Origin of the sequence: Amorphoplanes digitatis (genome assembly GCF_014205335.1) — a bacterium.
GTDB classification, from domain to species: domain Bacteria; phylum Actinomycetota; class Actinomycetes; order Mycobacteriales; family Micromonosporaceae; genus Actinoplanes; species Actinoplanes digitatus.
Genome location: NZ_JACHNH010000001.1, coordinates 1,483,729 through 1,541,208, shown reverse-complemented (window position 1 = coordinate 1,541,208; position 57,480 = coordinate 1,483,729). Strand labels below are relative to the sequence as shown.

Annotated in this window: 47 protein-coding genes, 1 pseudogene and 1 riboswitch (2 of these 49 cut by a window edge); of the genes and pseudogenes, 20 read left to right on the top strand and 28 right to left on the bottom strand. The window is 71.0% G+C overall.

Going from position 1 to position 57,480, the window contains the following annotated elements; genetic code table 11:
- From BJ971_RS07085 to BJ971_RS07070, 4 genes are all read right to left on the bottom strand, one after another.
- On the bottom strand, window positions 1–143 hold the beginning of the coding sequence (locus BJ971_RS07085; RefSeq protein ID WP_184990912.1) for a UBP-type zinc finger domain-containing protein. 154 nt of this gene lie to the left of the window's left edge; the window shows 143 of its 297 coding nt (coding positions 1–143); it begins with the start codon at window positions 141–143; the stop codon falls past the left edge of the window.
- Entirely contained in the window at window positions 143–1,303 is a 1,161-nt protein-coding gene (locus BJ971_RS07080; RefSeq protein WP_184990910.1) for an NAD(+)/NADH kinase, read from the bottom strand. The genes BJ971_RS07085 and BJ971_RS07080 overlap by 1 nt, the downstream gene beginning before the upstream one ends.
- Window positions 1,304–1,379: 76 nt before the next feature.
- Window positions 1,380–2,114 carry a class I SAM-dependent methyltransferase gene (locus tag BJ971_RS07075; RefSeq protein ID WP_184990908.1) on the bottom strand — a complete coding sequence of 245 codons (735 nt, stop codon included), beginning with the start codon at window positions 2,112–2,114 and terminating at the stop codon, window positions 1,380–1,382.
- A gap of 79 nt (window positions 2,115–2,193) precedes the next feature.
- The gene (locus BJ971_RS07070; protein ID WP_184990906.1) at window positions 2,194–2,397 is read right to left on the bottom strand and encodes a cold-shock protein; all 204 of its coding nucleotides are present in this window, start codon (window positions 2,395–2,397) and stop codon (window positions 2,194–2,196) included.
- Window positions 2,398–2,714: 317 nt separating this feature from the next.
- On the opposite strand from BJ971_RS07070, the gene BJ971_RS07065 reads away from it, so the two are divergent.
- The 3 genes from BJ971_RS07065 (at window position 2,715) to BJ971_RS07055 (ending at window position 7,374) form a co-directional block, all read left to right on the top strand.
- A complete protein-coding gene (locus tag BJ971_RS07065; RefSeq protein WP_239087889.1) occupies window positions 2,715–4,262 on the top strand; it encodes a ricin-type beta-trefoil lectin domain protein in 1,548 nt (515 codons plus the stop codon).
- Between the two features lie 440 nt (window positions 4,263–4,702).
- The gene (locus BJ971_RS07060) at window positions 4,703–5,926 is read left to right on the top strand and encodes a multidrug effflux MFS transporter (protein ID WP_184998699.1); all 1,224 of its coding nucleotides are present in this window, start codon (window positions 4,703–4,705) and stop codon (window positions 5,924–5,926) included.
- A gap of 113 nt (window positions 5,927–6,039) precedes the next feature.
- Window positions 6,040–7,374 carry a TolB-like translocation protein gene (locus tag BJ971_RS07055; RefSeq protein WP_184990903.1) on the top strand — a complete coding sequence of 445 codons (1,335 nt, stop codon included), beginning with the start codon at window positions 6,040–6,042 and terminating at the stop codon, window positions 7,372–7,374.
- Window positions 7,375–7,461: 87 nt separating this feature from the next.
- Here BJ971_RS07055 and BJ971_RS07050 read toward each other — a convergent pair whose 3' ends face one another.
- The 3 genes from BJ971_RS07050 to BJ971_RS07040 form a co-directional block, all read right to left on the bottom strand.
- On the bottom strand, window positions 7,462–7,977 hold the full coding sequence (locus tag BJ971_RS07050; RefSeq protein ID WP_184990901.1) for a ricin-type beta-trefoil lectin domain protein: 516 nt from the start codon (window positions 7,975–7,977) through the stop codon (window positions 7,462–7,464).
- A gap of 127 nt (window positions 7,978–8,104) precedes the next feature.
- The gene (locus tag BJ971_RS07045; protein WP_184990899.1) at window positions 8,105–8,986 is read right to left on the bottom strand and encodes a siderophore-interacting protein; all 882 of its coding nucleotides are present in this window, start codon (window positions 8,984–8,986) and stop codon (window positions 8,105–8,107) included.
- 45 nt (window positions 8,987–9,031) lie between these two features.
- Complete coding sequence (locus BJ971_RS07040) at window positions 9,032–10,033, bottom strand: hypothetical protein (protein WP_184990897.1); 1,002 nt, start codon at window positions 10,031–10,033, stop codon at window positions 9,032–9,034.
- 105 nt (window positions 10,034–10,138) lie between these two features.
- Between BJ971_RS07040 and BJ971_RS07035 the strand changes: the two genes are divergently transcribed.
- On the top strand, window positions 10,139–11,077 hold the full coding sequence (locus BJ971_RS07035) for a phosphotransferase family protein (RefSeq protein ID WP_239087835.1): 939 nt from the start codon (window positions 10,139–10,141) through the stop codon (window positions 11,075–11,077).
- Here BJ971_RS07035 and BJ971_RS07030 read toward each other — a convergent pair.
- Window positions 11,064–14,684 (bottom strand): alpha-L-rhamnosidase, encoded by a 3,621-nt coding sequence (locus BJ971_RS07030; RefSeq protein ID WP_184990895.1) that lies wholly within the window; start codon window positions 14,682–14,684, stop codon window positions 11,064–11,066. The two genes, BJ971_RS07035 and BJ971_RS07030, sit on opposite strands and share 14 nt — an antisense overlap.
- A gap of 130 nt (window positions 14,685–14,814) precedes the next feature.
- Here BJ971_RS07030 and BJ971_RS07025 point away from each other — a divergent pair, with 130 nt between their 5' ends.
- The 6 genes from BJ971_RS07025 to BJ971_RS07000 all read left to right on the top strand — a co-directional run bounded on the left by BJ971_RS07025 (window position 14,815) and on the right by BJ971_RS07000 (window position 20,020).
- Complete coding sequence (locus BJ971_RS07025) at window positions 14,815–15,393, top strand: DUF1684 domain-containing protein (protein WP_184990893.1); 579 nt, start codon at window positions 14,815–14,817, stop codon at window positions 15,391–15,393.
- Between the two features lie 69 nt (window positions 15,394–15,462).
- Window positions 15,463–16,365: a hypothetical protein gene (locus tag BJ971_RS07020; RefSeq protein ID WP_184990891.1), complete on the top strand. Its 903-nt coding sequence runs from the start codon at window positions 15,463–15,465 to the stop codon at window positions 16,363–16,365.
- Window positions 16,334–17,359, top strand: coding sequence for a zinc-dependent alcohol dehydrogenase family protein (locus BJ971_RS07015; RefSeq protein ID WP_184990890.1), 1,026 nt, complete (start codon window positions 16,334–16,336; stop codon window positions 17,357–17,359). Before BJ971_RS07020 ends, BJ971_RS07015 begins: the two co-directional genes overlap by 32 nt.
- A 47-nt stretch (window positions 17,360–17,406) precedes the next feature.
- Window positions 17,407–18,543, top strand: coding sequence for a sensor histidine kinase (locus tag BJ971_RS07010; protein WP_239087836.1), 1,137 nt, complete (start codon window positions 17,407–17,409; stop codon window positions 18,541–18,543).
- Window positions 18,540–19,193: a response regulator gene (locus tag BJ971_RS07005; protein WP_184990886.1), complete on the top strand. Its 654-nt coding sequence runs from the start codon at window positions 18,540–18,542 to the stop codon at window positions 19,191–19,193. The genes BJ971_RS07010 and BJ971_RS07005 overlap by 4 nt, the downstream gene beginning before the upstream one ends.
- A 101-nt stretch (window positions 19,194–19,294) precedes the next feature.
- Window positions 19,295–20,020 (top strand): DUF2306 domain-containing protein, encoded by a 726-nt coding sequence (locus BJ971_RS07000; RefSeq protein WP_184990884.1) that lies wholly within the window; start codon window positions 19,295–19,297, stop codon window positions 20,018–20,020.
- On the opposite strand, the gene BJ971_RS06995 is transcribed toward BJ971_RS07000, so the two are convergent.
- Window positions 19,960–20,514: a GNAT family N-acetyltransferase gene (locus tag BJ971_RS06995; protein ID WP_184990882.1), complete on the bottom strand. Its 555-nt coding sequence runs from the start codon at window positions 20,512–20,514 to the stop codon at window positions 19,960–19,962. The two genes, BJ971_RS07000 and BJ971_RS06995, sit on opposite strands and share 61 nt — an antisense overlap.
- A 140-nt stretch (window positions 20,515–20,654) precedes the next feature.
- Between BJ971_RS06995 and BJ971_RS06990 the strand changes: the two genes are divergently transcribed.
- Window positions 20,655–20,933 (top strand): YggT family protein, encoded by a 279-nt coding sequence (locus BJ971_RS06990; RefSeq protein WP_184990880.1) that lies wholly within the window; start codon window positions 20,655–20,657, stop codon window positions 20,931–20,933.
- 18 nt (window positions 20,934–20,951) lie between these two features.
- Here the strand turns inward: BJ971_RS06990 and BJ971_RS06985 are convergent, their stop codons facing one another.
- The 6 genes from BJ971_RS06985 to BJ971_RS06960 are packed head-to-tail and all read right to left on the bottom strand — an operon-like array spanning window position 20,952 to window position 25,902.
- Window positions 20,952–21,122, bottom strand: coding sequence for a hypothetical protein (locus BJ971_RS06985; protein WP_184990878.1), 171 nt, complete (start codon window positions 21,120–21,122; stop codon window positions 20,952–20,954).
- Complete coding sequence (locus BJ971_RS06980; protein ID WP_184990876.1) at window positions 21,103–21,948, bottom strand: hypothetical protein; 846 nt, start codon at window positions 21,946–21,948, stop codon at window positions 21,103–21,105. The genes BJ971_RS06985 and BJ971_RS06980 overlap by 20 nt, the downstream gene beginning before the upstream one ends.
- A 25-nt stretch (window positions 21,949–21,973) precedes the next feature.
- On the bottom strand, window positions 21,974–22,480 hold the full coding sequence (locus BJ971_RS06975) for a DinB family protein (protein WP_184990875.1): 507 nt from the start codon (window positions 22,478–22,480) through the stop codon (window positions 21,974–21,976).
- A gap of 7 nt (window positions 22,481–22,487) precedes the next feature.
- The gene (locus BJ971_RS06970; protein WP_184990873.1) at window positions 22,488–24,698 is read right to left on the bottom strand and encodes an FtsX-like permease family protein; all 2,211 of its coding nucleotides are present in this window, start codon (window positions 24,696–24,698) and stop codon (window positions 22,488–22,490) included.
- Complete coding sequence (locus tag BJ971_RS06965; protein ID WP_184990870.1) at window positions 24,695–25,381, bottom strand: ABC transporter ATP-binding protein; 687 nt, start codon at window positions 25,379–25,381, stop codon at window positions 24,695–24,697. Before BJ971_RS06965 ends, BJ971_RS06970 begins: the two co-directional genes overlap by 4 nt.
- Complete coding sequence (locus BJ971_RS06960; protein WP_184990869.1) at window positions 25,378–25,902, bottom strand: PadR family transcriptional regulator; 525 nt, start codon at window positions 25,900–25,902, stop codon at window positions 25,378–25,380. The genes BJ971_RS06965 and BJ971_RS06960 overlap by 4 nt, the downstream gene beginning before the upstream one ends.
- 107 nt (window positions 25,903–26,009) lie before the next feature.
- Here BJ971_RS06960 and BJ971_RS06955 point away from each other — a divergent pair, with 107 nt between their 5' ends.
- From BJ971_RS06955 to BJ971_RS06935, 5 genes are all read left to right on the top strand, one after another.
- Entirely contained in the window at window positions 26,010–26,687 is a 678-nt protein-coding gene (locus BJ971_RS06955; protein ID WP_239087837.1) for a TetR/AcrR family transcriptional regulator, read from the top strand.
- A 3-nt stretch (window positions 26,688–26,690) separates the two neighbouring features.
- The gene (locus BJ971_RS06950; RefSeq protein WP_184990867.1) at window positions 26,691–28,427 is read left to right on the top strand and encodes an ABC transporter ATP-binding protein; all 1,737 of its coding nucleotides are present in this window, start codon (window positions 26,691–26,693) and stop codon (window positions 28,425–28,427) included.
- Entirely contained in the window at window positions 28,424–30,382 is a 1,959-nt protein-coding gene (locus tag BJ971_RS06945) for an ABC transporter ATP-binding protein (protein ID WP_184990865.1), read from the top strand. Before BJ971_RS06950 ends, BJ971_RS06945 begins: the two co-directional genes overlap by 4 nt.
- A gap of 258 nt (window positions 30,383–30,640) precedes the next feature.
- Entirely contained in the window at window positions 30,641–31,414 is a 774-nt protein-coding gene (locus BJ971_RS06940) for a hypothetical protein (RefSeq protein WP_184990863.1), read from the top strand.
- 98 nt (window positions 31,415–31,512) lie between these two features.
- Window positions 31,513–32,553 (top strand): SGNH/GDSL hydrolase family protein, encoded by a 1,041-nt coding sequence (locus BJ971_RS06935; RefSeq protein WP_184990861.1) that lies wholly within the window; start codon window positions 31,513–31,515, stop codon window positions 32,551–32,553.
- 73 nt (window positions 32,554–32,626) lie between these two features.
- On the opposite strand, the gene BJ971_RS06930 is transcribed toward BJ971_RS06935, so the two are convergent.
- Window positions 32,627–35,512: a beta strand repeat-containing protein gene (locus BJ971_RS06930; protein WP_184990859.1), complete on the bottom strand. Its 2,886-nt coding sequence runs from the start codon at window positions 35,510–35,512 to the stop codon at window positions 32,627–32,629.
- A gap of 16 nt (window positions 35,513–35,528) precedes the next feature.
- Window positions 35,529–35,609: riboswitch (cyclic di-GMP riboswitch) on the bottom strand.
- A 294-nt stretch (window positions 35,610–35,903) separates the two neighbouring features.
- On the opposite strand from BJ971_RS06930, the gene BJ971_RS06925 reads away from it, so the two are divergent.
- Window positions 35,904–36,446 (top strand): TetR/AcrR family transcriptional regulator, encoded by a 543-nt coding sequence (locus BJ971_RS06925; protein WP_184990858.1) that lies wholly within the window; start codon window positions 35,904–35,906, stop codon window positions 36,444–36,446.
- Between the two features lie 245 nt (window positions 36,447–36,691).
- On the opposite strand, the gene BJ971_RS40485 is transcribed toward BJ971_RS06925, so the two are convergent.
- Entirely contained in the window at window positions 36,692–38,044 is a 1,353-nt protein-coding gene (locus tag BJ971_RS40485) for a hypothetical protein (RefSeq protein ID WP_203709694.1), read from the bottom strand.
- 116 nt (window positions 38,045–38,160) lie between these two features.
- Between BJ971_RS40485 and BJ971_RS06915 the strand changes: the two genes are divergently transcribed.
- Window positions 38,161–39,678, top strand: a complete 1,518-nt coding sequence (locus BJ971_RS06915; protein ID WP_184990856.1) for a glycoside hydrolase family 16 protein — start codon at window positions 38,161–38,163, stop codon at window positions 39,676–39,678.
- An 85-nt stretch (window positions 39,679–39,763) separates the two neighbouring features.
- Complete coding sequence (locus BJ971_RS06910; protein WP_184998696.1) at window positions 39,764–40,960, top strand: hypothetical protein; 1,197 nt, start codon at window positions 39,764–39,766, stop codon at window positions 40,958–40,960.
- A gap of 311 nt (window positions 40,961–41,271) precedes the next feature.
- Here the strand turns inward: BJ971_RS06910 and BJ971_RS06905 are convergent, their stop codons facing one another.
- The 4 genes from BJ971_RS06905 to BJ971_RS06890 form a co-directional block, all read right to left on the bottom strand.
- Window positions 41,272–42,453, bottom strand: a complete 1,182-nt coding sequence (locus BJ971_RS06905; RefSeq protein ID WP_184990855.1) for a hypothetical protein — start codon at window positions 42,451–42,453, stop codon at window positions 41,272–41,274.
- Window positions 42,450–42,974, bottom strand: a complete 525-nt coding sequence (locus tag BJ971_RS06900; protein ID WP_184990854.1) for a SigE family RNA polymerase sigma factor — start codon at window positions 42,972–42,974, stop codon at window positions 42,450–42,452. The genes BJ971_RS06905 and BJ971_RS06900 overlap by 4 nt, the downstream gene beginning before the upstream one ends.
- 64 nt (window positions 42,975–43,038) lie before the next feature.
- On the bottom strand, window positions 43,039–43,641 hold the full coding sequence (locus BJ971_RS06895) for a histidine phosphatase family protein (protein ID WP_184990853.1): 603 nt from the start codon (window positions 43,639–43,641) through the stop codon (window positions 43,039–43,041).
- 6 nt (window positions 43,642–43,647) lie between these two features.
- On the bottom strand, window positions 43,648–44,274 hold the full coding sequence (locus BJ971_RS06890) for a transcriptional regulator (protein ID WP_203709696.1): 627 nt from the start codon (window positions 44,272–44,274) through the stop codon (window positions 43,648–43,650).
- An 87-nt stretch (window positions 44,275–44,361) separates the two neighbouring features.
- Between BJ971_RS06890 and BJ971_RS06885 the strand changes: the two genes are divergently transcribed.
- Window positions 44,362–45,471 (top strand): PEP/pyruvate-binding domain-containing protein, encoded by a 1,110-nt coding sequence (locus BJ971_RS06885; protein WP_239087839.1) that lies wholly within the window; start codon window positions 44,362–44,364, stop codon window positions 45,469–45,471.
- Window positions 45,472–45,668: 197 nt separating this feature from the next.
- Here the strand turns inward: BJ971_RS06885 and BJ971_RS06880 are convergent, their stop codons facing one another.
- The 7 genes and pseudogenes from BJ971_RS06880 to BJ971_RS06850 form a co-directional block, all read right to left on the bottom strand.
- A complete protein-coding gene (locus BJ971_RS06880; RefSeq protein WP_184998695.1) occupies window positions 45,669–46,550 on the bottom strand; it encodes a sulfotransferase domain-containing protein in 882 nt (293 codons plus the stop codon).
- A gap of 133 nt (window positions 46,551–46,683) precedes the next feature.
- Window positions 46,684–47,970: an O-antigen ligase family protein gene (locus BJ971_RS06875; RefSeq protein WP_239087914.1), complete on the bottom strand. Its 1,287-nt coding sequence runs from the start codon at window positions 47,968–47,970 to the stop codon at window positions 46,684–46,686.
- Between the two features lie 263 nt (window positions 47,971–48,233).
- On the bottom strand, window positions 48,234–48,725 hold the full coding sequence (locus tag BJ971_RS06870; protein WP_184990848.1) for a hypothetical protein: 492 nt from the start codon (window positions 48,723–48,725) through the stop codon (window positions 48,234–48,236).
- A gap of 33 nt (window positions 48,726–48,758) precedes the next feature.
- Window positions 48,759–54,899 carry an RHS repeat-associated core domain-containing protein gene (locus BJ971_RS06865; RefSeq protein ID WP_184998693.1) on the bottom strand — a complete coding sequence of 2,047 codons (6,141 nt, stop codon included), beginning with the start codon at window positions 54,897–54,899 and terminating at the stop codon, window positions 48,759–48,761.
- Window positions 54,900–55,264: 365 nt separating this feature from the next.
- A pseudogene (locus tag BJ971_RS06860) lies at window positions 55,265–55,420 on the bottom strand (sulfotransferase); the annotation flags it as partial.
- 73 nt (window positions 55,421–55,493) lie between these two features.
- Window positions 55,494–56,150, bottom strand: a complete 657-nt coding sequence (locus BJ971_RS06855; RefSeq protein WP_184990846.1) for a class I SAM-dependent methyltransferase — start codon at window positions 56,148–56,150, stop codon at window positions 55,494–55,496.
- Window positions 56,151–56,165: 15 nt separating this feature from the next.
- On the bottom strand, window positions 56,166–57,480 hold the 3' portion of the coding sequence (locus tag BJ971_RS06850; protein WP_184990844.1) for a lipopolysaccharide biosynthesis protein. Its footprint extends 203 nt past the window's final position; 1,315 of the gene's 1,518 nt are visible here — the last part of the coding sequence; its start codon lies beyond the right edge, outside the window; the stop codon is at window positions 56,166–56,168.

Sequence of the window (57,480 nt, the reverse complement as noted above, 5' to 3'; positions counted from 1 at the left end):
TCGCAGCAGCCGACGTGGCCGCACGTCATGCAGACGCGCAGGTGCACCCAGCGGCCGCCGGCGGCCAGGCATTCGACGCAGCCGGCGCCGGACGGGCTCACGTCGCCGGTCCGGTCGAGGTGTGTGCAGGTGGTATCGGTCATCAGCGGGACCCTCCCTCGGCGAGCAGGTCGTTGAACTCGGGGTGCCGCTCCACGTAGCGGGCGACGAAGGGGCAGGTCGCGATCACCGGGGTGTCCCGGCCGCGGGCGTCGGCGAGTGCCGCCGCGGCCAGGCGGGCGGCCAGGCCCTGGCCCTGGAAGGCCTGGTTGATCTCGGTGTGGGTGAGCTCGACCGCGCCGCCGTGGCGCCGGTAGCTCAGGATGCCGGCCAGCTCGCCGTCGAGCAGGACCTCGTAGCGCGACCGCTCGAAGCTGTCGACGACCGTGGCGTCCGCCGGCTCGCCGCCGCCGACCTGTGCGCTGCCCTCGACCCGCAGCTTGCGGCGGGCGCGCTCGTAGAACGAGGTCCCGCCGAAGCGGATGACCTGCGCGGCCGCGGGGACGGAGACGATGGCCAGCTTGTCGCCGGGCTCGGCGTACCCGTGGATGATGCCGTCGACCTCGACCGCGAGCCGGCCGCTGGTCGGGCGCACGTCGAGCTCGAGCTGCTCGTCGGCCGACAGCATCAGCGAGCGGTTGAACGACGAGTGCGCCGCGGCGGCGCTGACCAGCAGGCCCTCGACGTTGGGCGACACGATCGGGCCACCCGCCGAGAAGCTGTACGCGGTCGAGCCGGTCGGCGTCGCGACGATCACCGCGTCGGCCGCGTACCGGACGAAGTTGCTGCCCTCGACGTTGATGCCGACGTGCGCGAGCCCGTCGCCGGGCACCCGGACCAGGGCGATGTCGTTGAACGCCGACACCTCTTCGCCGCCGGGCAGCACGGCACGCACCGCGGTGCGTGCCTCGATGGTGAACCGGTGCTCGTCTATCGACGACAGGGCGCCGGGCAGGTCGGGCAGGTCGACCTCGGCGAGGAAGCCGAGCCGGCCGACGTTGACGCCGAGCACGGGCGTCTTGCGGCCCTCGACCAGACGCATGGTGCGCAGCATGGTGCCGTCGCCGCCGAGGCTGACCAGCAGCCCGGCGCGCTCGACCATCTCCTCGGCGGAGACCGCGACGGCGTCGCAGTCGATCCGGTTGATCTCGTCATGCACCCCGAGCACGGTCACGTCATGCGCCGCCGCCCACCGCACGATGGCGTCGATGGCGGATCCGCAGTCCCGTCTCGGATGCAGGACCAGCCCGACCACTTTGATCATGCCCACCAATGACACCCCCGGTCGCACGCGTCAGCGCTCAGCCTCGCACGTCCGACCGGGATCCGGCGAGCAAAGGTCAGCTCGTGAGGGCGACCGCGGCCGGGGTCAGCACGCTGGTCTGGTCGCGCTGGCCGTCCTCCTGCGCGCCGAGGGTCGCCGCCTGGTAGGTCGCCAGGGTGCGCAGGAACCCGTCCGGGGCGTACCCGCGGCCGGGGTCGCCGAGCAGCACTGTCGCGCCGCGGTTCATGGCGCGGCCGATGAAGGGCAGCATCTTGGCCGCGACGTCGGCGTTGTAGAGGCAGTCGCCGGCGAGGATCACCTCGGCGCCCTCGCCGTCGCCGCCGGTGAGGTCGTCCACGACGGTCGCGATCCGCTCGCCGTTGGCGTTCGCGTTCGCCTGGATCGCGGCGATGGCGTACGCGTCGGTGTCGTTGGCGGTCACCTCGGCGGCGCCGGCCTGCGCGGCGGCGATGGCGACCAGCCCGGAGCCGGAGGCGAGGTCAAGGACGCTGCGGCCCTCGACGAGCTCCGGGTGGTCCAGGACGTAGCGGGCGAGTGCCTGCCCGCCCGGCCAGGCCGTCGCCCAGTACGGCGCCGGCAGCGGCCCGCCCGCCTCGGTCTCGAGCCGGGCCCAGAGCAGCACCGAGTCCTCGGCGAGGAACAGATGTACCTCCGGAACCATGGGCACGGGGGTCATCTTCAGGGCGTCCTGCTGCGGCGCCCGCGCGGGGAACGAGGCGTTACGCAGCAGGCGTCGCTGGAGGGGGCTGTGGGTCACGACCGCGTAGGGCGCTCCGGAGTACGTCTTCACACCACTCTTTTCCGTAAGGGAGACGACCGAGGGCCGCGCTTCCCGCTCAACGCGGGAGGCACGGCCCTCGTGACGTACGTCAGATGGGACGGATGTTCGCTGCCTGCAGGCCCTTCTGGCCCTGCTCGACGTCGAACTCAACCCGCTGGTTCTCCTCGAGAGTGCGGTATCCGTCGGAGGCGATGGCGGAGAAGTGTGCGAACACGTCCGGAGCACCACCGTCCTGGGTGATGAAACCGAAGCCCTTGTCCGCGTTGAACCACTTCACTGTGCCGACAGCCATGTCAAGCCCTTTCGCAACCACAAGGAGTTCGCACCTCGCGAACTCCGTCGCCGCCCGTAAAGATCAGGAAACCGGACTCATACGACAAAAGCCTGGAGGGTTCGGATACCCACCAGGCTCTGGTAAATATGAGAAATCGGAACGACAACCCCTCCAAGCTAGCACGGAACGCGACGGCGTGACGCCGCGTCGCGACCTGACATCGGTGGACAATAATCATTGAAGTTTCTTGACAGAATTACTAAATATCGACAGACTCCGATCCAGAGAGCGCTCTCCTTCCCACTGAGTTTCCCCCGGTCAGCGGAAGGATCCCCATGTCACGTCCCATCAAGCTGCTCGGTGTCGCCGCCGTCGCGGTGACCACCCTCGGCCTCTTCCCGTTAACAGGTTTCGCCGCGGAGACGCCGGCACCCACCGAACCCGCCGCGGCCGCCCGGTTCGACATGGCGCCCGGCATGGTCGCCGCGATGCGCCGCGACCTGCGGCTCACCGACGACCAGATCGCGGCCCGCCTCGCCACCGAGGCGGCGGCACCGGTCGTCGAGCGGCGACTGCGCGCCAAGCTCGGCAAGGCCTTCGCCGGCGCCTGGATCCCGGCCGGCGCCGAGCGGCTCACCGTCGCGGTCACCGACCCGGCGACGGCCGCCGCCGTGCGCGCGGAGGGCGCCAACGTCAAGATCGTCGCGCGCGGCGCCGCCGACCTCGCCGCGGCCCGCACGCGGCTGGACCGCAACGCCGCCGGCGCGAAGGGCACCGCGGTACGCGGCTGGTACGTCGACGTCGCCGCCAACCGCCTCGTCGTCATGGCCCGGCCCGGCGGCGCCGCCGCCGCGCGACGGTTCGCCCAGGACAGCGGCGCCGGCGCGGTCACCGTCGTCGACGCCCCCGAGGCGCCGAGGCCGATGTACGACATCCGCGGCGGCGACCAGTACGTGATCAACGGCAACACGCTCTGCTCGGTCGGCTTCGCCGTCGCGGGCGGCTTCGTCAGCGCCGGCCACTGCGGCGGCGTGAACAGCCCGACCCTCGGCTACAACAACGTCTCGCAGGGCACGTTCGCCGGCTCGTCGTTCCCGGGCAACGACTACTCGTGGATCCGGACGAACGCCAACTGGACGCCCCAGCCGTGGGTGAACAACTACGCGGGCGGCAACGTGATCGTGGCCGGCTCGCAGGACGCCGCCGTCGGCAGCTCGGTCTGCCGCTCCGGCCGGACCACCGGCTGGCGCTGCGGCACGATCCTGGGCCGCAACGAAACGATCGTGTACTCGCAGGGCGCCGTCTCCGGCCTCAGCCGCAGCAACGCGTGCGCCGAGCCGGGCGACTCCGGCGGCTCCTGGATCTCCGGCAACCAGGCACAGGGCGTCACCTCCGGCGGCACCGGCAACTGCTCGTCCGGCGGCACGATGTGGTTCCAGCCCGTCAACGAGATTCTCGGCGTCTACGGCCTCTCTTTGACCACCAGCGGCGGTGGCGGCGGCGCGAGCTCGCTCGTCAGCAACTGGAACAACAAGTGCATCGACGTGCCGAACTCGAACTTCTCCGACGGCGTGCTGCTGCAAATGTGGGGCTGCAACGGCACCGGCGCGCAGAAGTGGACGTCCGTGAACGGCACGCTGCTGACGTCGAACAACAAGTGCATGGACGTTCCGTGGGGATCGACCACCAACGGCACGATCATTCAGATCGTCGGCTGCAACGGGAACCCGGCGCAGCAGTTCGTGCTCTCGGCCGCGGGCGACCTGGTCAACCCGCAGGCGAACAAGTGCCTCGACATCAGGGACTGGAACGGCAACGACGGCGCCAGGATCCAGATCTGGGACTGCGCCGGCACCCTGAACCAGAAATGGCGGCGCGGCTGACCGAACCGTGACGGCCCGCCGATCGCACCGTCCGCGATCGGCGGGTTTTCGGTCCGGGATAATTGTTCACGGCAACTACCATTCTCCCGGGCGTGACGAGTCGCGCGTGGGGCGTCATGCCCGACGTCCGGCGGGAGGGCGGGCTGGCAGCACCCGGCGACCCGCACCGGGGCGACGTCGTTCCGACCCGGTCCCGAGCCGGCCAGTCAACCGAATTTCCATAATCCGGTCGGGCTTTTCACCGGCCCGCAATACCGCGATTTCGATTGATGTGACAGGCGACACCAAATTGCATTCCTGGGAATCCTGCGCACGCCCGTGAACTTGTCGTACCCGTGTCGGACGCTTTACCCGACCGACCCGGACCACGGATGGGACCCACCATGACCCAGGCGCCCGAACGCCCCGGAACACGAGCGGCGCAGACACCCGGGGAGCTCATGTCCCCCCGCGAGCGGCTGCGGCTCGTGCTGGTGCTCGGCTTCCTCATCGCCCTCGGCCCGCTCACCATCGACATGTACCTGCCGTCACTGCCGACGATCACCGACGACCTGCACACCACCGCCGCCGCGGTTCAGCTCACCCTCACCGGGACCCTGGCCGGCCTCGCGCTCGGCCAGTTGCTGATCGGCCCGGTCTCCGACGCCGTCGGCCGCCGTGCGCCGCTGCTCGCCGGGATCGCCGTGCACATCGCGGCGTCGATCCTCTGCGTCATCGCGCCGAACCTCGCCGTCCTCGGCACGCTGCGGGTCCTCCAGGGCCTCGGCGCCGCCGCGGCCGCGGTCGTCGCGATGGCCGTCGTCCGCGACCTGTTCACCGGGCTCGCCGCGGCCAAGCTGCTGTCCCGCCTCATGCTCGTCATGGGCGCCGCGCCGATCCTCGCGCCGACGCTCGGCGGCATCACGCTGAACTGGACGTCCTGGCGCGGCGTCTTCGTCGTGCTGGCGCTCTTCGGCATCGCGATCCTGACGGTGACCGCGCTGGGCCTGCCGGAGACGCTGCCGGTCGCGCGGCGGCGCAACGGCGGCGTGGTCGGCACGGTCCGCGACTACGGCCGGCTCCTCGCCGACCGGACCTACGTCGGACTGATCCTGGTGGCCGGGCTGGCGATGGCCGCCCTGTTCGCCTACGTCTCGGGCTCGTCGTTCGTCTTCCAGGAGCAATACCACCTCAGCGAGCAGCAGTTCGGCTTCGTGTTCGGCGCCGGCGCGGTCGGCCTGATCACGGCAACCCAGCTCAACGTGCGGCTGCTGCGCCGCTGGTCGCCGTCGCAGATCCTGATCTCCGCGCTCGCCGGCGGCGCCGTCGCGGGCCTGGTGCTGCTCCTGGTCGCCGCCACCGGCTTCGGTGGCCTGCCCGCGGTGCTCGTGCCGCTCTGGGCGGTCCTCGCCTCGGCCGGCCTGGCGCTGCCGAACGCGCCGGCGCTCGCGCTCTCGCGGCACGGCGAGGCGGCCGGCACCGCGGCGGCCCTGCTCGGCGCGGTCCAGTTCGGCGTCGGCGCGCTGGCGGCTCCGCTGGTCGGCGTCCTCGGCACCGGCGCGACCGGCATGGCCCTGGTGATCGCCGGCGGCATGATCGGCGCGAACGTGGTCCTGCTGCTGGTCGTCCGCCCCTGGCGCCTGCCCGTCGAGGCCGCCGAACCCGCCCTGGCCGCAGCGCACTGACGCCGCCGCGGAGTCGACCCAAAGATCACCCAAAGGCTCGTCGATAGCGTGCCGACCGAGCTTTGCGGCGCCGCGTGCCCTGCGGCGCCCACCCGATCTGAAGGAGAAACTCCATGAGGCCACGTACGTTCGCCGCCGCCGCGGGCGTGCTCTCGGCGGGGGTCGCGATGGCGTGCCTGGCGACGAACGCGTTCGCCGCCGAGAACAACAGCACCGCCCGGGTCAACGTCGCCAACAACGGCACACAGCCCGGCGGCGCCGCCGCGGGAGCGGTGAGCGCCGACGGCCGCTACGTCGCGTTCTCTTCGCGGGCGGCGAATCTCGTCGCGGGCGACACCAACCGCACCGAGGACGTGTTCGTGCGCGACCTGGTCGCCCGCACGACGACCCGGGTCAGCGTCTCCGGCGCCGGTGCGCAGGCCGGCGGCAACAGCTACGCGCCGTCGATCAGCGACGACGGGCGCTACGTCAGCTTCGCCTCGGACGCCGCCGACCTGGTCGCCGGCGACACCAACAGGCGGCGCGACGTGTTCGTGCGCGACCTGACCGCCGGCACCACGGTCCGGGCCAGCCTGGCGCCGTCCGGTGCGCAGGGCGCCGCGGACAGCGCGAAGCTGTCCCGGATCAGCGCCGACGGCCGCCACGTGACGTTCCAGTCGACCCTGCCCCTCGCCGACGGCGACGACGCCGGCGGTGCGGACCGGGAGAACCTGTTCGTCCGGGACCTGACCGCCGGCACCACGGTCCGGGTGAACATCACCCGCGACGGCCTGCGGGCGGACGTACCCTCCGCCGACTCGTACGACGACCTCGACGGCGGCCTCTCGCCCGTGGTCGGCGGCCGCTACGTGACGTTCGAGGCGATGACGCCGCAGAGCGGCTCCAGCCTCACGGCCGACGTCCACCTGCGCGACCTGGCCACCGGCACCACCACCCAGGTCAGCGTCCACCGGGTCGGCGCGCGGGGCACCCTGCACAGCGTGCACGCCTCGATGAGCGCGGACGGCCGCTACGTGGCGTTCTCCTCGTGGGCGCCGGACCTGGTCGAGGGCGACACCAACGGCCGGGAGGACGTGTTCATCCGCGACCTGGCCGCCGGCGTCACCACGCTGGTGAGCGTGTCCGGCGCGGGCGTGCAGGGCGACCTCGGCAGCGTCCGGCCGGCGATCAGCCCGGACGGCCGCTACGTCGCCTACCTGTCGTGGGCCCGCAACCTGGTCGCCGGCGACACCAACAGCGCGCCGGACGTGTTCGTCCGCGACCTGGTCGCCGGTAACACCACCCGGGTCAGCGTCTCCGACGCCGGCGAGCAGGGCGACGGCCCCAGCGCCAACCCGTCGATCAGCGCCTTCGGCCGCCGCGTCGTCTTCGAGTCGACGGCGTCCAACCTGGTACCCGGCGACGTCAACCTGGCCCGCGACGTGTTCGTCCACACCCAGGCGGACTGACCCGCAGCCGGTTTCGGAAGGATCGGGGTGCGGCGGCTGAGCCCGCCGCACCCCGACTCTGTTTCCGGGCTCCGGCCTACGCCTCGGTCAGGGTGCGATCTCGGTCCACTGCTGGCGTCCGGTGGTGAGGCCGCAGAACTGCATGATGACCGCCCTGTTCACACCCGAGCTGGCCAGGCAGAGGTGCCGGCCCTGCTGGGTCCAGGCACCCTTGTTCTTGTAGGTCTTCGTGCCGTTGCCGTTGGTGAAGATCTGCCACAGCTGGTAGTCGCCGCTGTTGCAGCTCAGGAACCAGGCTGACTCGGAGCTGTGGTTGCCGCGGCTGTCGAGGCAGCGACCATATCCATTCTGGATCTTCACCTGGGGCTGGCTGTCGTAGGTGCCCTTGTCCTCAATCGTGAAGATCTCCATGAGGCTGACGTTGCGCAGCCACGCCTCGGACGCCGAGCCGGCAATCCCCGTGCCCAGGTCGGCAGGGCTGAACTCCTTGTTGCGCAGGCCCCGCTGACGGTCGGCGGCGAAGGCGGGCGCCGTCATGGCGACCGCGACCATGATGCCGGCGGCGACGGCGGCGGTCAGAGTGCGGGTTCTCGAAAAACGCATGAAATGTCTCCCCGTGGTGTCGATGACGCCGAAAGCGTATTGATCACTTTCGTAGCCCGCCGCCCGGTTCGATGTGACTCAGGGCACACTCGTCGACCAGGGCGTGGATCTTCCTGGGAGGCACCATCTAGTTGGGCTGGGCGCGGCCCTTTTTCCAGTAGCCCATGAAGGCCACCGCGCGGCGGTCGACGCCACGTTCGCCCACCAGGTGCCGGCGCAGGGAGACCACCGGCCCCGCCTCGCCGGCCAGCCACGCGTAGAAGCCGCCCGCCGTCTCCTCGGGCACGTCCCACACGTCGCCGTCCTCCTGCTCGACGACGGCGCCCGGCGCACCGGCCGGCGCGGCGCGGTCCAGCTGCTCGCGGACCACCGGCCCCAGCCGCTCGCCCCGGCTCCGGACCAGCCAGGTGATCTCCGCCGGGCCGCCGATGGTCAGGCGGTCGTCCGGGAACGGCACCTCGAGGAAGGCCCGCGCCGGGCGGTCCAGGCTCTCCAGGATCGAGGCCGCCGCCGGCAGGGCCGCCTCGTCCGCCGCGAGCAGCAGCCGGTTCGCGCCCGCCGGCGGCCGCCAGGCGACGTCCGTGATCGGGTGGCCCTTCGCGGCGCTGATCATGACGATCCGGTCGCCCGGCTCGGCGTGACTCGCCCAGCGCGAGGCCGGGCTGCCCGTGCCGTGCAGCACGAAGTCCACGTCGATCTCCCGCGCCCGCGGCCGGAAGGCCCGCACCGTGTAGACCCGCAGCGGCGCCCACGACGCCGACGGCCCGCTGCGCCACGCCTGCGTCCAGTCGGGTTCGCGGGCGAACGCCTCGCAGTCGGTGCCCGGCGGCAGGAACAGCAGGCTCATCCGCTGGTCGAAGCCGTGGTGGTCGAAGTCGACGAGCGACTCCCCCGCCAGCGTCACCCGCATGAACGTGGTGCTCAGGCGCACGCAGCTCCTGACCTCGAGCGCGAACGGCACATAGGGCTCGGTGACCGGGCGGGCGGCGGCCTGGGCTGTGATCGTCATAACCGTCCGTTCGCTGCGGGGAGGCCAACGCAGCTAAGGCTACCCTTACTTGAACGGCGGCGCGAGACGGGTCTTGCCGGCGAACAGCGCACGGGCCCGGGCGACCAGGGCCGGCGAGCCGCACTCCTGCGCCAACTCCAGCCCGTCGCGCAGCACCCGGCGCGCCTGCGGGCGGCGGCGCGCGGCGTTGAGCAGCGCGCCGAGGTCGACAAGGGCCATCGCCAGTTCGAAGCGCCGGGGCGTGCCGCGCAGCACCCGGATCGACTCCTCGGCCGGGCAGATGCCCTCGGCGCCCGAACGCACCTGCCCCTGAATGCGCAGCGCCCGGCCCAGGGCGGAGGCGAGCCCGTGCCGCCGGGTCAGCGCCACCTCCTCGGCGACCAGCCGCTCGGCCGCCTCGCCGGCGCCGAGGCCGGCCAGCACGGCGGCGGCGGCCGAGCGCCACGGCAGCACGGCGGGATGGTCGGAGCGCCGCACGGCCAGGCGCTCGCCGCACCGGTACAGGTCGGCAAGGCCCTCGCCGGGGCGCGCCGCCTCGGCGTGCAGGCGGCCGCGGACGTAGCGCAGGAGCAGGAACTCCGGCTCGTCCGGCAGCACGCCGGCGAAGCCGGACGGTGCGAGCAGGCCGTCGGCGCAGTCGAGGTCGCCGAGGTCGAGCAGGACGGCGATGCGCCGCGACATCAGCAGCGCGGCGGCGGCCCCCGACGGGTCGCCGCCGGAGACGGCGAAGAGCTCCGCGGCGGCCTCCGCGTCCCGGGCGGCCTCGGCCAGCCGGCCCAGGCGCCGGGAGACGGAGCTGCGCTGCGAGTACGCGGTGACGAGCCCGGCCGCCGAGCCGAGCCGGCCGGCCAGGTCGACGGCGAGGGTGCAGCCCGAGTGCGCGGCCGCCAGGTCGTCGGCGTCGGCGAGGCGGCGCAGGGCATGGAGGTACCGCGGCAGGTCATCGGCGTCGGCCGGCGGGGCCAGCGGCACCGTGCGGCTGTCCGGGAGGGGGGTGATGTCCCGGTCGGGGACAGCCAGCCCCGGCCGTTCGTCACTGACGGTCATGCAAGCCTGTGTACCCTTCCGGGCCTTCGAGACACCATCGGCCGGCGCTCGATTCCTTCGTGGACCCTTAGGTTTTCGTACCAGGGGCGGGTTGCACAATGCGTCATGCGCAGTCCGACCCAACGCAACCTCGACATCTGCACTATCGACGGCCTGATCGCGCCGGAACTGGGTGCGAAGGTGGCCGATGCCGCCGAGTTGTCCGGCGGCGGATTCGCGGCCGTGTGGCGTGCCACCCTGACCGACGGCCGCGACGTGGTGGTGAAGGTCGGGCCGCCGCCGTCGGCCCGGCTGCTGCGGTACGAGAGCGGGCTCATCGAGGCCGAGGCGGCCTACTTCCGGCTGGTCCGGTCCAGCGCGCCGGGCGTACCGGTGCCGGAGGTGCTGCACGTGGCCGAGGACTGGATCGTGACGAGCCTGCTGCCGGGCACCGCCCTGACCGGCGTGGCGAACAGCGCCGGCGTCCGCGAGCAGCTCGGCGCCGCGATCGCCGGCCTGCACCGGATCACCGGCCCGCACTTCGGCTACACCGGCGACCGGGCCCGCGGCGCCGACTGGCCGGCGGCGTTCGGCGCGATGCTCGACGCCCTGCTGGCCGACGCCGCCGACTGGGAGGTGCCGCTGCCGCCGGGCCTCGGCGAGCTGGCCGCCCGGCACGCGGGCAACCTGGCTACGGTCACCCGGCCCGCGCTGCTGCACTTCGACCTCTGGGACGGCAACGTGCTGGCCGCCGGCGGCCGGCTGACCGGGCTTGTCGACGGCGAACGCCACCTGTGGGGCGACCCCCTGCTGGACCTCGTCTCCCCGGCGCTGCGGCGCCGCATCGAGGACGAGCCGGAGCACCCGTTCCTGCGGGGCTACGCCGCCGCGACCGGTCTCGTCCTCGATGACCCCGCGCGCACCCGGCTCGCGCTCTACCGGGTACACCTCTACGTGTTGATGCTGGCCGAAGGCCCGAGCCGAGGCATCCCGGTCGGCGGAGACCGGCACGTCCGCCTGACCGGGCTGCTCGAGGAGGAGCTGAGGGACCTCAGCCGGCGGTGAACGTGTAGCTGCCCGAGCCGAGGGCGTAGGAGGCGACGCCGTTCGCGTAGCCCTGCGGCACCGCCTCCGGCGGCGGGGTCACCGCCGCGGCCGAGGAGGCCGGCACCCGTACCGTCGCGGTGGCGTTCGGCGGGACCACGACCCGCAGCGTCAGCGCCGAGCCGGCCCGGGTCCACTCCGAGCGCGTCTGGCCGTACGCGGTGAGCAGCGACGCGGTCGCGGCCGTGAGCGTGCCGCCGGGTTTCGGGGCGATGAGCACCTGCTTGTAGCCCGGTGCGGCCGGGCCGACGCCGCCGACCGTTCGGTAGAGCCAGTCGCCCACCGAGCCGAGGCCGTAGTGGTTGAACGAGTTCATGCCGACGTCCTGGAGCGTGCCGTCCGTCCTGATCCCGTCCCAGCGCTCCCAGATCGTGGTCGCGCCGCGCGAGTTCATGTAGCCCCAGCCGGGATAGTCCGGCTGTTGCAGGATCTGGTACGCGGTGGCCGCGTGCCCGTACTCGGCGAGCACCGGCAGCAGGTTCTCCACGCCCATGAAGCCGACGGAGAGGTGCCCGTTGCGCGAGGCGACCTTGGCGGCGAGCTTGTCCGCGACCGCCTGGGTACGGTTCGCCGGCACGAGGCCGAACGCGAGCGCGAGCACGTACCCGGTCTGGCTGTTTCCGGACACGGTCCCGTCGGCGGCGACGAACCTGCCGGTGAAGGCGGCCGCGATCTGGTCCGCGAGCGTGCCGTAGCTCGCGGCCTCGGCCGTGCGCCCGGTCGCCGCGGCCATCCGCGAGAGCAGCCGGGCGGACCAGCCGAAGAACGCCGTGCTGCTCACGTCGTTCGCCGTGTTGTCGTCGACGTTGAGCCAGTCGCCGAACGTCTCGTGGTTGCGGATCAGGTCCGCGCCCGCGGTCGAGCGGAGGTAGTCGACGTAGCGGGCCATCGCCGCGAAGTTGCGGTCCACGACGGACAGGTCGCCGTAGCGCTGCCAGATCGTGTACGGCACGATGACGCCGGCGTCGGCCCAGCCGGCCTTGCCCGCGCCGTCGATGACGGCCGGCGCGACGTCGGTGAACGCCCCGTCGGCGCGCTGCGCGTCCACCAGGTCGTCGGCGAACTTGGCGAGCAGCCCGTGCGTGTCGAAGTTGAACGTCGACGTGGCGCCGAACGCGGCGATGTCGCCGGTCCACCCGAGCCGCTCGTCGCGCTGCGGGCAGTCGGTCGGTATCGACAGCATGTTCGAGCGCGCGCCCCAGACGATGTTGTGCTGAAGCTGGTTGACGAGCGCGTCGCTGCTGCTGAAAGTGCCGGTCTCGGCGCCGTCGGTCCAGGCCGCGAGCCCGGTGAGGCTGTCGGCGGTCGGCGTGCCCGGGAAGCCGGTCAGCTCGACGTAGCGGTAGCCGTGCACGGTGAAGTGCGGCTCGAAGACCTCCGCCGCGCCGGTGCCAGCGAGGGTGAACGTGTCGGTGGCCTGCGCGGCGCGCAGATTTGCGGTGTAGAGCGTGCCGTCGGCGTTCAGGATCTCGCCGTGCCGCAGCGTGATCCGGGTGCCGGCCGGCCCGGTCGCCCGCAGCCGGTTCCAGCCGGCGAAATTCTGCCCCAGGTCGGCGATCCACACGCCCGGCCGGGGCTGCGTGATCGACCTCGGCCGCAGCTCCTGCCGCACGGTCACGCCGGGGTCGACCTGTGCGACGAGCCGCGGCTTGGCGGCGGTCCGCACCGTCACGGGCGTCCCGGCCGCGGACGAGATCCGGGCGTCCTGGTCCTCGCCGTGGTACAGGTCGTCGGCGACGATCACGCTGGGCGCCGCGGACCACGATCCATCGGTACGGACGTCCGCGCGCGTGCCGTCGGCGTACTCGATGGACAGCTGCGCGGAGTACCACGGCGAGGTGCCGTACCGCTGGCTGCCGGCGAAGCCGATGCTGCCGGAGTACCAGCCGTTGCCGAGCAGCGCGCCGAGCGTGTTGTCGCCCTGCCGCAGCGCCGCCGTCACGTCGTAGCCGCGGTATTGCAGGCGCTTGCCGTAGTCGGTCCAGCCCGGCGCGAGCCGCTCGGCGCCGACCTTGACGCCGTTGAGGTAGGTGTCGTGCAGGCCCAGCGCGGTCGCGAAGAGCCGGGCCCGGGCGACCGGCTTGCTCACGGCGAAACCCTTGCTCAGGTACGGCGTGGGGTTCGGCACCGCGACCTGGGTGCCCCACGGTCCCGAGCCGTACGCGGCGGTCGCCCGGGCGGCGGGCCAGGCGCCGTCGTCGAAGCCCGGCTGCTGCCAGCCCGCCGGCGCGCTCTGCGCCGACCTCCACGCCGCGCCGGTGGACACGGTGGTGGTCCCGACGGTCAGCTTGGCGATGACGCTCGCCGGGCCGGCGGTGGTGTTCGTGGCGGCGACGGCGATCGTGTTGGCGCCGGCGCGCACCTGCGCGGAGACGTCCACCGTGGTGGCGCGCTTCCACGCGTCGACGACCCGCCGCGAGGAGCTCACCCGCGCGCCGTTGATCCACACGTCGGCCGTGTCGTCGCCGGTGACGACGAGCGTCGCCTTGCCGGTGGCGGCCAGGTCGAAGGTGCGGCGGAAGAACCGCTCGGCGGCCGGTGCGGTGCTCGCCGGGTCGCCCTCGGGGTACCAGATCCATTCGGCGCCGGCGAGGCTCGCGCCGCCGGGCGCGCCGATGAACGCGGCCTGCCACTCGGTGGCCGGGTCGACGTATCCGGTGTCGAAGCGGGCCGACGGGCTCCACGGGCTGGGCCGGCCCTGTGCGTCCCAGACCCGCACCCGCCAGTGGTAGGTCCGGTTGCTCGCCAGCGCGGGTCCGCCGTACGCGACGTCGACACTTGCCGCCGACGCGACCTGGCCGCTGTCCCAGACGTCCGCGCCGCCGGCCGTGCTGCCGACGGTGACCTGGTAGCGGCCCTGCACCTGGCCGTTCGCGGTGGCGTCCAGCCGCCAGCCGAAGCGCGGCCTGCGCGGGTCGACGCCGACCGGGTCCGTGCGGCGCTCGGTGGTCAGCCCGGCGGGCGTCACCGGCGAGGCCGCGGCGTTGTCGGCGGCGGCGACGGACTGCGCCCACGGCCCGGCGCCGTACGCGCCGAGGTCCGCCGCGGCGACCCAGGCCTCGGGCACGGAGTTCGCGGCCTGCCAGGAGCCGTCGGTGACGAGGTCGACGGTGCCGCCGGCGGCGGCGACGCGTACCCGGCCGAGGACGCCGGCGGGGCCGGCGCTGGTGTTGCGCGCGGCGATCTGGAGGGTGTTGCTGCCGGACCGCAGCGCCGCGGCCAGGTCGACGTAGCGGGCCTGCTTCCACGAGTCGGCGGCGCGGGGCGAGCCGGCCAGGTAGGTGCCGTTGAGCCAGACGTCGACGGTGTCGTCGCCGGTGACGACGAGCTGGGCGTCGGCGTACGGGCCGGCGGGCGCGGTGAACGTGCGGCGCAGGTAGCGGGTGGCGGCCGGGGCGCTCTGCGCGGGAGCACCCTCGGGGTACCAGATCCAGTGCGCGCCGTCGACGGTGACCGGGGTCGTCACCAGGGCCGCGCTCGCCGGGGCGCCGACGGTGGCGAGCGCGGTGACAACCGCGGCGGCCAGGGCGACCAGTTTTCGGGCAGGAGGGGGTAGGGACGGGTACATGCGGTTCTCCTCGGTGGGGGGAGGCGAACGGTACGGGTATCCAGACATTTAAACGTTTCAATATCTGGCTCATACGACTGTAGGACGAATAGCAAGATCCACTCAAGGCCCGCGGGATACGGTGGCCGTTGTGCAGGCACTCGAACTCGCCGGCTACCGCGCCGCGGTGGCCGACATCTACCTGAACGCGACCGGTCTCACCGACTTCCGCGACCGGCGCGACCGCCTCTTCTCCAGCCACCCGCAGTCGCCGATCCCGCGCACCGACGACTTCACCGGCATCCGCTACTTCCCGCCCAGCGACGATTTCATCGCCGACGTCGACCTGCGCGAGGCGCCCGGCACCATCGAGATCGACACGGCCGGGCCGGACGGCGTGTGCCGCTACGACCGCGTCGGCATCCTGGACACGCCCTGGGGCGAGCTGTCGCTGTGGTGGCTTGTCGCGTACGGCGGCGGGCTGTTCCTGCCGGTGCGCGACACGACCTGCGGCGACCAGACCTACGGCGGCGGGCGGTACCTGACCGACACGGTGAAGGGCACGCACGGCCGCGGCGTGGAGCGGCTCTCGCCGAGCCGGGTCCGGCTGGACCTCAACTACCTCTACAACCCGAGCTGCGCGTACGACGACCGGTGGCTGTGCCCGCTCGCGCCACCGGAGAACCGGCTCGACGTACCCGTCCGCGCGGGCGAGCTCCGGTACCGCTGAGGCGTTGCAACGTTCCAGAGCGTCCGATTCGTTCAAGACGCCGGGGCCCCGGCTTCCTAGCCTGTGCTCATGAGTGAATCCTTCTCCGCCGCGGTGCGATTCCTGTGGTCCGAGGCGCGCCTGCTGGAGCAGCGCCTCTTCGCGACGCTGTTCCTCGGCGAGCCCTCGGCCGGCGTTGTCGCCGCCCTGCGCGGCTACCAGAACGACGACGGCGGCTTCGGCCACGGGCTCGAGCCGGACAAGCGCTGCCCGGCCAGCCTGCCGATCGACGTCGAGATCGCGTTGCAGGCGTACGCGTCGGCCGGCGCCGACGACACCGAGATGCTGCGCCGGGCCTGCGACTTTCTGGGCCGCCAGTCCGTCGGGGGCGCCGTCGCGCTGGCCTCCAACGTCATCGAGGCCTACCCGCGCGCCGAGCACTGGTCGGACTGGACCTACGCGCCGGGGCTGAACCCGACCGCCGGGCTGGCCGCTCTGCTGCACCGGATCGGCTTCGCGCACCCGTGGCGCGACGAGGCGACCCGGTACTGCTGGCGCGCCCTCGAATCGGGCGACCTGCCCGACGAGGTGCACGCGCTCGCCGAGGTGCTGGCCTTCCTGGAGCACGCCGGGGACGCCGAGCGCGCCGAGAAGCACGCGGCCGCGGTGTTCGAGCGCCTGACCGCCTCGGCGATGTTCCACCTGGATCCCGACGCCGAGGGCTACGGGCTGACGCCGCTGACCGTCGCGCCCTTCGCGGACTCGCGCTGGCGCTCCCTGTTCACCCCGGCGCAGATCGACGGGCACCTCGACCACCTGGCCCGGGCGCAGGCGGCGGACGGCGGCTGGCAGATCACCTGGGAACCGCCGAGCGCCGCCTCCCGCCTCGAGTGGCGCGGCATCGTCACCCTCGGGGCGCTGCGGACCCTCACCTCGTACGGGCGCCTGGCACCATCGACGGATGCGCGCGGTGATCTACGAACGGTTCGGTGAGCTCCCCTGGGTCCGCGACGTGCCCGACCCGGAGCCGCCGGAGGGCGGCGTCGTGGTCGCCGTCCGGGCGACCGGGTTGTGCCGCAGCGACTGGCACGGCTGGCGCGGCCACGACCCCGACATCCGCCTGCCGCACGTGCCGGGCCACGAGTTCGCCGGGGTGATCGCCGCGGTCGGACCCGGCGTCGAGGGCTGGCGGCCGGGCGACCGGGTGACCGCGCCGTTCATCTGCGCCTGCGGCACCTGCCCGGCCTGCCGCGCCGGCGACCAGCAGGTGTGCCACCGGCAGCGGCAGCCGGGCTTCACCGACTGGGGCTCGTTCGCCGACCTCGTCGTGGTGCCGCACGCCATGACCAACCTGGTCCGCCTTCCCGACCGGGTGGACTTCGCCGCGGCGGCCGTCCTGGGCTGCCGGTTCGCCACCTCGTTCCGGGCGGTGGCGCACCAGGGCCGGGTCCGGGCCGGCGAGTGGTTGGTCGTGCACGGCTGCGGCGGGGTGGGCCTGTCCGCGGTGATGATCGCGGCCGCGGCGGGCGCCCGGGTGATCGCGGTCGACGTGTCCCCCGCGGCACTCGCCCTGGCCGGCACGTGCGGCGCCGCGGTGACGCTGGACGCCGCGCGGGTGGCCGAGATCCCGGAGCTCACCGGGGGCGGCGCGCACGTCTCCATCGACGCGCTGGGCAGCCAGGCCACGCTGACGGCGTCGATCGAGGGGCTGCGGCGGCGCGGCCGGCACGTCCAGGTCGGACTGCTGCCGGCCGCGTCCGGGCGCCCGACCGTGCCGATGGAGCTGGTCGTGGCGCACGAGCTGGAGATCCTGGGCAGCCACGGCATGCCCGCGCACGCGTACGCCGAACTGCTGCCCCTGGTGGAGTCCGGCCGGCTGCGGCCCGCGGAGCTGATCACCGGGGAGATCGGCCTGGCGGCCGTGCCGGCGGCCCTGGCCGCGATGGACGTTCCGGCGACGCCTGGTGTCCGGGTCGTCGTGCCCTAGTACTTTGGGCCGATATGGCGGGCCTGGTGCCCCCGTACCATCAGCAGGTGCACGAAGTTCTGCGCTCCGTATGGGCCGAACCCGCTCCCCCGCACCCGCCTGCGCGGGTGTGGCGGGACTGGGCGCTGCTCGGCGCGCTGGTGCCCCTCGCGGTGATCGAGGGCGTGTTCCGGGCCGGCCTGCAGTGGCGGGCGCTGTCGGTGGTGATCGTCGTCGCGGTGCTGCCGACCCTGCTGTGGCGGCGGACCCGGCCGCTGCCGATGCTCGCGATCGCGTTCGGCGTCACCGCGCTCGCGCCGCTGGCGATGGGCGGCACCGAGCTGGAGAACAACGCGGTCGCCTTCGTCCTGATCCTGGTTTACGCCCTGGTCCGGTGGGGGTCCGGGCGCGCGATCGTGCTCGGCCTCGCCATCGTGTTCGCCAAGATCGGCGGGGCCGCGGCCGTCGGGCAGATCAGCCCGGGCGACATGTTCGCCGGGTTCGTGGTGGTGTCGGCGGCGATCACGCCGGGTCTCGCCCTGCGCTACCGGGCCGCCGCCCGGCTCCGCGAGCTCGAGCGGGTCAAGCTGCTCGAACGCGAGCGGCTGGCCCGGGACCTGCACGACACCGTCGCGCACCACGTGTCGGCGATGGCGATCCGGGCGCAGGCCGGCCTCGCCACCGCCGCTTCGCATCCGGACGCCGCGACCGACGCGCTGCGGGTGATCGAGGCCGAGGCGTCCCGGGCCCTCGCCGAGATGCGCGGCATGGTCCGGATCCTGCGCCGCGACGAGCCGGCCGAGCTCACGCCCGGCCCGCGCATCGCCGATCTCGAGAAGCTCGCCGGCCGGCACCGCTCCGGCCCGTCCGTCGACGTCGGCATCGCCGGCGACCTCGACGACGTCTCCCCGGCGGTCGGCTCCGCGATCTTCCGGCTCGCGCAGGAGTCGGTCACCAACGCCCGGCGGCACGCCCGGCACGCGACCCGGATCCAGGTCCGCGTCTCGGCGGACCCCGATTCGGTACGCCTACAGGTGAGCGACGACGGCGAGGCCGGCGGTGGCGCCCCGGCCGGAACGGGGTACGGGCTGATCGGCATGGCAGAACGCGCCGGCCTGCTCGGCGGCACCTGCGAGGCCGGCCCCGCCGCCGGCCGCGGCTGGACGGTCACCGCGGTGCTGCCGCGCGCCGGGGGCGCCACGTGACCGTGCGGGTGGTGGTCGCCGACGATCAGGAGATCGTCCGCACCGGACTCACGATGATCCTCAACTCGCAGCCGGACATCCAGGTCGTCGGCGAGGCCGCCAACGGGCACCGCGCCGTCGAACTGGCCCGGCACCTGCGCCCCGACGTGTGCCTCTTCGACATCCGGATGCCCGGCCTCGACGGCATCGAGGCCACCCGCGCGCTGGCCGGACCCGAGGTGCCGGACCCGATCGCCGTCGTGGTCATCACGACCTTCGACCTGGACGAGTACGTCTACGCCGCGCTGCGCGCCGGCGCCCGCGGCTTCCTGCTCAAGGACGCCGGCACCGCCATGCTGGCCCAGGCCGTGCACGCCGCCGCCGTCGGCGACGCCCTGATCGCGCCGAGCGTCACCGCGCGGCTGCTCCGGACGTTCGCGGCGGGCGGTCCGGCCGGCACGGCGCAGCCCGCCGATCCGCTGACCGACCGCGAGGAGCAGGTGCTCGCCGCGGTGGCGAGCGGGCGGACCAACGGCGAGATCGCCGCGGAGCTCTTCATCACGCTCAGCACCGTGAAGACGCACATCACCAGCCTGATGACGAAGATTCCGGCGCGGAACCGCGTCGAGATCGCCATGTGGGCCTACGAGACCAACCGCGTCCGGCGCTGATCCGCGCCGAAAGTACGGCCCGCTCCTCGTACCGTGGTACGACGCTGCCGCGGCCCATTTTCCGATGAGGCGACGCCGCCGTAGTCGGCACGATCGAGGCCATGAGGATCTCCCCGATCTGGACCGCCCGGCTCGCGACCGCGGGCCTGCTCCTGCTCAGCGCGGTGCCGGTCATCGCCGGCGCGTTCCGCGTGACGACCCTGGCCGCCGGCGCGGAGGCCACGCCGGAGAACGCGCGCTTCGTCGAGGTGCCCCTGCCCGTTGTCGTGCACATCATCGGCGCGACCCTGTTCTGCGTCCTCGGCGCCTTCCAGTTCCACCCGGGCCTGCGGCGCCGCCGGCCCCGCTGGCACCGCCTGTCGGGACGGGTCCTGGTCCCGAGTGGAGTGGCGGCGGCGCTCTCGGGCATGTGGATGACGCTCTTCTACGACCTGCCCGAGCATGACGGGACGCGCTTCGGGGTCCTTGGCGTCATGCGGCTCGTCCTCGGCGCGTTCATGGCCGTGGCGATCCTCATCAGCTTCCGGGCGATCCTGCGCCGCGACATCGTCCGGCACCGGGCCTGGATGATCCGCGGTTACGCCATCGGCATGGCCGCGGGCACCCAGGTGCTGACCGTCGGGCCGTCGATGGGGCTGGCCGATCCGCCCGGTCCGCTGGGACACGCGATGCTGATGGGCCTCGCCTGGCTGATCAACATCCTGGTCGCCGAGTGGATCATCCGGCGGCCGGAGGCCCGGCGGCGGGCCCGCGCGTCAGCGGCGGCTCAGCGCCGGGCCAGCGGCGTCCAGTCGGGGGCGATCAGCGACCAGACCTCGGTGTCGTAGCGGACGCCCTTGTACAGGTACTCACCGCGCAGCAGGCCGTCGACCCGCATGCCGAGCCGCCGGGCCACGTTGGAGCTCGCCGTGTTGTCCGGGCGGCAGTGCCACTGCACGCGGTAGATGCCGCGGTCCACGATCGCCCAGTCGATCAGGCGGGCCACCGCCTTGGTGATCAGGCCGCGGCCGGTGCCGGCCGGCTCCAGCCAGCAGCCGATCTCGCAGCTGCCGTCCTTGGCGTTGAAGTCGACGTACATGGTGCCGCCGACGAGCGTGCCGTCGAGCCAGATGCCGTAGAGCCGGCCGGCGTCGCGGGCCATCATGTCGGCGTAGCGTTGCAGCGTCGCCGACGCGGTGGTCAGGTCGGTGCTCACGCCCGCCCAGGGAATCCACGGGTCGACGCTCGCCCGCGCGCGGTCCATGTGTGCGAGGAACTCGGAAACCTGCCAGGGCTCCAGCGGCCGAAGCTCGGCGCCGTCACCAAGATCAATCGCGAACATGCCGGGCAGCCTACCCACGATCGACTGCCGGGGAGGCCCTCTCGGGCCCGCAGTCAGGCGAACTTGCAGCTATCGCTCAGCCAATTCACAACGGCAGGCCGCATAGTGGGTAGCGCCCCCGTTCGACTCTGGAGGTCTTGATGGGTCTGGTCCTGGCCGTCGTGAGCCTGGTGCTGCTGCTGATGCAGGTGCTGCTGATCGCCCGCGCGGTGCTCGACTGGAGCGTGGCGCTCGCCGGACCGCCCTCGTACGGTTCCGTCCGGTCGCGGCTGACGGCCGGCGCGCACGCGGTCACCGAACCGCTGCTCGCACCGGTCCGCCGGGTCCTGCCCCCGCTGCGCCTCGGCGGCGTCGCCATCGACCTGGCCTTCATCGTGGTGTTCCTGGCGATCGTGATCATCCGCTCGATCATCACCTGACCGCCGCGGCGGCGGGCCTCAGGCCGGTTCGGGGACGTTGCCCGGGTCGTCCGGGCCCGGCATCGGCTCGACGGGTGGCGGCGGCAGCGTCTCCGGGGTGTCCGGGGAGAGCTCGCCCGGGTCGTCGGGCACCGGCTCGTCGGGGTTGATCGGCGGGTAGTCGTCCGGGTCAGGACCTGGCAGCACCATGGCTTTCAGTGTGCCCCGCCGCGAGGCCGGGCCGAGGATCCGGGGTTTCCCGGCGTGGCGGAAGCGCGATCAGCGCCAGCGCCGCCACCGCGGCCGCGAGCACGGCGATCGACATCTTCGGGAAAACCGTCAGCAGGAACTCGGCGAGCTGTACGTCCGGCGGCCACCCGCCGTGCTGGAGGAACAGCGCGGCGGTGGTCGCGTACCCGAAGGTCACCGCGGTGACCAGGACCGTGAGCGTCCCGGCGAGCGCGCGCACCGCATCGCCCTGCCGGCGGAATCGACGGGCAGCCCGGGCCGCGAGCAGGCCGCCCAGGATCGCGCCGAGCACGAACCCCGCCGCGGCCAGCGCGACGGCCGATGGCGGCACCGTCTTCGAGACGACGACGGTCACGCGCACCCCGGCGGGCATGTCCGCGGCGACCGGGAGCAGGACCGCGAGGCCGTCCCGGGTGAGCTCGCCGTCCGGGCCCGGTCGCCAGCCGGCGACCTCGAGCCGCGACCGGGCCGCGGCTTCGACCTCGGCCGCGGCGGCCGGGCTCAGGTCGTAAGTCACCGCGACCGTGTCCGTGTGGTCCGGCGGCGAGTCGAAGGAGACGACGCCCTCGCCGCCGGGATCCGGGCACCAGTAGTCGCAGACCACGACGGCTCCGCTCGGGCCGGCCGGCTCGAGGCCGACGGCCGTGGTGGCCGCGGCGATCGCGGCGGCCTCCCCCGGCGGGCCGGGAAAGTCGCCGGCCCGAACCGCCGCGGCCGAGCCGAGACAACCGACGATCAGTGCCGCCGCCACCGCGGCCGCCCGGGCCCAGGTCACCCCAGTTCGCATGGCTCAGGGTCGCACACGGCGTCCGTCAGGCGCCGACCGTGCCGTCGATGCCCTCGCGGAGGAGGTCGGCGTGGCCGTTGTGCCGGGCGTACTCGTGGATCAGGTGCAGCATCACCAGGCGCAGCGACACGTTCTCGCCCCACCGCTCCTGATAGCCCGTCACGTCCAGCGACTCCGCCGCCAGCTCGATGCGGCGCGCGTGCTCGACCTCCTCCTGCCACGCGGCGAACGCCTCCGCGCGGGTCGACCCCGAGGCGTCGTACGCCGCCTGGTAGTCGCCGTCGGGCGACCAGCGCAACGGGATGTCCTGGCCGTCGATCACCCGGCGGAACCAGGTCCGCTCCACCTCGGCCATGTGCCGCACCAGGCCGAGCAGCGTCAGCGTCGACGGCGGCATCGAGCGCTGCCGCAGTTCCTCGTCGGACAGCCCCTCGCACTTCATCGCCAGCGTCGCCCGGTGGTAGTCGAGGAACGCGCGCACTGTCTCGCGTTCCCCGCCGAGCAGCGGCGGCCCGATCCGATCGTCGTCCACGGCATCCTCATTCGTTGCGGGCCGCCTCCGGTCCGGTGATCCGGCGCAGCAGCGGCATGGTGGAGGCGACGACGCCGAGCGACGACGCGATCCCGGCGATCACGATGACATAGAACGAGATCGCGGGTGGCGTCAGCGCCAGCTCCATCTGCGCGGTCAGGAACAGGTGCGCCGCCAGCAGCCCGGATCCCACCGCGACCACGGCCGCGGCCAGCAGCGGCGTGCCGGCCTCCAGCGCGACCACCCGGCGCAGCATGCCGAGCGGGACGCCGGTGAGCCGCAGCATGCTGAACGGGCGCTTGCGGTCGCTCAGCCCGCCGGCGACGCTCACCGCCAGGCTGCAGCCGGCGATCGCCAGGCTGGTCAGGATCACCACGTTCGCCAGCCGCTGCCAGCCGTGGAAGACCTTCTCGGACTCCGCCCGCCACTCGGCCTCGGAGTACGGCGAGTACAGCATCGGGTGCGCTTTCTGCAGCGTGGTCCGGGCCTGCTCGACCGCGGCCGTCGAGCCGTCGGTGAACGTGAGGATCGACTGCACCGGGTACGCCGCCAGCGCGGCGGGTTCCACGTCGGCGGTGGGCCAGGTCCCGCTCCAGCCGGGCGGGCCGGCGAGGTCGAGCCAGGTCCAGGCGACCTGCGCGCCGTCCGCGCACCGGCCGGCGCCCGCCCGGGCGACGTCGGCGCAGGAGACCAGGTTGTGCGGCCAGCCCCAGTCCCCGATCTCCTCTTCCGGGATCGGCAGGCCCTCCGGCGGTATCCGGGTGAGCACGACCGCCCGCACCCCGGGCTGCGCGACCAGGCCGGCCGGTGCCGGGTCACCGGTCGGCGCCAGGTCGTCGTCGCGGAAGAGGGTGATGAGTGCCGCGGTGTCCGGGGCCTCGGTTGGCGTGTACCGGTCGGCGGTGATGGTGCCCATCACGCCGACGGCCACGCTGGTGACGAAGAGCGCGAGCACCAGCCCGCTGACCGAGCGGAAGCCGGCCCACGGGTTGTCGGCGAGCCGCCGCGCGGCGATCAGCGAGGCGGGCCGGCTCGCCCGGCGGGCGACCAGCCGGGCGCCGGTCATGGTCAGCCAAGGGCCGGCCACGACCAGGCCGATCATGACGACGAAGATGCCCGGCAGGAACGCGAGCAGCTGCCCGTCGGTGGTGTCGGGGCGCCGGCCGATGAAGTAGCTGAGCTCGCCGAGGCCGAGGGCGAGCGGAATGAGGCGCCAGGCCCGCGGCGGCTTCGGGGTGGCCCGCCGCGCGACGCCGAGCGGCGAGATCCGCACCCGGCGCAGCGCGAACCGGGCCACGAGCGCGGCCGCGACCGGCACGCCGACGGCGACGCCGAGGGTCGTGACCGGGCCGAGCGCCAGGTCGGACGGGAACATCGGCGCGCCGGTGAACGGGATCGCCGCCATCGTGTCGCGCAGCAGCAGGAACAGCACGAAGCCGAGGGCGGTGCCGGCGACGGCCGAGACGGTCGACTCGACGGCGGACACCACGGACACCTGCCGCGGGGTCGCGCCGACCAGCCGCATCGCCGCGAACCGCTGCTCCCGGCGGGCGGCGGCGAGCCGGGTCGCCGCGCCGATGAGGATGAGCAGCGGGAAGATCATCGCCAGCGACACCACGGCGAGGATGAGCTGAAGTCCCGACGCCGGGATCCCGGCCCAGCAGCCGTTCGGGCAGGAGGTCGGCGCGACCGTCGAGATGGTGCCGACCCGGGTGACGCCCGGCCGCTTGGACAGCTCCTCCGGCGCGTAACCGACGACCGCGACCAGCGAGTCGGGCGCGGGCAGCGCCTCGGGGCCGATCGTGCCGGCGAGGCGGCCCGGGAAGCGGTCGCCGAGCTGATCGGGCGGGGTGACGGCGATCAGCCTCGCCAGCTCCGGCGAGGCGAAATACTCGCCCGCGGCGGGAAGTCGCGGCAGGCCCGGCGGCACCGGCGAGGCGGGGCCGGTCGCGGCCAGGTCGACCCGGCCGGCGGTACGCCCGTCGAAACCGTCGACGCGCAGTTGCCACCACAGCGGATCGGGGTCGCCGGGCGCCGCGGCGGTGTTGCCCGAGTTCGCCCAGCCGTACCTGTCGTTCTGCGTGGTGACGCCGCGCGCGCCGGCCAGGGCGGTCAGCAGCAGGCCGACGCCGAGCGCGACGGCGAGGGAGATCACGACCAGCCGTACGGCCGCCTCCCGGCCGCCGGCGAGGGTGAGCCGCAGCCCGAAGCGGATCACGAGATCGCCTCGGCGGTCAGCGCGTGCGCCTTGCCGTCGCGGACGATGACCTCGCGGTCCGCGTACGCGGCGACCCGCGGCTCGTGGGTGACGAGCACGACCGTGGTGCCCTGCTCCCGGGCCGAGTCGACCAGCAGGTCCATCACCTGCTCGCTGGTGAGCGTGTCGAGCGCGCCCGTCGGCTCGTCGGCGAACAGCACGCGCGGGCGGGCGACCAGCCCCCGGGCGAGCGCGACCCGCTGTGCCTGGCCGCCGGAGAGCTCGCCGGAGCGGCGACCCTCCAGGCCGTCCAGGCCGAGCCGGGCGAACCAGGGCCGCGCCTGTTCGAGGGCCTTCGCCCGGCGTACGCCGTTGAGCAGCAGCGGAAGCGCGACGTTCTCCTCCGCGGTGAGCTCGGGCACGAGCTGGCCGAACTGGAAGACGAACCCGAACCGGTCGCGCCGCAGGCCACTGCGCTCGGTCTCGCCGAGGTTGTCGATCCGCCGCCCGTCGAAGTGCACCTCCCCGCTGTCGGGCACGAGGATGCCGGCCAGGCAGTGCAGCAGGGTCGACTTGCCGGAGCCGCTCGGCCCCATGATGGCGAGGATCTCGCCGGCGCCGACGCTCAGGTCGGCGCCGCGCAGCGCGGGGGTCGGTCCGAAGGAGAGCACCACGTCCCGGGCCTCGACGACGATCTCGGTCATGACCGCACCTCCTTGGCAAGGGCGTCGAGCCGGGCCGAGGTCAGCTCGATCCAGCGCAGATCCGCCTCGAGATGGAACAGGCCGTGGTCGGCGAGGAGCGCCTCGACCAGGCCGCCGGTGCGCTTGATCTCGGTGAGCTCCCGCATGCGCTGCAGGTGGGCCGCGCGCTGGGTGTCGAGGTATGCCTCGGCGGGCCGGCCGAGCATGAGCGAGAGCGTGACCTTGGCGAAGAGCACGGTCTGCAGGTGCGGCTCGGCCGGGACCGGCTCGGCGAGCCAGGTGTCCACCTCGGTGGCGCCCAGGTCGGTGATGATGTAGCGCTTGCGGTCGGGGCCCTCGCCGGGCTCGACGTCGCCGATGACGACCTTGCCGTCGCGGGCCAGCCGGCTCAGGGTGGCGTAGACCTGCCCGAAGGAGAGCGGCTTGCCCCGGCCGAAGTAGGTGTCGTAGTCACGCTTGAGGTCGTAGCCGTGGCTGGGTTCGCGTTCGAGGAGCCCGAGAAGGGTGAGCGGCACCGTCATGCGGGCGACTATACGCTGAGCGTATACGCCGGAGGAATACCCCGAGTCCCGAAAGGCATGACAAATATCAGTGGCTGAGTGAGTGCTCGCTCATTACAGTCGCCCGTGTGAACTCCCCAGATCAGGCCGAGCGGCGGCGCCGGGTGCCGGCCATGGCGCCCGAGGACCGGAGGGCCGCGCTCATCGCCGCGACCGTCCCCCTGCTGCACGAGCACGGTCTCGAGGTCAGCACGCGGCAGATCGCCCAGGCCGCCGGCGTCGCCGAGGGCACCATCTTCGGCGTCTTCAGCGACAAGAACTCGCTGATCCTCGCGGCGCTCGGGCAGGCGCTCGACCCGCAGCCGACCCTCGACGCGATGGCCGCGATCGACGCCGGCGCCGGCCTGCGCGACCGGCTCACCGCGGCCGCCGACCTGATCAACGAGCGGTTCACCGGCAGCGCGAAGCTCATGTCCGCCGCCCGCGTGCTCATGCTCTCGTCCGAGCTCCATCCGGAGGCGGTCGAGCGGATGACCCGGTCCCGTCAGTCGCTGCTCGCCGCGCTCACCGCGGTCATCGAGCCCGACGCCGGACAACTGCGCCGCTCCCCCGGCGCGGTCGCCCGGCTGCTCCTGCTCTTCTGCGGGGCCAACACGTTCGGGCCGTTCGGCGACCCGCGGCGCTTCGACGGCGGCGAGATCGTCTCGCTGCTGCTCGACGGGCTGCTGGTCATCCCGGCCGGCCACAGTCCCGCGGTGATCCCGCTGATCGCCGCACGCCAAGACCACACTCACGGGGGTGCCTGAACGGTGCTTGTCCGACTGCTACGTGCGCAGCTACGGCCGTACGGGAAGTCGATCTCTCTGGTCGTGCTCTTCCAGTTCGTCGCCACGCTGGCCATGCTCTACCTGCCCGCCATGAACGCCGACATCATCGACAACGGCGTCGTCCCCGGCGACACCGGCTACGTCATGCGGGTCGGCGTCGAGATGCTCGGCGTCACGCTCGTGCAGATCGCCGCGCAGATCGCGGCCGTCTACTTCGGCGCACAGACCGCCATGGCCGTCGGCCGCGACATCCGGGCCGGCATCTTCGCCACGGTGCTCTCCTACTCGGCCCGCGAGGTCGACCGGTTCGGCGCGCCCTCGCTGATCACCCGGACCACCAACGACGTCCAGCAGGTACAGATGCTGGTGCTGATGACGTTCCTGCTGATGGTCGCCGCGCCGATCATGTGCGTCGGCGGCATCCTACTCGCCCTGCGCCAGGACGTGCCGCTGTCGTCGCTGCTGCTGGTGATCGTGCCCGCGCTCGTCGGGGTGGTCTCGCTGATCATCGCCCGGATGCGGCCGCTGTTCCGGACCATGCAGGTGCGGATCGACCGGGTCAACCAGGTGATGCGCGAGCAGATCACCGGCATCCGGGTGATCCGCGCCTTCGTCCGCGACGACCGCGAGCGGCAGCGGTACGGCGTCGCCAACGACGAGCTCACCGACGTCTCGCTGCGCGTCGGCAAGCTGATGGCGCTGATGTTCCCGACCGTCATGCTGCTGGTGAACATCTCCAGCGTCGCCGTGCTGTGGTTCGGCGGGCACCGCATCGACGACGGCAGCATGCAGATCGGCGCGCTGACCGCGTTCATCAGCTACCTCATGCAGATCCTGATGGCGATCATGATGGCGACGTTCATGTTCGTGATGATCCCCCGCGCCGAGGTCTGCGCCGAGCGGATCGAGGAGGTGCTCGACACCCCGTCGAGCGTCGAGATCGACCCGGAGCCGGTACGCGAGCTGAGCCGGCACGGCTTCCTGGAGCTGCGCGACGTCGAGTTCCGCTACCCGGGCGCCGAGGCGCCCGTGCTCAGCCGGATCAACCTGTCCGCCCGGCCGCGCGAGATCACCGCCGTCATCGGCAGCACCGGCAGCGGCAAGACCACGCTGCTCAATCTCGTACCCCGGCTGTTCGACGCGACCGGCGGCAGCGTGCTCGTCGACGGCGTCGACGTCCGCGCGCTCGACCCGGCGCTGCTGTCGAAGACGGTCGGCCTGGTGCCGCAGCGGCCCTACCTGTTCAGCGGCACGGTCGCCTCGAACCTGCGCTACGGCAACCCGGACGCCACCGACGAGGAGCTGTGGACCGCGCTGGAGGTCGCGCAGGCGCGCGACTTCGTCGAGCGGATGGACGGCGGCCTCGAGGCGCCGATCGCGCAGGGCGGCACGAACGTCTCCGGCGGCCAGCGCCAGCGCCTGGCGATCGCCCGGCTGCTGGTGCACCGCCCGGAGATCTACCTCTTCGACGACTCGTTCTCGGCGCTCGACTACGCCACCGACGCGGCGCTGCGTGCCGCGCTGACCGAGCACATCGCCGACGCCACGGTGATCATCGTCGCGCAGCGGGTCAGCACCATCCGCGACGCCGACCGGATCGTCGTGCTCGACGAGGGCCTTGTCGTCGGCACCGGGACGCACACCGAACTCATGGACACGAACCCCACGTACCGGGAGATCGTCTTGTCACAGCTCACGGAGCAGGAGGCCGCGGCATGACCGCCCCCGCGCGTGCACCGGGCGGCCCGCCGATGGCGGGGCCCGGCCGGATGATGGCGGCCGGCATGCCGGCCGAGAAGCTCCAGGATTTCAAGGGCTCCCTCAAGCGGCTGCTGGGCATGCTGCGCCCGCACCGGGTGCTGGTCGGCCTGGTGCTGCTGCTCGGCGCCGCCAGCGTCGCCCTGTCGGTCGCCGGGCCGCGCCTGCTCGGGCACGCCACCGACATCATCTTCAACGGCCTCATCGGCAAGACGCTGCCCGCCGACCAGAGCAAGGCGGACATCATCGCCCAGCTCCGCGCGCAGGGCCGGACCAACCAGGCCGACATGCTCGCCTCGACCGACGTGGTGCCGGGCCAGGGCATCGACTTCGACCGGCTCGGGCACCTGCTGCTCTGGGTGCTGGTGATCTACCTGGCCGCCTGGCTGTTCGGTGTCCTACAGGGCCGGCTGACCGCGGTGGTCGTGCAGGCCGCCGTGTTCCGGCTGCGCCAGCAGGTCGAGGCGAAGCTGGCCCGGCTGCCGCTCTCCTACTTCGACCAGCAGCCGCGCGGCGAGGTGCTGAGCAAGGCGACGAACGACACCGACAACATCGCACAGACGCTTCAGCAGACCTTCGCCCAGCTCGTCACGGCCCTGCTGATGATCGTCGGCGTACTCGCGATGATGTTCTGGATCTCGCCGCTGCTGGCGATCATCGCGCTGGTCACCGTGCCGCTGTCGGTGGTCGTCACCACGGCCATCGGCAAGCGGTCACAGCCGCAGTTCGTCGCGCAGTGGGCGACCACCGGCAAGCTGAACGGCCACATCGAGGAGATGTTCACCGGCCACTCGCTGGTCAAGGTCTTCGGCCGGCAGCGCGAGGCGGCCGAGACCTTCGAGACCCACAACGACAAGCTGTACGCGTCGAGCTTCCGCGCCCAGTTCATCTCCGGCCTGATCCAGCCCGCGATGATGTTCATCAGCAACGTCAACTACGTGCTGGTCGCCGTCGTCGGCGGCCTGCGGGTGGCGTCGGGCGCGCTGTCGCTCGGCGACGTGCAGGCGTTCATCCAGTACTCGCGGCAGTTCTCCCAGCCGCTCACCCAGGTGGCGAGCATGGCCAACCTGGTGCAGTCCGGTGTCGCCTCGGCCGAGCGGGTGTTCGCCCTGCTGGACGCGCCGGAGCAGTCCGCGGACCCGGCCACCTCGCCGCTGACCGCGCCGGCCCGCGGCCGGGTCGCGTTCGAGAACGTCTCCTTCCGGTACGCGCCGGACAAGCCGCTGATCGACGACCTGTCGCTGGCCGTCGAGCCGGGCCAGACCGTGGCCATCGTGGGCCCCACCGGCGCCGGCAAGACGACGCTGGTCAACCTGCTGATGCGCTTCTACGACGTGACCGGCGGGCGGATCACCCTGGACGGGGTGGACATCGCGGAGATGCCCCGCGAGGAACTGCGCGAGTACATGGGCATGGTGCTACAGGACACCTGGCTGTTCGGCGGCACGATCTACGACAACATCGCGTACGGCGCCGACGACCCCACGCCGGAGTCGGTGGCGGCGGCCGCGGAGGCGGCCCACGTGGACCGCTTCGTCCGCTCGCTGCCCGACGGCATGGACACGATCATCGACGACGAGGGCTCGAACGTCTCGGCCGGCGAGAAGCAGCTGATCACCATCGCCCGGGCGTTCCTCGCCGAGCCGAGCATCCTGATCCTGGACGAGGCGACCAGCTCGGTCGACACCCGCACCGAGGTGCTGATCCAGCGCGCGATGAACACACTCCGGGTCGGCCGCACGTCCTTCGTGATCGCCCACCGCCTGTCGACGATCCGGGACGCGGACGTGATCCTGGTGATGGAATCAGGCGCGATCGTCGAACAGGGCAGCCACGACGAACTGATCGCGGCGGACGGCGCATACGCCCGCCTGTACTCGGCCCAGTTCGCCCAGGCCGCCGTCGAGGTCGACTGACCCGCCGACCTTCCGGGACGCCTACCTCACCTCACTCGCCGAGGTGGGCGTCCCGGCCCGGCGGCGCGCGTGGAGCGCACAGGCCGTGGTGCAAGTCGACCGGATCCCAGGTGCTTTTCGGTGGTAGCCGCGGGTCGCGGCGCTGCTTCTCTCATGTCCGCGGCCCGTGGCCCGAAGGATCGGCGCAACCCCGTTGCACCGATCGGGAGGCACACCATAGGCAGAATTCACCGGCTCGCCGTCGCCCTGGTGACGGCGGTGGTCGTAGCGCAGGGCATGGTCATTGGCCCGGCCGCCGCGGACGAGGACACCGACGTCACCAGCGCCGGCACGCGCGGGGCGCCGTTTCGGCCGTCGCTCGGCCGGAAGTCCGGGCTGGTGACCAACTCGTATGCCTACCGCAACCCGAGGGACCGGAACGCGCGGCGCTCGGCGGTGTGGGAGGTGACCGCGGGCTCGCTCTTCGCCGCGGGCGACAGCGGCGACACCGGCAAGATCGATGACGGCGCGCCGGGTCGGCGCTCGGACCGGTTCACCGGCTCGGCGGTGTTCCGGATGAACACCCGGCGGGCCGACTTCGGCGACGTCGAGGTGGCGTTCGACCTGAACATCGCGGGGCAGGGCTCGACCTCGTACACGCCGGCGATCAGCTACGACGGCGTGCACATCTGGCTGCGCCACCGGACGCAGTACCACCTGTACGCGGTCAGCGTCGCCCGCCGCGACGGCAAGGTCCTGATCAAGAAGAAGTGCCCGGGCGGACCGAGCAACGGCGGGACGTACTACGTGCTGGGCGCCCAGGTGCCCGGCTACCCGATCTTGCGAAACACCTGGCGGCCGGTGTCGGCGACGGTGCGGAACAACCCCGACGGCTCGGTCACCGTCGCCGGGTTCATCGACGGTGAGCCGGTCGTCAGCGCGGTGGACACCGGGGTCGGCTGCGCACCGATCACGCAGGTGGCGGCAGTGGGCATTCGGGGCGACAACACGCGCTTCCGTTTCGCCGACTTCACCGTCACCCAGCTGCAGTGACCTGGATCACCATCTTTTGCAACCTACCGGGACTCGTCCGGCCCCGCCCCACGCCCGATCTTCGGTCTGTCAGCACCGGCGACTCGAAGGGACTCACATTGAGGTTCGGATCTGCGCGGACGGGCGCACGCCGCCTCGGCGTCGGTGTGCTCGCCGGAGCGCTGGCCGTCGCGGCCGTCGGCATCCCCCAGACGGCGAACGCGGAGCCCACCACGGCGAACGCGGATCCCACCACCGGTCCTACGGCCACCGAGCCGACGTCCTTCGTGGCGATGCGGGTCATGCCGCTCGGCGACTCGATCACGCTGGGCACCGGCACGCCGGCCCGCGACGGGTACCGCAAGGGCCTGGCGCACCGCCTGCTCCTCGGCGGCATGCAGATCAACTTCGTGGGTTCGCAGTCGAACGGCAGCGGCTCCGACCCGCAGCACGAGGGCCACGGCGGCTACAACATCGACGAGCTCGCCGCCGAGGCGGACGACTGGCTCGCGCAGGCGCGCCCCGACGTCGTCCTGCTGCACGCCGGCACCAACAGCATCAAGGAGGGCGTCGGCGCCCGCGCCACCGCCGCCAAGCTCTCCGCGCTGATCGACCAGGTCCGTGCCGCGCGGCCGGAGGCGTACATATTCGTCGCGCAGATCACCGCCTCCCGGGTGTCGAAGGAACGCGCCGACGGGCGCGCCTACAACGAGCTCATCCCTGGGCTGGTCGCGAAGAAGAACGACCCGAAGATCACGGTCGTTGACCAGTCCTCGGTCGGCGGCATCGACCTGCACGACCTGCGCCACCCGAACGCCTTCGGCTACTCGAAGATGGCCTACAACTGGTACGCGTCGATGGCCAAGGTGTTCCAGCTCGCCGGCGGCGGGGGACGCAACCCGTACAAGGCCAAGTCGTCCTACCGGTGCCTGGCCGTCGAGACCGTCGTACACGGCGACAAGCGCCACGCGACCGAGTGCCGCACGTGGAAGCTGCGCACCGTCACGACGAAGGTCGGCGGCGTGCGGCGGCAGGTTCGCGCCTGGCAGACGCTGCGCACGGTCAAGCAGAGCTACCGCGTGGAGGTCGGCGGCAGGACGCAGACGCGTACCCGGCTGGTGAAGAAGTGGACCGGTCCGCGCAACCTGCTCAAGGGCTAGGCAGAACAAGCGGCAGGGGTGGCCCGACGGGCCACCCCTGCCTTCTTTGGGTCGGTGTTACTTAGGGTCGGTGTTACTTCGCCTTGACGGTCTTGGTGGCCGTCACCGCGCTCGTGAGGATGCCACGTGCGGAGTTACCCACGACCTGGGCCCGGAAGCTGTAAGTCTTGCCGGACTTGGCCGTGAAGGACTTGGTGAAGGTGCCGGACGAGTTCAGGATGCCCGTGCCCGCCGTCACCCACTTCGTGCCGTCCAACCGGAAGATCTTGGCCGACAGGCCGCGGACCTTCGGGTTACCGGTGACAACGACCTTGACAGAGCCCTTGCTCGGAGAGGTCGCCGACAGGCTCGGGTTCTCCTTGACATTGACCCTGACCGTGGACGACGTCAGGTCGCCGTCGGTGGTCTTGAAGTACATGCCGTCCATGTTGATAACCGGCTTGAACGTGTAGGCGCCACCCGCACCGGCCGTCGCGGTGTTGATCTCCGTGAAGTCGCCCGCGGCGGAATCGACGGTCCGGCCCCACAGCGTGACCTCCGCGCCCTCATCCGAAGCCGTTCCGGTGAGGGTGACCGAGCCGGCACCGAGCCGCGTGGCGGTGGTGCTCGTCAGCGTGAGCGTGCCCGGCGTCTGGGTGCCGCTGGCCTCGATCGTGATGACGCCCGGGGTCACCGTCGCGGTACCGTCGACGCCGTTGCCGGTCACGAGGATCGTCTCGGCCGGCTCGTTGGCTTCGTCGGCGAGCAGATCGACGTCGGTGATGTGCAGGACCGAATTGCTCAGCGTGTTCCACGGGATGTTGATGGTCCCCGCACCCGGGTTGTCGAAGTCGTTCACGCTGGCGGCCCGGCTGCCGTTCGACGAACCGCCCGCGAACGTCAACCTGACGTTCGTGGCAGGAACGCTAGCGTCGGCCTGGCGCGTGCCGGTCACCGTGCCGGTCACCGAGACGGTCTCGCCCTCCGCACCCGAGACGTCGTTGACCGCGAAGTTCGGCACCTTGTCGTCGTTCTGCAAGGTGATCTTGGCCGTCTTGGGAGTCGCAGCCGTCGCAAGGAAGGCGTTGTTGACGGTCGGCGTGGCCACCAGGTTGATGATCTCGTCGGTTTCGTTGATCAGGTCACCGTTGACCAGCAGCACCGGGTAGGCGCTCGTCTCCCCTGCGGGGATGACGATTCCCGTCGCGTTCAGCAACGAATAGTCGTTACCGCCAGGACCGGCCAGCGCGGTGCTGTTGGCGGTGCTACCCGCGCCGACGGTGACGTTGAAGGTGATCGGCATGTCGGTACCGTTGCTCAGCATGACCGGCGTGAGCCAGGCGGCGGCGTCATTGCCCTCCGCTTGCGACTTGTCCGCGAAGATCAGTGTCGGCGCCGCGTCGTCATCGAGGATCGTGATAATCCGGGTGGTACCGGGGTCACTCAGGTCGATGAAGGCTTCGCTGCCGGGCGGCGCGCTCAACGTCAGCTTGAACGTCTCGCCGTCGGTCGGCGCCGAGACGCCGGCGGTGCTGGCCTCGTCGATCGTGTCACCGATGATCTCCACGGTGAAGGTCTGCGTGGTCACACCCGGCGCGAAGGTCAGAACGCCGGACTTGGTCACGAAGTCCGTGCCGGGAATCGCGGGCTTGAGCCCGACGCCGTCCGCGTCGGCAGACCAGGCGATCTTGACGGTCTGGGTAGAGGCGGCACTCAGCGTGGCGGTGAAGGTGGCCGCCGTCCGGCCCGAGTCGCCCTCGGTGACCGTGGTGGGCTCAATCTTGACCTTGGGAGCATCCTTACCCGTAGTGATCAAGCCGGCCACGCTGGAATTGGCCGCATCGATCGTGGTGTTCTGCGGGTTCGTCAGTTGAATCTTGAAGTTCTCATTTTCCTCGAAAATGTTGTCCTTGGTCGTCTGGATGGCGATGGAGCCCGCGGTCTGCCCTGCCGGGATCGTCACCGTACGATTCGCCGGGTAGACGAAGTCGGTACCCGCCGTGGCCACCGGGGTAAGGCCACCCCCAGGCGCCACCGACTCCCAGTCGACCTTGACTTCCTTCTCGGAGGCAGGAGTGAGAGTCACGGGAATGGTGAGCGTGTCACCCTCAGCTACGGAGCCTCCGCCGGTGACCTTCACCTCTGATGTCACGTTCGCATCATTGATGCTTACCGTGACCGCGCCCGCAGCGGCGTTCGTGGGCTGAACGAGACCCGCGGAGCTGCTGGTCACGTTGAAGGTCTCCACGGCGGCCGAGTCGGTGATGCCATCCGCGATGATGGTCACGTTCGTCGAGGCAGTCAAACTGCCGGCCGGAACGGTCAACGGAAAGCTCGTCAACCCTACGTAGTCGTATCCAGCCCTCGCCGTGCCATTGGTCGTGCTCAGGAGGATGGTGGTGGCGGTGCTCGACTTCTTGGTCAGGGTCGCCGTGATCGCCGTCGTCCCTGCGGCCTCGCCGACCGGGTTCGGCAGTGCGGACAGCGCATAGGTAGGCGGCGTGGTCTCGGCGTCCACGATGGTTCCGGTCGCCGAGCCATGGTCGACACCGCCGGTGACGGAGTCCGCGGCCGTGATGATGACCGTCTCGTTCCCGCCCTCGTAGGTGAGGTCGGCGAGCGGCGTGATCACGATGGTCGCACTACCAGCAGCAGCCACCGTGGCCGGCACTGCAGGCGCGGCGGTGAAGTCTGTGACCGGTGTTGCCGTACCACCCAGGGTGACGTTAGCCGCGTTGGCACCGGTGTTGACGATCGTGAAAGTGAGGGTGCCTTGGCCCTCCGTGACACTGGAGGGTGCCACGGTGACGGAAACCGTTCCGTTGGCGTCGGCCATCGCGGGTGACGGCACCAGGGCGGTCGACACGAGACCGAGGATTCCGGCGGTCGCGGCTGCAAGGACCGCCCTGGCCGGTTTGTGGCCATGCAGCGTGAACGGTACCGAGCCGCTCTTGGCTGCATGGGCTGGTTGATAGCGCATGTGTTTTTCTGTCTCCTTCGGCGGCTGGGCCGCCTCCCGCTCCGGGAGGTCCCTGGCTTTGCGTCCCCGCCTTTCGACGGGTTTGCCTTTCTCGGTGCCGCACGCGACGGCTGGTGGTGCACCCGGACTTTTCGGCCGGTCGGCGCGGGCATCCATCGCGGGGACAAAGCTCGCATTGGGGAGCTGCGCCGTCCGTACTGTAACCAGCGAATTGCCGGACTGTTGGTGAATTGGACTTTTAGGCCGCATAGCCCCGACGGCGCGGTCTTGTGGTGATTTACTACTTACACGATCACGGGGCGACAAGCGCCCAAACTGCGGAAACAGGCCCAAGCGCGTAGGCGCTCATCAATCTTGACAGTGAAAAGTATCCGCTGGTAACTTCTGACGCATGGCCGGTTATCACCACGGGAATCTGCGCGACGCGATCCTCGCCGGCGCCGTCTCCGTGATTGCCTGCGACGGCGTCGCCGCGCTCAGCCTGCGCGCTCTCGCCGCCGACATCGGCGTCAGCCACACCGCTTTCCGGCGCCATTTCGGCAGCCGCGAGGGCGTGCTCAATACGCTCGCCGTGCAAGGCAATCTGATGCTCGCCGAGCAACTGAGCGGCGCCGCGGCAGTCGGCGGATTTATTGACGTCGGAGTCGCTTATGTCCGGTTCGCCCTCGCGAATCCCGGTCACTTCGCCGTGATGTTTCGCTCCGACCTGCTCGATAACGACGATCCGGAGCTAATTTCCGCGCGCGCGGAGTCTTTGGCGCCCCTGCGCGACGGCGTGCGCGCACTCGGCGCCGCCGACCCCACCGCCGCCGAGGTCGCCGCGTGGGGCGTCGTGCACGGCGTGGCCACGCTCGCCCTCAACGGCTCCTTACAAGCCACCGACGTCGAGGCCCTGGCCCGGCGGGCGCTGTCCCAGTTCAACCCCTTGAGGTAAGGACCCCCGAGATGCTCGACAACGTCCATCAGATCATCGCCGGCGTCGTGCTGCTGTCGGTCGTCGGCATCGCCTACGGCGGCACGTTCCTGCTGAAAGTGACCCGCGGCAGCGTGCCCGCCAACGAGCTACAGCAGCGCTTCTTCCGGGCCGGCCACGCGCACGCCGGCGTGCTGGTCATCCTCGGCCTGCTCGTCCTGCAACTCACCCAGCTCAACGACGTCGCACCGCTCTGGCAGGCGCTCTCACTCGGCGTGCTGGCCGCCGCGATCCTCATGCCCGGCGGCTTCTTCCTCTCCGTGGCCGGCCGCGACCCCCAGCGCCCCAACCGGTTCATCGCCCTGCTCTGGACCGGCGCCGGCCTGCTCGTCACCGGCCTGGCCGCGGCGGGCACCGGCCTCATCGCCGCCGGCACCGGCTGACGCGATGCCGGCGCCGGCTGACGCGCCGGCCCGCCGGCGGATCAGCGGCAGCCAGGCGAGCAGAACGGCCAGCGCGAGCGCCGCGAGGAACGGCAGCCGCCACCACCGCGTGAGCACCGGCGATGGCGGCGGCTGCGCGGCGGAGACCCACGGCCGCGCGGTCTTCGACCACGCCACGAACGCGTCGCCGATCGGCAGCACCCCGGCGGCATAGCGTTTGGACCACGGCGTCGACACGGGTACGCCCAGCAACTCCCCGTAGTTCGCGAGCGCACCGGCCAGCTGCCGGTCACCCGCGACGGCCGCCGCGCCCAGCGTCACCGCGGTCGCCGACAGGCTCACCCCGAGCGGCAGCGGCCCCGAGTCCACGTCGGCCGGGCCGTCGGTGCCCACCGGGTACTCCCGGACCGCCGGGCCCAGGCGCAGCGGCTGCACCACGAACAGCGAGCGGAAGCGCAGGTACTGCGCCCGCGCGAACGCCGGGTCGATGTCGACCAGGAAGCGCTGGATGATGCTCTGCGAGGTGCCCCGGGCCACCGAGGTCGGCGCGCCGGTCACCGGGTCGACGGTGTGCGGCAGCAGGCCCGTCGCCGGGTCGAGCCGTTGCCGGACGCCAGTCAGCCAGCGTGCGACCGTGCCGGCGTACCGGGGCGGCAGGAGCTTGTCGTGCAGGCGCAGCGAGGCGATCGCGACAGTGGAGTCGACCGGCCAGGCCTGGCCGGGATAGGCCGCGAGGTACGGCGTGGGTGACGCGTCGAAGGCCGCCGCCAGCTCCGCCGACGACGCCTCGAAGTCGCGGCGCAGCGCCGGGTCGGGCCGCAGCGAGAGCACGCCGCCGCGCAGCCAGTTGGTCCAGCCCTGGTAGAAGACGCCGTATGCCGGGGTCAGCGAGGCGCTGAACGGCTCGCGCCCGGCCGGCGTCTCGAGCCGGGACAGGGCCCAGCGCGCCTCGGCCACCTGCCCGCGCTCGACCTGGGCGAGGCCGTACAGCGCGTACAGGAAGAGGTAGCCCTCGGGGAACATCCCCTGCGCCTGTTCGGCGGCGCCGTCGTCCAGCTCGGCGCGCAGGAACGCGAGCTGCCCGCGTACCCCTGTGCGGTCCGCCGGGGTGACCAGGCGACCGGCCGCCAGCAGGGCGATCAGGGTGACCACGACGGCGAGGATTCTGCGGGACATGGAGTTCATTGTTAACGGATTCTTATGGCAGGGTTAGGCATTGCGCCGCCGGGCTGCGCTCCTCGGAGGATTCCCGCTACGCTCTGCCATCGACCAGCCACAACGGACGGAGACAGGTGACGTTGCGCAGGGCGTATGTGCCGGCTCACGCGCCGAGGCCGCGGCGGGGGATCCGCAGCACCCGATCGCTCACGCTGATCATCACGGCGGCGGCGACGGCGATGGCGACGACCCTCGTGCCCGTGTTCGCGGGCGACGACGACGGCCTGACGCTGCGCCCGGTCGCCGACACCACCGTCAGCCAGGTGCCGCAGGACGGCGACAACGCCGTCAAGACGACGCTGGCGAGCTGCCCGTCCCTGTGCGACGGCAACCCGAGGGGCCGCCGCGACGCGACCCTCCAGTTCGCCGTCGACCGGCTGCCGGACAACGCCGTCAACGTGCGAGCGAAGCTGAGGGTGTACGCGTGGCAGGACTTCGCCGCCCGCGTGCTGGCCCGGACCGTTCCGGGCGACCTGAGCGCCGCGAGCAGCCCGGACAAGCTCGCGGCCGCCGCCTTCGGCGGGCCGGCCGTGGACCGGGTCACGAAAGGCTTCAACGAGTTCGACGTCTCCGGCTCGGTGCGGCGCAACGGCACCTACACGTTCGCGCTCTCCCAGGAGAGCCTCAACACCCGGATCTACTGGGCGTCGCGGGAGAACTCGAAGGAGGGCCTGCACCCGGAGCTGGTCCTGTCCTACGAGACGCGGACCAAGCCGTCGGCGACGACGACCGGCGCGCCGGTCACCGCCCTGCCACCGCCGCCGACGACCCGGCCGACCACGCCGCCCACGACGACCGCGCCCGCCAAGTCGCCGACGACGACCAAGACGGCGACGCCCGCGCCGGCCAGCAAGCCCCCGGTCACGACCGCCGCGCCCAACGGCTGGCGGCTGGTCTGGGGCGACGAGTTCGACTCCGGCACCCTCGACAGGACGAAGTGGAACCTGCGCGGCGCCGAGGGCCGCAGCATCGACCTCGGCTGCAACGTCGACCACCCGCAGAACACGTTCGTCGGCGACGGGAAGCTGACGCTGCGCGCGCTGAAGGAGGCGTCGTACTGCAGCTCGCAGACCCGGCAGTACACCCAGTCCTACCTGGACACGATGGGCAAGGCCTCGTTCACGTACGGCCGGTTCGAGATCCGGGCCAAGTCGCCGAACAAGCCAGAGACCTCCACCGGCCTGTGGCCGGCGTTCTGGCTGCGGCCCGACGACGGCGGCAACGGCGAGATCGACGTCACGGAGCTGCCCGGCGGCGCCGACTGGTACTCCAGGTCGACCGCGGCCATCTTCTGGGACTACAGCCCGGTCAAGCAGGACACCCGGATCGCCGTTCCCGGCGGCGGCTACCCGGCCGACGGCTACCACACGTACGCCACGGAGTGGGACGCCAAGGCGCTGAAGTGGTACATCGACGGCAAGCTGGTCTGGACCCGGGACCGGACCACGACGCCCTGGTACGACAAGGCGTTCAACAAGCCCTACAACCTGCGGCTGAACTTCCAGGTCGGCGGCTGGCTGGGCGACCCGGACGCGAGCACCCGGTTCCCGGCGGACTTCGTCGTCGACTACGTCCGGGTCTATCAACGCTGACGCCCGCCCTTCCCCTATCGTCTAGGCCGTGTCGAGCGAGACGAGACGGGCGTCGATCCCCGGGCAGCGAAAGCCCTCGGACCCATTGGTCACCGAGGCCGACCCGCGCGAGCGGCAGGACGGTCTCGGCTGGGTCACCCGGGCCATCTTCGGCGACCCCGGCGTCCGCGTCGCGGTCGGCGACGACCCGGCCGCCACCGTGCGGTACGCGGTCATCCCGTCCCTCGACGACGCCCGCTTCCTGCTCCCGCTGGCGTCCCGCAAGGTGACGGCGGCGTCGCTGCTCGCCTACAACGCGCTGCGCCCGCCCAAGGTGCGCGCCGGTCGGGCCGCGGTCGGCCTCCTCGCCCGCGCCGGCGCGCTCGGCCTGACCCGCGCGCCGATCCTCTCCGTGTACGCCGACGCGCCAGGGCTGCTGCTCGCCGGCTTCCTCGCCGCCGAACTCGGCGAGCCGGAGCTGCACGCGGCCATCGGGATCCGGCCGCCGGACCCGCACCACAAGCCGACCCTCCAGCTCTTCGACGGCGGCGGGCGCCCACGGGGGTACGCGAAGATCGGCTGGAACGACGGCACCCGGGCGATGGTCCGCGCGGAGGCCGCCACCCTCGCCGACCTGCCGGTGGGCAACGGTTTTCCGCCCGCGCCGAAGCTGATGCTGCACACCCGGTGGAACGGGCGCGAGATCGCCGTCATCGCGCCGATGCCGCGCCGCGTGCGCCGCATCCGCCGGCCCGGCACCCCGCGCCTCGCGGCGATGCTGGCCGTCGCCCGGCGCGGCGGCCCGCCCGCGCCACCGCGCCCGGCGCGCGACCTCGTCGCGGGCTGGCTCGGCCGGGCCGAAGGCGGCGACCCGCGCATCCACGCCGTCATCGGCCGGCTGGACCCGGACCTGGAGCTCGAGTTCGGCGACTGGCACGGCGACTGGGTGCCGTGGAACATGGCCCGGCACGGTCGCCGCCTGCTGGTCTGGGACTGGGAGAACAGCGCACCCGGAGTGCCGGTCGGCTTCGACCTGGCACACCAGGCGTTCCAGACCGCCCTGTCGACGCACGGGCGGCCCGCGGCCGAGTGCGCGACGGCCGTCGACGAGGCGCTGCGCCGGCACGGCCCGGCGCTGGGCCTTGACGCGACCCGGCAGCGGTTCGTCGCCGACGCCTACCTGGTCGAGCTCTGGCTGCGCACCTACGAGCTGTCGGGCGGCGGCGCGGGCTGGAACCCGAAACTCCACCCCGCCCTGCTCGACGTCCTCGACCGGCGGCAGAACGCGAGGGCGGCAGCTTGACGACGCTACTAGTCTCGTGACATGTTGCTTCAGGACAAGAGGCAACGGCGTTGACCTCGACGGTTGCTGTCGCATGGTCAGGGCTAGCGGCAGGGATCGACTGGTACTTGAGGGTCGAGCAGCCGCACGATTCGGTCGAATTGCACCTTGAGCGGTTGACCGGCGATCACTACGTCCCGGTCGTGGTCGCGAGCCCTGGCCAGGCGCTTGTTTCCGAGGAGCCCTTTCCGTTCGAGCTGGAAATAGCCTCCCTGTTGCGTCGCCGGCGCCGGGACTGACGTACGCGCACCCGTCGGGTGCGCGTACCCGAGTCAACAGCGCCAGAGGCGCGGGCCCTCGTTCTCGTTGTCGTCGCGGCTGAAGGTCATCGCCTGCCCCACGACCAGCCCGGCGTCGGACACGTCCTGTGCTCTGCTGGTCTGACCGCGGGGCACCTCGAGCTCGAAGGCGGCACCGTCACGCAGCAGCGAGCCGTCGACGACGACCCAGCCCGAGGCGTTGATCGCGGTTCCCGGACCCGGCTCCTTCTTCAGCTTCCCTTCGTCCTTGATCGGAATGGTCAGCTCGCCGGTCTCGAGATTCCACAGGCCCGGGATCGTGGACGGCCACAGACCGCCCGTCGCCCATTCACCCCGCGCCGCGTAGAGCGCGCCGACCTGGCCGGCCGGGACCTTCAGCGCGTGGCCCCTGCCCTGCTGATCCCAGACGTACGGGGTGGTGGCCGCGCCGTTCTTGTACATCGCGCCAACGATCGTGCCGTCGTCGGTGATGTCGTGTGCGCTGGCCTCGATCGGCACCGGCAGCCTGACCGCGGTGGTCGTGCCGGCCTTCCAGAGCAGGATGATGCTGTCCTTGCCCTCGATGTTGGCGCTCGGCTCCGCGTTGATGACGACGTCCCCCGCCGCGTTGATCGACGGGTACGGGTAGACGCGCCAGCTTCCCGGCGGCGTACGCAGCCTCGTGTACGCGCCGTTCTCGTAGCGGAAGACGTACTCCTGCCGTCCGTCCTCCACGAGGCCGACCACGACACCACTGGCGTTTACGGCGTTCGCCTGCACCGACTTGCCGGGTACCGGCAGCGCCTGCGGCCGCCCGTTGGTCCAGAGGATCGGCCGGAAGTCCTGTTTGACGGTGTCGTTGCCGACGATGTACCGGCCGGTCGGGTCCACCGCGACGGCCGTGGCGTCGGTCATGCCGGGCGGCACCGGCAGCTTCGTCATCCGGCACCGGCCGGGCCGGGCGATGGCCGCGGCGGGCGCCGAGGAGGCGGTGGGGGTCGCGTCCGCCTGCACCACCGGCGGCGATTCCGTCCGGTGGACGATCAGCGGCACCGCCAGCAGCACACCGGCGACCAGCGCCGTACTACCCGTCGCCTGCGCCGTGCGGCGGCGAAAGGCGCGGCGGCGCCCGGCGCGGACCAGCGCGTCCATCTCCAAGCGGCTCGGCGGCACGTCGACCGCCGCGAGCCGGTCCCGCAGTTGATCCTCGTTCATGACCTGTTCCTCGCTGTCTCTGCCGTCGCAACCGGATGCCCCGCGTCCAGCGCCGTGCGCAGCGCGGCGAGACCCCGCGAGCACTGGCTCTTGACGTTGCCCGTCGAGCACCCGAGGGCTTCCGCGGTCGCCTCGACCGACAGGTCGCCGAAGTAGCGCAACACCACGACCGCCCGTTGCCCCTTGGGCAGCGACCGCAGCGCCGTCACCAGTTCGTCCCGAACCTCGGTGCCGTGATCGGCGGAGGCGGCGAGGTCCGGGACGCGGTCGCCGAGCAGCACCTTCGACCAGCTGCGGCGTCGTTCGTCGAGATAACGCCGCACCATGATCCGGTGCACGTACCCGTCGAGGTTGTCCGCGACGGAGGCGCGCTTCCAGCTCACGTAGAGCGCCGTGAGCGTCGCCTGCACGATGTCGTCCGCCTGAAACGTGTCGGCGCAGAGTAGGTACGCCGTGCGATGCAGGCGGGGCAGCCGCACCGTCACGTAGTCGACGTACTCCCGTTCAAGGTCGGGCCGCATCCTGCTCCCTTCTCACCCGTTGTCGTCTTCCTGTCGGGGCCGGGCGGTGAAAAGGTTGCATCCATCAGGGACGTGCGGCCGCCCGGAATCCGGTCCAGCGCAGCTCGCCGGTGAGGTGGCCGAGGTCGTTGAACATCACCAGGGTCGGCGACAGCCCGGCCCGGTACTCGATCACGGTGAGTCCCGTGTTCGCGCTGTCCAGGCCGAGCCACCGGGTGAGCGGGGCCTCCAGCGCGTCGCGCACCAGCCACGCGATCGGGTACGCGTGCGTGATCAGCACCTCGTGCGAGTCGGGCCCGGTCCGCTCGGGGGCCTTGGCGAAGCGCGCCACCAGGGCATCCGCGGTCCGCCTGCCCGCCGCGGCCTCGCCTTCGTCGAAGCCGTCGAAGAAGCCGGCCCAGGCCCGGGGCATCTCCTCCGGGCCCGGCACGTACGGCACGTGGTCAACGAGCTCGGCGGCCTCCGCCACCGGCACGTCCGGCAGGTGCCGGGCGAGTTCGCGCGCGCTCGCGGCGGCGCGCGGCAGCATCGAGTGCCACACCGCGTCGATCCGCAGCCCGGCGAGTCGCCGGCCGAGCAGTCCGGCCTGTTCGTACCCGGCGGGGGTCAGCTCGCCGAAGGCGTCCGCCGCGCCGTGCCTGGCCAGATAGACATGCCGTGTGCCCATGCGGCCCTACCCGCGCTGGAGGCCGAGCGTCGACAGCAGGTCCTCGTGCAGCTCCATCCACACGGAGTGGCAGGACGCGACGCCGACCCCGGTCACCCACTGGCCCTCCCCCGCGCGGGCCCGGGCCAGCCCGGTCTCGAACCGCTCGTGGTAGCCGTCGAACCGGGTCAGCACGCCGGTGAGCCCGCCGATCAGCGCGGTGAGCTCGCCGCCGATCGCGGTGAGCTCGCCGAGGACCCGGCCGTCCCACTGCGGGTCGCTGTGGTCGTTGGACGCCAGCCGGTTGCCCTCGGCCGGGCGCAGCTGCCAGTCGGTGCAGGCCTTCACCAGCCGGCCGTTCAGGACCTCGAACTCCTTGTGCGCCTGCTCGACGGCGGTCCGGGCGCCGGCCCGGTCGAGCTCCTCGCCCAGCTTCCGGGCGTCCTCGGCGCGGCCACGCTCGGTGAGCGTCCAGCCGGAGGTGCCGCCGAACTCGGCGCGGGTCACCCATCCGTACGCCTCGAAGTCCTCGAGCAGCTCGGTGGTGGTGTCCAGGTCCAGGCCGGTGCGCAGGGCGACCGCCGCGTCGTCGGCCATACCCTTCACCCGCACGGCGTGCAGGACGGACAGATCCGGCGGTGAGGCGTGTGTCATGGCAGAGAGCATTCAGGCTCGCGCGGGCGGGCGTCAACGCGCCATGCATAATCCACGCATATCAGGTGAGGGGAGAAGCGGTTGCTGGTGGACCTGGCCGACGCAGTGCCCGCGACGTCCGGCGGCAAGGCCGCCGTGCTCGCCCGGCTCCTGAAGGCGGGGCTACCGGTGCCGCCCGGCTTCGTGGTGCCGAACACCGCGTACGAGCAAGCGGCCGAGCTGGTCGAGGAGATCGGCCGGGAGCTGCCGCGGATCGGCGGCGGATACGTCGCCGTGCGCTCGTCGGCCTCCGGCGAGGACACCGCCGACGCCACCGCCGCGGGGCAGCACGACACCTTCCTCGGCGTACGCGGCCCGGATGAGGTGGCCGAGGCCGTGCGCGGCTGCTGGGCCTCGCTGTGGTCCGAGCGGGCCGTGGAGTATCGGCGCCGGCGGGGAGACACGGGGTCGCCGACGATCGCCGTGCTCGTGCAGCGCCTGGTGGACGCCGACGTCGCCGGGGTGATGTTCACCGGCGACGACGTCCGGCTGGAGGCGTCCTGGGGTCTCGGCGAGAGCGTCGTCGGCGGCCGCGTCACGCCCGACTCCTGGACGGTCACCGGCGACGGCATCACCCGCCGGGCGCTCGGCACGAAGCAGACCCGGATAGACCGCACCGTCACCCGCGAGGTGGCACCGGCCGACCGCGACCGCTTCTGCCTCACCGACGAAGAAGTCACTCTCCTCGCGGCGCTCGGCAGGCGGGTCTCCGACCTGCTGGGCGGTCCGCAGGACATCGAGTGGGCGATCGCCGATTCCCGGATCTGGATCCTCCAGGCCCGGCCGGTCACCAGCGCCCTGCCCGCCGCGGCGGCACCCGCCGCGGAGGACGACAGCGCATTCACCGGTACGCCCGGAAGCCCCGGAACCGCCACGGGACCGGCGCGCGTGGTGCACGGCCCCGCCGACTTCGCCCGCGTCCGCCCCGGCGACGTGCTGGTGTGCCGCACCACGGACCCGGCCTGGACCCCGCTGTTCGGCGTCGTCGCCGCGGTCGTCACCGAGACCGGCGGCCTGCTCTCACACGCCGCGATCGTGGCCCGCGAACTGGGCCTCCCAGCCGTCCTGGCGATCCCGGCCGCAACCACAACCCTGCCCGACGGCGCGCCGCTCGAGGTGAACGGCAGCACGGGCAGGGTCGCGGTCCGCGACACCTAACGCGCTAGAAGATCCACGTCTGATACGGGTTGTCGAGGATGCAGTACTTCAGGCGGACACCCTGCGAAACGCTGCCGTCGAGGCACAGGCCGGGACCGAGCAGGTGGTTTCCGTCGTGCCGCCGCCAGTGCTGGTAATTGCTGCCTTGGTCGCAGTCGTTGAGCCGGATGCCCTGGGAAACGCTGCCGTCCAGGCACTTAGGACCAATCGAAGGACATGCCCAGGCGGTCGGCGAGTGCCGCGTTGTGCGGCCGGTAGTAGGCGGTCAGCTCGGCGCGGACGGCGTCGTCCATGCCCGCGCTGGGCCGGTCGTTGAAGACGTCGTAGGCCGGCAGCTCGTACGGCGGCAGCCCGATGAAGTCCAGGATCCGCGCATAGGTCGCGGCCGGCTCGCGGTACAGCGCCTCGCTGGCGACGAAGAGCAACTGCCCCCGGTCGAAATGGTCCAGCCACGGCGTCAGGTGCTCGAGATAACGGCCCCGGGCCCGGTAGGAGTACCAGTCGTACGCCTCGCTGTGGTAGTTCTCGTCGGCGAGCAGCCGGTCCCGCTCCCCCGCCGTCCGGGACTCCTCGGCGGCCAGCGCCGCGGCGAAGTCGAGCGGCTCGACGCCCTCGGTGCGCCGCTCCTTCCAGTGCGAGTACGCCCGCTCGACCGGGTCACGCAGCAGCACGATCATCCGGGCTCGCGGCATCAGCTCGGCAACCCGGGCCGGCACCAGCGGATGGAACATGTACAGCGGCGCGGCCTCGCCGACCTTCGGCGGCGCACCGTGCTTGCGCTCCAGCGCCGCCCGCTGCCGCTCGGTCGGGAAGTGCGAGCGGTACCAAGCCTCCCCGCGCGGCCAGTTCTCCTCGAAGTAGTGCGAGGTCTTCGTGTTCCACGCCGGGAAGAGCCGCGGCACCAGCGGGTGCTGGATCAGGTAGCGCCACAGCGACGTCGTGCCGCCGCGCTTCGTGCCGATCACCAGGAAGTCGGGCAGCGGCCGCCGGTCGCTGGTCCGCTCGCCGTAGCGGACCATCAGCTCCCGGACCTGTTCCGTGGCGGCCCGCGGTGCGACGCTCTTGATCCGGTCCTTCACGGTCACGGCGAGGCCTCCTGGGTCTTCACTGCGTCGATGGGGCTGACAAAGTTCCCCATCGCATGACCTTCCCGAGCAGTCTTGTCCATCAGTTCCGTCCACAGCGATCTGGGGGATCGGTTGTTCTCGGTGTTCAAGCCTGCTGTCGTGCCGGGGCCCGGTCCGGGATCACCACCTCGCGATCAACCGGACCGTCAACCGCCGCCATCGCCAGCCCGATCGCGAAGAACATCAGCGACAGATTGATGTCGGTGTACCCGTAGAACGGGGTGATCACCAACGCGATCACAGGGATGGCGCTCAGCCACTTGCCAGCCGGGCTGACCGCCGCCGCCAGTCGGCGCGCGATCACCCCGAAGAAGGCCAGAAAGATTAGCAGCGCTGGGATCCCATAGCTGTACATCACCAGCCAGACCTGGCCCTGTGTACCAAGCGGTTCGGCGGCGTGGGTGGTGTCCACCAACCGGGGACCGCCGTATCCGAGTAGGGGTGATTCTAGGACAGCTTGGACTGTCTGAGCATATATGTCCGCCCGGTCAGTGGTGGAGGTGGTGTTTTCTACCCGGTTCGCAATCAGGTCACCGATGGGGATGAACAGCGTAGCGATCCAGGCCAGCACGGCCACCCCGGCGATCGACGCAATCAGGCGAAAGTCACGACGAAGCAGCGCGCGAAGCCCCAAATAGAGCATCCCGGCGCCGAGCCCGATGAACATCCCTCGGTTTAGGGTGAGAAATGCTGGCACGAGGGACAGCGGCAGAGACACGATTACTGCGCCCCGGAGCATCCCCCGCCGCACCGAAGTAAGGTACGCGACGACACACGGCACCAAGACCGCAAACGCGGTGCCGAAATTGTTGGTGTATGGGTACGGTGCCGACGTCCGGTAAAACGGGTTGCGGGAGAGCGCGTTGTACTCTGTCGCGTGGCTGTGCACCAGCGCGCGAATCCCGCGACCGGCTGACACACTCTTCGGCAGCAGCATCTCGACCGGTGTGGTGATCGCAAAAGACGGTTTGAATACGCCGATCCAGCCCACCGCGACCAGTCCAAGCCAGTAGAAACAGAGCGGCCCGAACAGCAGCCGCCAGCGCGCGCCGTCACGGGCCGCGTTGTAGACGTACAGATAGACGATGAACGCAGTGATGAGGAACCCGAGTCGCAAACCGGGCATGACCAGCGCGGTCGCAGACTCCACCCGAGTGGCACTGACCACCACCACCGCGGCCAGGACCAACCACATCGCCGAGCCGGCGGGCAGGGTGATCCTGCCCCGGCTTGCGAGGACCACAGCCAGCGCCAAACCGAACAACGGCCAGCCAAGGTGCAACAGGCCGAGCCCCCACCAGAGCGGCATGAGCCCGAACATGGCATAGAGCGGCCACAGCGGCAGCACCACCCCTCGATCAATCCCGCGCACGGCAGTCATTCTGTGCTAGCTCTGCCCCCATGTCACGCGCGGGACGAGCCTTGGAGCGTGAGAGAGCCCCTGAGACGCTGCCTGCGGATCGCACCGCCTCTTCCAGGACCATGCCCTCGGTCATCCGCCACTGCAGGCCCCGGCGGTGGAGTCTGCCCACAGTGCGCGAGCCTGCAGCGGCGAATGCCGCAGCGCGGGCCCGGCCTGATCGGATCGTCAGAACCTTGCCCGCGCCACTTCCCCGAGATGCAAATTCCACAAACTCAATCGGCGATGCAGATCGCCTGCGGCGAGTTGAGGCCTACCCAAAAATGAGCCGTCTCCCGGTCAACACCGCGGATGAGCACCGTGTCGCGTCCCAGCCTCCGTGGATGATGGGGAGAGCTCAGCGACGCCATCCGCTGCCTGCCGAGGGCCGCCGCGACGATCACGGTCAGGGTAACGAGCGACGTAACATGCGGGGGCATCCACGAGTCGAGCACGAGGTCGGCGACACCGAGGGCCACGGCCGCGACGATCCCGATCGGCAGGACCCATCGTTTCCAGATCATCTGCCGTCGGCAGGCCCGGGAGAACCGATCCGCGGTCGCGGGATCGACCGTGAGGCTGATCTCGATCCGCCGCTGCAGCGGCCTGCCTAGCACACAGGTCCGCACGATGACCGCCGCACTGGCCCCATCGACGATCGACCGCGGCGGCGGCGTGAGGGCCGCCGCCGCAGTGGCGGCGACCCACACGTCTACCGTGGACTTCAAGCCCGCGTCCCGGTGCTGACGCTTGTCAGCGGATCACCGGTCGACCCATCTCGGCCGGGAATTGCAGTATCCACCGCGGTACGAGAAGGTCGACCACAGCCCCTGCCATTTCGTGTTGTAATAGCGGCGATAGCGGAATTTAAGCGTCGCACCGGCCTCCTCGTCGTCACATTTGTCATCGTAATTATCCCAAGCCCAATCCTTGAGGACGGAAGCCGCCAACGCGAAGGCTGCAGAAAACGCATGGAGTCCGACAAGTCCAAAAATGATGGCGGCTCTGTCGTAATAGTTGCCGAACCGCTTGAAATTATGGAAGTCCTTGTCGGATATGTAGCATCTGAAGTACAGGCTCCCGCGCCAGCCTCCCCAGCCACCCCACCAGTAGTACCATTTCGTGGTGGCGGTGCTTGTCTTCCAACATGACATGTTTCCCGATAGATCATTCTTGTTGACGGGGTCTCCGTCAGAGTATTCGTAGTTGTTCGAGCTTCCGCCGTAGATCGGATCGACTGAGAGAAACCGCCCACTAGTTGGGTTGTACAGCCGGACGCCCATGACCATGATCCCGGCGGGGGCATCGGCGGCTCGCTGCTGGGCACCGTGCCAGCCGTATCGAACCTTGCCGACTTCTGCCGCATTGCGCGCCTGTCCGTATTCGTCGAAGTCGCGCGTGGATGTCAGACCCGCACTGCTGCCGCTGATGGACGCGACGACGTCGCCGTGCATATTGCTGATCTGCCAGTCCGACTGCGAGGCGGCGCTGTTCCAGATGGCAGCCATGCCGCCCAGCCCACGGATCACCCGGGTGTAGCGGGTCGCGGTCTCCTGCGTCCATGTGGGGTTGTCTTCGTCATCTGCGTAATGATGTGTGCTCTGGACGGCAGTTCCCGTGATGTTGTCAGTCCAGAATCGCGTCCGCGAGCGGAGAACATCCACCGTGTAATCCGTAGTGCGACCGTTCTGCGTCACGGTGCTGACCATGTCGTTGACGTAGTAGCCGATGGTGACGTTGCCGGCGGCGTTCTGCGTCTCGGCCGAAGGCAGGGTCGTGGTGCGACCGAGTAGGTCGTAGACGTAGCCGTTAGTCGTAGCACGGTCCGCGTTGTCGTAGCTGGAGCTCTTCGACGTGGCGGCGGTCGCCGTCTGACATTTTCCGTCAGCCGCCTGTGCAAATGTCTTCGTGGAGGTGCGGTTACTCGACTCGTCAAAGCCGTATCTCCGGGCGGTACAGGAGCCGCCTACGGTGTCCTTGACCAGCGTCATCCGGCCGTTCATGTCGTAGTCGTAGGTGTGCTGCCCGAAAGTGTTGTTGGCCCACTGCTGCTTGTTGTGGACGTCGTACCCGACCACCTCGGAGAACAGACCACAGCTGGCCTGACCGCAACCTGGACGCGCATAGGACTGATCGAGGGCGTTGCCAATCTCATCGTAGGCACGAGTGACCACGACACCGTTCGGCCACGACTCAGTGACTACTGAGCCATCCGCGTCGTAGGCGACGGTGAATTCACCGGCCTGCGTGTCGTTGACCGCTGTCGGGAGACCACGCCGTTCACTCCCGCCGTCGTAGGTGTATGTGCGCGTCGCCTTTCCGTCATTCTGGGTGGCGACCCGTCCGAGCAGGTCGTACCCGGCCGTCGAGATATTTCCGTCGGCGTCCTTGTAAGAGATCTGCCGCCCAAGCGCGTCGTAGCCGCGGACGATCTCGGCGGTCACCGCACCGGCTGCGTTCACCGTCTGACTCCGCAGGGCCAGGCCAGTGGCCGCGTCGTACACCGCCCGGGTCTTGTCGAGCGCCTTGCCCGAACTGGCCGTGATGGCGTGCTCCACCGGGCGTCCCGCCCCGTCATACTTGATCGTGGTCGTCCTGCGGGTGCCACCCGAGTTCTTATCGACCTTCGTCCGGAGCTGACCGTACAAATCGTAGGTGGAGACCTGTACGAGGAGTTCCGGACCACTGTCAGCACCACCGCCAGGCTGGACCCGACAGACGAGCCCGGCCCATTCGGCCCGGCCGCCACACTCGGCGTAGGTCTCGTTGACGGCATTGGTGTAGTACACCGTGGCACGTGTGGCCGGCGTCGTATCGACGCTGCCACCCGCCGGACCGGTCGTGACAGTAACCCGGCCCGCGGCGTCGTAAGCCGTGCGGCTGGTCATCTCCATGCCACCGGGATCAGTCGTCTCCGCGATGACATCACGGAGGGTCCAGTCGTAGCGGGTGGTCGTCGTGCGTACGTCATCATCGACACGCTGGCCGGCGTTGACGTAGGACACCGACGACCGCTGCGTGGTCACGAGGTCGAACGGCCCACCCGAGTCCGGGGCACCCTCGTCATAGGTGAAGCGGGTGTGCGCACGTCCTCGCACTGTGGTGCCCGACGCCGGTAGCACGACGTCGTGCTCCGGCCCGAAGTTCTCCAGTTCCCGCCGTCCGTCGGTCGAGTAGACGGTGACCTGTGACAATGCGATTGCCAATTGGGCCTCCGCGGAGGGTGTATCTGTGGCGGAGGCGCCAAGAGCCCTCTGTCGGTTACCTCCGGACAACTCCTGCACGATGTTGCCATTGCCGTCGTACCAGGTCGTGGACAGGTAACCGCCAGGCTCAGCCTCGTTGACCATCCTGGCGTTGGCGTCCAGGTAGGTCACCGTTGCCCGGTCATAGTTACTCGGCAGCGTGCCCGCTGAGGGGTTGCCGGTCGGGACCTGGGTCGCTGGGAAGACGGCGGTAGCATCGACCGGCGGCTCGGTCTGACTCCATCTGCTGGTCTGGGCGGCGGATTGGTCATACGGTGCGCCGGTCCCGGACACGGGAACGCGGTACACGACGGTCTGCACCGACGTGCCGGCGCTCAGCGCCGACCGGGTCACCTTGTACAAGCGGCCGATGGCCGGGTCGTCTGACAAGGTGGTGTAGGTGAACAGCCACGGCGGCTGCCCCGCCGGGGTAGCGGAGGTCAGCACCCCATTGCCGTCGTACTCGAACGTCAGGCGCATCGACTTGGCAGCGCCATCCTGGGTGTAGTCGAGGCGTGGGTCCCAGAACGCGCGCAACCGCCCAGTGCTGTCGAACGCGTAGCGGGCCATCACTACGGAGCGCATCGCGGGCGTGCTGAGATCCGGATCCCACGCAGTGTAGGCAACCTCCGCGATCCGGCCGGCATACGCACCCCACGTGCCGTCGGCCGTCCCAGTGGCGCTCGTGGTGGTGGAGTATCGGAACTCAAGCGCCTTGCAGCCGCGTACCAGGGTGGTACAGGTGACGCCGTCGGCCACCGGCGCAAGCAGACGGGTGGGGCGCATGATGTCCTGCCCGTCGACCGTGACCTTCTGCCATGAGTAGGTCATGGCCGTCCCCGAGCCAGGGGTGACCACATTGGTCGGGACGTAGACCCCGGCGGGGTCGGTGGAGGAGCGGCCGAAGGTGACCACGTTCCCGGATTCGTCGGTCAGCGTGTAGGTGTTGCTCGTCGAGCTGAAGGCCAGCCGGTAGGACTCGGCGCCCACCTGTGGTTCGAACGTCGTTCCCGAGCCCGTCCTGGTGAAGCCGACCGACGACTGGTCCGGCAGGCCGATCTGCACCAGGCTGCCGTACACCGTCAGGCGGGTGTACGGCGCCTCGGCACCTGGAAGTACCCCCGAGACCCATCCCGGACCGAAGAGCGGATCCAGTCCACCAGGCTGGCGCGTGTTCAGGGTGCGGGAGAGTGTCAGATCCGCCACCGAGACGTCCGTCTGCGCGAGCTGGAGATTACCCGTGATCAGGTTGACCGATCCAGGCTCGACATCAGCGGTCTCGGCCGAGGCGAGATTGCGATCGAAGAGGAACTTCACATGTTCGGCGTTTGCCCCATAGTTGTCGAGGTTGAAGAACGCGCGTACCTGCAACGGGCCGTCGCGGGGTATGCCGGCCGCGTCGACCGATGCCAGCGTGGCCGCTACATCCCAGTTCAGCTTGGGCGCCGCGCCAGCAGACAGGGCGACCGGCCAAGTGACCGCCGTCCCGCCGGTGGCATGAGTGACATGGGCGGCCGGAATCGTCGTCCACGTGTCCGAACTCGCGCGCCGCCACTGGTAGGTGACATCGGCGAAGGACGGCGTCGCGGCCGAACCGAGAACGACCTTCGCCCCGCTGACGTCACCGGGCCTCGGCGAAGTAACGGCACCGTTGCCTACTCTGAATGGGTATACCCGGGTGGTGGAGACCGTTCCAGCAGCGTTACGGCTGCGCGCGTAAAGGGCGTGCCAACCCGCCGTCATCGGCGTGATCTTGACAGTAGCCGGCTCTCCAGCAGTGGTCAGGTTGACCACCTTGCCGAGAGTCTGCACGTCAAGGCTGTAGTCGTACGCGGTCACATCAGAACTGCCGTTGGGTGAGAAGGTGAAGTCGCCGGCAGTGTTGGCGTCGCCGCCCCAGGCGTCCTGCGGGTACTGGGGTGAGCTGATTGTCGGGGCGTTGACGATAGACGTATCCACAGTGAATTCGCAGAACGACGACCAGCTCCCGCGGGTGAGGCCGTCGTCACCTCGGACACGCCACTTGAAATTGCCACCGTCGGTCAGCGCACCGGCTGCAACGGTCACGCCGAGCGTCGATCCAGACGCCGCAGCGTCGCTCATCGCGCTGCCCAGCTTGTTCGTCCCCGTCACTGCCCACCACTCGAACTCCGCCTTGACCGGCGAACCCTCGGGGTCGGTGACGGCAGCCGCCAGTTGCGGCGTCGTCTTGTTGATCTTCGGCCGGTCCGTGCCCGTCACGCATGCCGAGCTGGGCGTCGTCGATCGGACACCCACCGTCGGATAGGAGTTGTAGGTGATGTCGGCATAAGGCACTTGATCGGTATCGTCCGCGTTGCGCGACCGGAACAGCTTCGAGCCGAGAGTCGTGGTCTCTTCTGTGGCCCGCAGGCCCATGTAGGCCGTCGACTGCCCAGCCGTGGCGGCACGCTGGAAGAAGCTCGTGCCGTCGATACTTACCCAGCCGTCGTCACAGGCGGCGGAATATCCCTTGGTCTGAGTCGACGACGCCTCGTAGTTCAGCCACGTCGGCTGGCTGTCCCACCGGGTGGCCGATGATGCCGCGCCGGTGGTCCAGATCTCCCAAGAACTCGGGGTACAGGTGTTCGACCACCAGCTCCAGAAGTACACCGAGGCTGCAGTGATCTGCTTTCCGGCCAGTTGCGCGACCGGCCAGTTCACGAAGGCGTGTGCGTTGGCGGCCGGGGATCCAGCAAACAGGCCCAGTTGTAGGTCTGCGGCACCACTACGGTCCGCCGTGACATCCTGACGCACGTACGTGTCGAAGGATGTGGTTAGCGCGTTGATCTGGGGGTCGATGGTGACCGGGAACCGCGTCGCCGGGTTCTTGAGCCAGGCGGCGTTGGGCCGCACCTGCAGGGTAATGCGTCCTGGCGTGTCGGACTTGATCCGTCGGCCGACCGACTTCGATCCGGATGCGCGCTCGGTGGCGATGATGCTACGGCGGGTGGGCTCGCCAGTGCCTGGCGCGCGCTGGGCATCCCACATCTCCGCGACCGGCATCGTGCCCAGCCGTCGTCCCTTGGTGTCGTGTAGCACCAGGCCGCCGGATCGGTCCGCGGTGGACGAGGCCAGGCCGGCGCCCGTCAGCGGCAGGTCCAGCTTCGGCAGCCGGTCGACCGCGTCGCGAGACTTGACCACTACAAACTGCTCGAAACCGGACCGGGTCGCCGTCACCACCAGGTCGATGCCGGCAACCACGTCTGGATAGGTTGCCCGGTTCCCTGCCAACACGGGTGTCGGCAGCCTGCCCGGCCAGCCGAGTGCCAGGCGCTGGTCCCCTGAGCCGATCGAGGCGAGTTCGCCGGAGTTGGCGCGCGCACCGGAGATCCGGAGGTGCAGCGAGTCGGCGACGGGCTGAACCGATCCGTCGGCCGCGAGGCGCAGGTTCAGGTCGATCGGCGTCCATTTGCCGTCGCGCTTGGTTCGCACGGCAGCGGCGGACACCTTGGCGGTGATCCGGCCGTCCGGGTGAGCGATGAACTCCGAGGTCTCTGTCGTCCGTCCGGTGATACGGACGTCCAGCCCGGTCGAGCGTGCGGTGACGAGGGCCGCCGCATCATCGGGGCGTTCGACGATCTTCGGCAGAGTGGATGGTGATGGTGATGGTGGTTTCGCCGATGCCAGCGACGGCATCACGACAGTAGCGGAGCCGGCCGCCACCACCAGGGTCAGTAGGCCTGTTAGGCCGCGGCCTTGCTTCGTTCGAATCTGGCGTCCAATGCGGACAAATGTGCCGCCATGACTTCGCTTCACTCGCGTATCCCCGTGTCCATGATCAACTTTCGTAAGACCCTAAGGATTCGAAAGAAGCATGTCAATTTTCTTAACGGAGGGAATCCATACACGCCAGGTGAGGGCGTTGGACCGAGGCACGGTGTCGATGCGTCAGGCAAGTCAGGCCCAAGTTCAGGTCGCGCACGTCGACGTGTTCGTAGACCACAATGCACTCGACGCGACCGGGATATTCCTGGCTGAGGATGCCGGCCACGGCCCGCTCAAGAGGTCTTCGTGTTCCACACGGGGAAGAGCCGCGGCACCAGCGGGTGCTGGATCAGGTAGCGCCACAGCGAGGTCGTGCCGCCGCGCTTCGTGCCGATCACCAGGAAGTCGGGCAGCGGCCGCCGGTCGCTGGTCCGCTCGCCGTAGCGGACCATCAGCTCCCGGACCTGTTCCGTGGCGGCCCGCGGTGCGACGCTCTTGACCCGGTCCTTCACGGTCACGACGGCCTCAAGCCGTCTTGTAGGCGATGAGGGACTTCGTGAGCCCCATGACCTTCTCCGAGCGCAGAGTGGCGTCCGGGAAGTAGGCGCGCATCTGTGTCTTGTCCACCAGTTCCGTCCACAGCACGCGGGACAGCGCCTCCTCGCGGGTGCGGCCGGGGGTGTAGGCCAGTGGCCATTTGCGGGCCACCTCTCGGCGCACGACCACCGGCAGGAACTGCATTCCGGGCGCTATCCAGTGCGGCTCGATCGGGAAGTAGCGGTACGGCGTCTGCACCCAGTACGCCGGCGCCAGCGCGTGCACCGCCTCGGCGAAGCGCAGCCGGCGCTCGTGACCGCCGACGTGCTCGATGACCGAGTTGCTGAAGACCAGATCGTAGCGCCGGTCGGCGATCTCGGCCGGCAGGGCGCAGGCGTCGCCGTGGTCCACCTCGACCCACTCCGGCAGGTCCGCCGGGGCCGGTTCGAGGTTCACGACGTGCACGTGCTTGGGCCGCACCGGAAGCCGGCGCCAGAAGCCGACCCGGCCGCCCAGATCCACAACGGACATGTCGGACAGATTTGGAAAGGTCTCCGCCAGCCACCGCGACCGCGCTTCCCGGCGTTTCGCGCCCCAGGAATCGGGCCGATCGACCAAGCGCCAACGCAGGGAATGAAGGTCCATCGCGGCAGGGTACTACTAGCGGCGCTCCGGGCCGGGCCCGAGCTGGGCCCGGATGTTCTTGAGCGCGAGGCGGACCCGTCCGCTGCCGAGCGAGGCGATCGCGCCGAGCGCGAGGACCGCGAGCGCGACACCCAGGCCGGCCAGCCCGCGTCCGCCCGCGAGAACGCCGGCGCCGACAGCAAGGCAGGTCACGGCCGCCACGGCGAGCGCGGTGCCCATCAGGGCGCGGCCGAAGAGCGGCTCGCCGAGCGCGCTCCGGGCGAGGCTGGCGGCGATCACGTTCTCGCAGACGATCCCGAGGGACCAGGCGATCGCCGCACCCAGCGCGCCGTGACCCGGGATGAGCACGAAGCAGAGGACCACGTTCAACGCGAGGCCGGACATCGTGGCGAGCAGGTGACCCCGGCTGTTGCCGCTCATCAGCAGCACGGTCTGCACGAGTCCGACACCGACGTTGACGAGCATCGCGGCGGCCAGTACCACCATCGGCGCGGATCCACCGGCGAACCCGGCGCCGAACAGGGTGAGGAAGGCGGGGGCGAAGGCCGCCAGCAGCAGATAGGCGGGCCAGGACAGCAGCACGATCCACAACGTCGTCCGCCGGTAGATCTGCGCCGCCTCCCGCCGTCGTTGCGTGCCGAGCAGCCGCGACAGCTGCGGTGCGACGGCGACCCGCAGGCCCTGCATGATCAGCAGTCCGGCGAGCGCGTAGCGGCCCACGGCACCGAAGACCCCCGCCTCCGCCTGACCGGCCAGCGCGGAGGTGAGCAGAACGCCGACCCACATGCTGCTTGCGTCGATCGCCGTCGACAGGGCGCGCGGCAGGGCGAACGACCAGAACAGGCGGCGGTCCGCGGCGGACGGCCGCAGGCCGGCACCCCGGCGCAGGCCGAGCGGGCCGACCAGGAGCAGGGCGGCCGCCACGGCCGCGACCGCGAGGGGCAGCAGCCAGCCCGCGAAGCCCAGGACGGCGGACCCGGCGCCGGCGGCGACCGCGCCGATGAGCAGCGGCCGGGAGATCGGCACGGCGACCAGTTGCAGACCGACGTAGGCACCGACCGCGCGGGTCGCGCGGACCCCGCTGATCAGCACGGTGGCGATGACGAACACCGGTATGCCCACGCAGGCGAGCCGGACCAGGGTCGTGCCGTCCCGTCCGCCGTCGAGCAGTGCCGCGGCGAGCGCCGGAGCACCGATCCAGCCGGCCACCGCGACGGCGACGGCCACGACGGCCGTCGGGACCAGCGCGAGGGGCAGCAGCCGGGCCGCGTCACCGGCCGGGCCCAGGGTGCGCCGGGGCAGCGCCCACACGAGGCCGGTGTCGGCGCCG

Bases quoted from the DNA above. Each gene is read 5' to 3' on its own strand.
- BJ971_RS07080 (WP_184990910.1), bottom strand. From the start codon at position 1,303: ATGATCAAAGTGGTCGGGCTGGTCCTGCATCCGAGACGGGACTGCGGA.
- BJ971_RS06925 (WP_184990858.1), top strand. From the start codon at position 35,904: ATGGCCGGTTATCACCACGGGAATCTGCGCGACGCGATCCTCGCCGGC.
- BJ971_RS06865 (WP_184998693.1), bottom strand. From the start codon at position 54,899: ATGCCGTCGCTGGCATCGGCGAAACCACCATCACCATCACCATCCACT.
- BJ971_RS06930 (WP_184990859.1), bottom strand. From the start codon at position 35,512: ATGCGCTATCAACCAGCCCATGCAGCCAAGAGCGGCTCGGTACCGTTC.
- BJ971_RS06890 (WP_203709696.1), bottom strand. From the start codon at position 44,274: ATGACACACGCCTCACCGCCGGATCTGTCCGTCCTGCACGCCGTGCGG.
- BJ971_RS06990 (WP_184990880.1), top strand. From the start codon at position 20,655: ATGGGTCTGGTCCTGGCCGTCGTGAGCCTGGTGCTGCTGCTGATGCAG.
- BJ971_RS07070 (WP_184990906.1), bottom strand. From the start codon at position 2,397: ATGGCTGTCGGCACAGTGAAGTGGTTCAACGCGGACAAGGGCTTCGGT.
- BJ971_RS07040 (WP_184990897.1), bottom strand. From the start codon at position 10,033: ATGACCGTCAGTGACGAACGGCCGGGGCTGGCTGTCCCCGACCGGGAC.
- BJ971_RS06965 (WP_184990870.1), bottom strand. From the start codon at position 25,381: ATGACCGAGATCGTCGTCGAGGCCCGGGACGTGGTGCTCTCCTTCGGA.
- BJ971_RS07045 (WP_184990899.1), bottom strand. From the start codon at position 8,986: ATGACGATCACAGCCCAGGCCGCCGCCCGCCCGGTCACCGAGCCCTAT.
- BJ971_RS06855 (WP_184990846.1), bottom strand. From the start codon at position 56,150: ATGGACCTTCATTCCCTGCGTTGGCGCTTGGTCGATCGGCCCGATTCC.
- BJ971_RS06905 (WP_184990855.1), bottom strand. From the start codon at position 42,453: ATGAACGAGGATCAACTGCGGGACCGGCTCGCGGCGGTCGACGTGCCG.
- BJ971_RS40485 (WP_203709694.1), bottom strand. From the start codon at position 38,044: ATGTCCCGCAGAATCCTCGCCGTCGTGGTCACCCTGATCGCCCTGCTG.
- BJ971_RS06895 (WP_184990853.1), bottom strand. From the start codon at position 43,641: ATGGGCACACGGCATGTCTATCTGGCCAGGCACGGCGCGGCGGACGCC.
- BJ971_RS06985 (WP_184990878.1), bottom strand. From the start codon at position 21,122: ATGGTGCTGCCAGGTCCTGACCCGGACGACTACCCGCCGATCAACCCC.
- BJ971_RS07015 (WP_184990890.1), top strand. From the start codon at position 16,334: ATGCGCGCGGTGATCTACGAACGGTTCGGTGAGCTCCCCTGGGTCCGC.
- BJ971_RS07060 (WP_184998699.1), top strand. From the start codon at position 4,703: ATGTCCCCCCGCGAGCGGCTGCGGCTCGTGCTGGTGCTCGGCTTCCTC.
- BJ971_RS06980 (WP_184990876.1), bottom strand. From the start codon at position 21,948: ATGCGAACTGGGGTGACCTGGGCCCGGGCGGCCGCGGTGGCGGCGGCA.
- BJ971_RS07030 (WP_184990895.1), bottom strand. From the start codon at position 14,684: ATGTACCCGTCCCTACCCCCTCCTGCCCGAAAACTGGTCGCCCTGGCC.
- BJ971_RS07050 (WP_184990901.1), bottom strand. From the start codon at position 7,977: ATGCGTTTTTCGAGAACCCGCACTCTGACCGCCGCCGTCGCCGCCGGC.
- BJ971_RS07000 (WP_184990884.1), top strand. From the start codon at position 19,295: ATGAGGATCTCCCCGATCTGGACCGCCCGGCTCGCGACCGCGGGCCTG.
- BJ971_RS06945 (WP_184990865.1), top strand. From the start codon at position 28,424: ATGACCGCCCCCGCGCGTGCACCGGGCGGCCCGCCGATGGCGGGGCCC.
- BJ971_RS06995 (WP_184990882.1), bottom strand. From the start codon at position 20,514: ATGTTCGCGATTGATCTTGGTGACGGCGCCGAGCTTCGGCCGCTGGAG.
- BJ971_RS06960 (WP_184990869.1), bottom strand. From the start codon at position 25,902: ATGACGGTGCCGCTCACCCTTCTCGGGCTCCTCGAACGCGAACCCAGC.
- BJ971_RS07035 (WP_239087835.1), top strand. From the start codon at position 10,139: ATGCGCAGTCCGACCCAACGCAACCTCGACATCTGCACTATCGACGGC.
- BJ971_RS07055 (WP_184990903.1), top strand. From the start codon at position 6,040: ATGAGGCCACGTACGTTCGCCGCCGCCGCGGGCGTGCTCTCGGCGGGG.
- BJ971_RS06900 (WP_184990854.1), bottom strand. From the start codon at position 42,974: ATGCGGCCCGACCTTGAACGGGAGTACGTCGACTACGTGACGGTGCGG.
- BJ971_RS07065 (WP_239087889.1), top strand. From the start codon at position 2,715: ATGTCACGTCCCATCAAGCTGCTCGGTGTCGCCGCCGTCGCGGTGACC.
- BJ971_RS07020 (WP_184990891.1), top strand. From the start codon at position 15,463: ATGAGTGAATCCTTCTCCGCCGCGGTGCGATTCCTGTGGTCCGAGGCG.